The 57671-nt window shown below is 45.1% G+C and carries 41 protein-coding genes (1 of these 41 only partly in view); 34 read left to right on the top strand and 7 right to left on the bottom strand.

All coding sequences use genetic code 11. From position 1 onward, the window contains the following. Window positions 1-174, top strand: partial view of a metallophosphoesterase family protein gene (locus AC23P2_RS15595; protein ID WP_487774069.1) — the final stretch only. It extends 723 nt beyond the left edge of the window; only the last 174 of its 897 coding nucleotides appear in the window; its start codon lies beyond the left edge, outside the window; the stop codon is at window positions 172-174. A 68-nt stretch (window positions 175-242) separates the two neighbouring features. On the opposite strand, the gene AC23P2_RS15600 is transcribed toward AC23P2_RS15595, so the two are convergent. The 7 genes from AC23P2_RS15600 to AC23P2_RS15630 all read right to left on the bottom strand — a co-directional run bounded on the left by AC23P2_RS15600 (window position 243) and on the right by AC23P2_RS15630 (window position 7399). After that, complete coding sequence (locus AC23P2_RS15600) at window positions 243-2294, bottom strand: M3 family metallopeptidase (RefSeq protein ID WP_487774212.1); 2052 nt, start codon at window positions 2292-2294, stop codon at window positions 243-245. 329 nt (window positions 2295-2623) lie between these two features. Beyond that, window positions 2624-3331 carry a LytR/AlgR family response regulator transcription factor gene (locus tag AC23P2_RS15605; RefSeq protein ID WP_487774070.1) on the bottom strand — a complete coding sequence of 236 codons (708 nt, stop codon included), beginning with the start codon at window positions 3329-3331 and terminating at the stop codon, window positions 2624-2626. Between the two features lie 18 nt (window positions 3332-3349). Next, on the bottom strand, window positions 3350-4462 hold the full coding sequence (locus AC23P2_RS15610) for a sensor histidine kinase (RefSeq protein WP_487774071.1): 1113 nt from the start codon (window positions 4460-4462) through the stop codon (window positions 3350-3352). Between the two features lie 147 nt (window positions 4463-4609). Then, window positions 4610-5308, bottom strand: coding sequence for a DUF4097 family beta strand repeat-containing protein (locus AC23P2_RS15615; protein WP_487774072.1), 699 nt, complete (start codon window positions 5306-5308; stop codon window positions 4610-4612). A gap of 26 nt (window positions 5309-5334) precedes the next feature. After that, the gene (locus AC23P2_RS15620) at window positions 5335-6108 is read right to left on the bottom strand and encodes a DUF4097 family beta strand repeat-containing protein (protein ID WP_487774073.1); all 774 of its coding nucleotides are present in this window, start codon (window positions 6106-6108) and stop codon (window positions 5335-5337) included. Between the two features lie 30 nt (window positions 6109-6138). Next, window positions 6139-6897 (bottom strand): HEAT repeat domain-containing protein, encoded by a 759-nt coding sequence (locus tag AC23P2_RS15625; protein ID WP_487774074.1) that lies wholly within the window; start codon window positions 6895-6897, stop codon window positions 6139-6141. Beyond that, window positions 6881-7399 (bottom strand): RNA polymerase sigma factor, encoded by a 519-nt coding sequence (locus tag AC23P2_RS15630; RefSeq protein ID WP_472486660.1) that lies wholly within the window; start codon window positions 7397-7399, stop codon window positions 6881-6883. The genes AC23P2_RS15625 and AC23P2_RS15630 overlap by 17 nt, the downstream gene beginning before the upstream one ends. A gap of 246 nt (window positions 7400-7645) precedes the next feature. Between AC23P2_RS15630 and AC23P2_RS15635 the strand changes: the two genes are divergently transcribed. The 33 genes from AC23P2_RS15635 (at window position 7646) to rny (ending at window position 57607) form a co-directional block, all read left to right on the top strand. After that, window positions 7646-9187 (top strand): serine hydrolase, encoded by a 1542-nt coding sequence (locus tag AC23P2_RS15635; RefSeq protein WP_487774075.1) that lies wholly within the window; start codon window positions 7646-7648, stop codon window positions 9185-9187. A 133-nt stretch (window positions 9188-9320) separates the two neighbouring features. Next, window positions 9321-9869 carry an RNA polymerase sigma factor gene (locus AC23P2_RS15640; RefSeq protein WP_487774213.1) on the top strand — a complete coding sequence of 183 codons (549 nt, stop codon included), beginning with the start codon at window positions 9321-9323 and terminating at the stop codon, window positions 9867-9869. Beyond that, a complete protein-coding gene (locus AC23P2_RS15645) occupies window positions 9859-10677 on the top strand; it encodes a HEAT repeat domain-containing protein (RefSeq protein WP_487774076.1) in 819 nt (272 codons plus the stop codon). The genes AC23P2_RS15640 and AC23P2_RS15645 overlap by 11 nt, the downstream gene beginning before the upstream one ends. A 24-nt stretch (window positions 10678-10701) precedes the next feature. Then, window positions 10702-11571: a DUF4097 family beta strand repeat-containing protein gene (locus AC23P2_RS15650; RefSeq protein ID WP_487774077.1), complete on the top strand. Its 870-nt coding sequence runs from the start codon at window positions 10702-10704 to the stop codon at window positions 11569-11571. A 4-nt stretch (window positions 11572-11575) separates the two neighbouring features. Continuing rightward, complete coding sequence (locus tag AC23P2_RS15655; protein ID WP_487774078.1) at window positions 11576-12418, top strand: DUF4097 family beta strand repeat-containing protein; 843 nt, start codon at window positions 11576-11578, stop codon at window positions 12416-12418. Window positions 12419-12666: 248 nt separating this feature from the next. Next, window positions 12667-12969 carry a hypothetical protein gene (locus AC23P2_RS15660; RefSeq protein WP_487774079.1) on the top strand — a complete coding sequence of 101 codons (303 nt, stop codon included), beginning with the start codon at window positions 12667-12669 and terminating at the stop codon, window positions 12967-12969. 4 nt (window positions 12970-12973) lie between these two features. Continuing rightward, complete coding sequence (locus tag AC23P2_RS15665) at window positions 12974-13267, top strand: hypothetical protein (RefSeq protein WP_472486665.1); 294 nt, start codon at window positions 12974-12976, stop codon at window positions 13265-13267. Window positions 13268-13298: 31 nt separating this feature from the next. Further along, a complete protein-coding gene (locus AC23P2_RS15670; protein ID WP_487774080.1) occupies window positions 13299-15713 on the top strand; it encodes an ABC transporter permease in 2415 nt (804 codons plus the stop codon). 4 nt (window positions 15714-15717) lie between these two features. After that, entirely contained in the window at window positions 15718-18180 is a 2463-nt protein-coding gene (locus tag AC23P2_RS15675) for an ABC transporter permease (RefSeq protein WP_487774081.1), read from the top strand. A gap of 209 nt (window positions 18181-18389) precedes the next feature. After that, a complete protein-coding gene (locus AC23P2_RS15680) occupies window positions 18390-19481 on the top strand; it encodes a Gfo/Idh/MocA family protein (RefSeq protein ID WP_487774082.1) in 1092 nt (363 codons plus the stop codon). Between the two features lie 10 nt (window positions 19482-19491). Continuing rightward, the gene (locus tag AC23P2_RS15685) at window positions 19492-21855 is read left to right on the top strand and encodes an ABC transporter permease (RefSeq protein WP_487774083.1); all 2364 of its coding nucleotides are present in this window, start codon (window positions 19492-19494) and stop codon (window positions 21853-21855) included. A 64-nt stretch (window positions 21856-21919) separates the two neighbouring features. Then, window positions 21920-22141: a Kazal-type serine protease inhibitor family protein gene (locus tag AC23P2_RS15690; RefSeq protein WP_487774084.1), complete on the top strand. Its 222-nt coding sequence runs from the start codon at window positions 21920-21922 to the stop codon at window positions 22139-22141. A gap of 245 nt (window positions 22142-22386) precedes the next feature. Further along, window positions 22387-24729 (top strand): ABC transporter permease, encoded by a 2343-nt coding sequence (locus AC23P2_RS15695; protein WP_487774085.1) that lies wholly within the window; start codon window positions 22387-22389, stop codon window positions 24727-24729. 2 nt (window positions 24730-24731) lie between these two features. Next, window positions 24732-27140: an ABC transporter permease gene (locus tag AC23P2_RS15700; protein WP_487774086.1), complete on the top strand. Its 2409-nt coding sequence runs from the start codon at window positions 24732-24734 to the stop codon at window positions 27138-27140. A gap of 238 nt (window positions 27141-27378) precedes the next feature. Further along, window positions 27379-29808: an ABC transporter permease gene (locus AC23P2_RS15705; RefSeq protein WP_487774087.1), complete on the top strand. Its 2430-nt coding sequence runs from the start codon at window positions 27379-27381 to the stop codon at window positions 29806-29808. 71 nt (window positions 29809-29879) lie between these two features. Next, window positions 29880-32261: an ABC transporter permease gene (locus AC23P2_RS15710; RefSeq protein ID WP_487774088.1), complete on the top strand. Its 2382-nt coding sequence runs from the start codon at window positions 29880-29882 to the stop codon at window positions 32259-32261. A 2-nt stretch (window positions 32262-32263) separates the two neighbouring features. Continuing rightward, window positions 32264-34696: an ABC transporter permease gene (locus AC23P2_RS15715; protein WP_487774089.1), complete on the top strand. Its 2433-nt coding sequence runs from the start codon at window positions 32264-32266 to the stop codon at window positions 34694-34696. Between the two features lie 56 nt (window positions 34697-34752). Next, complete coding sequence (locus tag AC23P2_RS15720) at window positions 34753-37116, top strand: ABC transporter permease (RefSeq protein WP_487774090.1); 2364 nt, start codon at window positions 34753-34755, stop codon at window positions 37114-37116. A 56-nt stretch (window positions 37117-37172) separates the two neighbouring features. Continuing rightward, window positions 37173-39584: an ABC transporter permease gene (locus AC23P2_RS15725; protein WP_487774091.1), complete on the top strand. Its 2412-nt coding sequence runs from the start codon at window positions 37173-37175 to the stop codon at window positions 39582-39584. Window positions 39585-39663: 79 nt separating this feature from the next. Further along, entirely contained in the window at window positions 39664-42081 is a 2418-nt protein-coding gene (locus tag AC23P2_RS15730; RefSeq protein WP_487774092.1) for an ABC transporter permease, read from the top strand. Between the two features lie 2 nt (window positions 42082-42083). Next, window positions 42084-44504, top strand: a complete 2421-nt coding sequence (locus AC23P2_RS15735; protein WP_487774093.1) for an ABC transporter permease — start codon at window positions 42084-42086, stop codon at window positions 44502-44504. A gap of 157 nt (window positions 44505-44661) precedes the next feature. Beyond that, window positions 44662-47070 (top strand): ABC transporter permease, encoded by a 2409-nt coding sequence (locus AC23P2_RS15740; RefSeq protein ID WP_487774094.1) that lies wholly within the window; start codon window positions 44662-44664, stop codon window positions 47068-47070. A gap of 112 nt (window positions 47071-47182) precedes the next feature. Beyond that, window positions 47183-47593, top strand: coding sequence for a hypothetical protein (locus AC23P2_RS15745; protein ID WP_487774095.1), 411 nt, complete (start codon window positions 47183-47185; stop codon window positions 47591-47593). Window positions 47594-47614: 21 nt separating this feature from the next. Continuing rightward, on the top strand, window positions 47615-48067 hold the full coding sequence (locus AC23P2_RS15750) for a hypothetical protein (RefSeq protein ID WP_487774096.1): 453 nt from the start codon (window positions 47615-47617) through the stop codon (window positions 48065-48067). Window positions 48068-48073: 6 nt separating this feature from the next. After that, window positions 48074-48700 carry an FISUMP domain-containing protein gene (locus AC23P2_RS15755; RefSeq protein ID WP_487774097.1) on the top strand — a complete coding sequence of 209 codons (627 nt, stop codon included), beginning with the start codon at window positions 48074-48076 and terminating at the stop codon, window positions 48698-48700. A 106-nt stretch (window positions 48701-48806) separates the two neighbouring features. Next, entirely contained in the window at window positions 48807-49913 is a 1107-nt protein-coding gene (locus AC23P2_RS15760) for a ligand-binding sensor domain-containing protein (protein ID WP_487774098.1), read from the top strand. 135 nt (window positions 49914-50048) lie between these two features. Next, window positions 50049-51161 carry a ligand-binding sensor domain-containing protein gene (locus AC23P2_RS15765; protein ID WP_487774099.1) on the top strand — a complete coding sequence of 371 codons (1113 nt, stop codon included), beginning with the start codon at window positions 50049-50051 and terminating at the stop codon, window positions 51159-51161. 48 nt (window positions 51162-51209) lie between these two features. Then, on the top strand, window positions 51210-52133 hold the full coding sequence (locus tag AC23P2_RS15770) for a winged helix-turn-helix domain-containing protein (protein ID WP_487774100.1): 924 nt from the start codon (window positions 51210-51212) through the stop codon (window positions 52131-52133). A gap of 57 nt (window positions 52134-52190) precedes the next feature. Continuing rightward, window positions 52191-52619 (top strand): ABC transporter permease, encoded by a 429-nt coding sequence (locus AC23P2_RS15775; RefSeq protein ID WP_487774101.1) that lies wholly within the window; start codon window positions 52191-52193, stop codon window positions 52617-52619. Window positions 52620-52773: 154 nt separating this feature from the next. After that, window positions 52774-55203 carry a phenylalanine--tRNA ligase subunit beta gene (gene pheT / locus AC23P2_RS15780; RefSeq protein WP_487774102.1) on the top strand — a complete coding sequence of 810 codons (2430 nt, stop codon included), beginning with the start codon at window positions 52774-52776 and terminating at the stop codon, window positions 55201-55203. Window positions 55204-55221: 18 nt separating this feature from the next. After that, entirely contained in the window at window positions 55222-55626 is a 405-nt protein-coding gene (locus AC23P2_RS15785) for a hypothetical protein (RefSeq protein ID WP_487774103.1), read from the top strand. 10 nt (window positions 55627-55636) lie between these two features. After that, the gene (locus AC23P2_RS15790) at window positions 55637-55939 is read left to right on the top strand and encodes a cell division protein ZapA (protein ID WP_487774104.1); all 303 of its coding nucleotides are present in this window, start codon (window positions 55637-55639) and stop codon (window positions 55937-55939) included. Between the two features lie 165 nt (window positions 55940-56104). Then, complete coding sequence (gene rny, locus AC23P2_RS15795; protein WP_487774214.1) at window positions 56105-57607, top strand: ribonuclease Y; 1503 nt, start codon at window positions 56105-56107, stop codon at window positions 57605-57607. Window positions 57608-57671: the final 64 nt, after the last annotated feature.

The raw sequence follows: 57671 nt of genomic DNA on the forward strand, positions 1-57671 counted from the left end.
TATAACAACGTTCATTATTATTGCAACGGTGCAATGAGCGGTTTTTGGTGGGACAAAGGCGATGCAAAATCGGCACAGCCTGGGTATTATCAAGAAACGCCGCCAGGCTACGCCATTCTGAAATTATACGAAGATGGCAGCGTAGAAAACACCTATTATGAGCATCATTTTTAAGTACTACATAAAAAAGCCCTTCTCTTTTTAGGAGAAGGGCTTGGATGAGGTTACTTACGTTACGTTCCTTAATTGGCTTCTCTCAGCAATCCTCGGCGACGAAGTAGTGGTTTAATATCAGGTTCTGCCCCACGGAAATTACGGTAGAGTTTCATCGGTTCGTCGGTTCCGCCGCGTTCTAGGACGTTTTTGCGGAACGATTGAGCTGATTTTTGATCAAATAATCCTTTTTGTTTAAACACTTCAAACGCATCGGCATCCAACACCGCTGACCAAATGTAGCTGTAATACCCCGCAGAATACCCTCCCGAAAAAATGTGTTGGAAGTACGTGGTGCGGTAACGAGGAGGAATTTGTGAAATGAGCCCAATTTTCCCCATCGCAGCTTTTTCAAAAGCCAAAACATCGGTAGGGACTTGGTCAGCTTTGAGGGTATGATAGCTCATGTCCAACAACGATGCCGCCAAGTATTCGCTTGTTTCAAATCCTTGGTTGAATAAGCTACTTTTTTCCATTTTGTCGATGAGGGCATCAGGAATAACGGCGCCTGTTTTGTAATGTTTGGCGTATAGCTTCAACATTTCTGGTTCGGTTGCCCAGTTTTCCATAATTTGAGAAGGCAGCTCAACAAAATCGCGAGGAACGGAAGTACCCGACAAACTACCGTAGGTAACGTTGGAAAGCAGTCCGTGAAGTGCGTGACCAAACTCGTGGAAAAACGTACGCGTTTCGTCCAAGCTCAAGAGGGCAGGAGCATCGCCCGCAGGACGAGAGAAATTACAAACGATAGAAACGACAGGGGCAGAGCGTTTGCCATTTTCGGTTTCTTGCTTGCGGTAGCTCGTCATCCAAGCGCCGCCGCGTTTGCTGGCCCGTGGGTGGAAATCCATATAAATCACACCTACGTGTTGTCCATTGGCTTCTTTTACTTCAAAAGCTTCTGCTTCTTCGTGGTAAACAGGGATGTCAGTGCGGCGTTCAAACGTTAGACCGTATAGTTTTTTGCACAAGGTAAAAATCCCTTGACGCACCCCTTCCAACGGAAAATACGGGCGAAGTTCTTCTTCGTCGAGGTCATATTTCTGCTTGCGTAGCTTTTCGGCGTAGTAACGCCAGTCCCAGCTTTCCAATTTTTCGTTTTTACCTTCTTTGTCCATCAATGTCTGCAATTCTGAGGCTTCTTGCTGAGTGACTGGGACGGTAGCAGTCCAAAGTTGGTTTAAAAAATCACTCACTTTGGCGGGGGTTTTCGACATGCTTTCCTCTAGCACGTAAGCCGCATGGTTTTCATAGCCCAACAGCGCTGCTTTTTCGGCCCGTAGTGCCACGATTTTAGACATAATCGCCTTGTTGTCGTAGGTATCATTGTGATTGCAGCGCTCCAAATACGCCTTGAAGATTTGTTCGCGCAGGGCACGGTTGTCGGCGTACTGCAAAAACGGCATGATGCTCGGGTTTTGCAGCGTAAATACCCACTTTCCTTCGAGTTTACGTTTTTTTGCATCTTCGGCCGCAGCGGCTACGAGCGATGAGGGCAAGCCGCTCAAGTCTTCTTTTTTGTCAATGACTAACTTAAAACCGTTGGTTTCGGACAAAATATTTTGCCCAAACTTGAGCGTCAACAACGATGACTCTTCGTTGATTTTACGCAGTCGTGCTTGTTTGTCGGCAGGTAAGGCAGCCCCGCTTCGGACAAAACCCTTGTACGTTTTTTCGAGAAGAGTGAGTTGCTCAGTGGTTAGTTTTAACTGATTACGTTGGTCATAAACAGTTTTAACGCGTTTGAACAACTCGGCATTAAGCTGAATGTCATCGCGGTGTTTAGAGAGTTGGGGCGAGAGCGTTTGAGCGATTTTCTGGAGGGCATCGCTGGTATTGGCGCTGTTGTAGTTGTAAAATACCGCACCTACTCGGTCGAGCAAATCCCCACTATTTTCCAGCGCCAAAATGGTGTTGGCGAAGGTAGGAGCTGCTTTCTGATTGGTAATAGCGGCGATTTCGGCCGTTTGTTGTTTGATTCCTTCCACAAACGCAGGCTCAAAATGCTCGTTTTTGACGAGGTGGAAAGGAGGTACACCAAAAGGCGTTTTGTAAGTGTCAAAAAATGGGTTTTGGGCCATGATACTGGTGGCAAAACAAGTGCTAAACAGGCCAATGAGAATGGATTTGCCTAGGGATTTTTGCATAGAAAAGTGTTAATGAAGAGTTGGATAATAAAGGCAAAGGTAAGACCTCTTCGTTAGATTTACTAGAAAGCGACAGCGCCTTTAGAAGCAAAAAATGGCATTAAAACACCGCCAATGTATCACAAAAGCGGTGTATGCATTACCATTCTATTTATTTATAAACATCCAAAGGTACACCTCAAGGCGGATGCTGGCAATAGAAATCCGTTAGAGGGGCGTTATTTATGGATAGAAACCTTTTTTTCTCTCGTAAAACCCAACTTTTACAATCCCATCAATTCCTGAAAGGTATCCTTGTATAAATCCCCCACGGGAAGAGATACGGTCCCTATCTGAACGGTATTACGACTTAACGAGTCTATTTTGGGAATAGCTACAACAAACGAGCGATGAATGCGCAAAAATTTAGAAGGAGGAAGTTTGTCTTCAATGAGTTTTAGGGTACTAAGCGTCACCACGGGAGGTTGTCCGCCCGTAAGATGTATCTTCACGTAGTCTTTAAACGATTCGAGGTAAAGAATGGAGTCAAAATCAATTCGTACCATTTTGTAGTCTGACTTCACAAACATACAGCCTTGGCTGTTGTTTTCCGACCATTGTTCAAAATGATTTTTGGCTTTGGTTGCGGCCCTTAAAAACTCTTCGTACCCAAACGGTTTCATCAAATAATCGAGCGCATCGACTTTGTACCCTTCCACGGCAAATTGGTTATAAGCCGTCGTGAAGATGATTTTGGTTTGTCCCAAAGAAGAAGTTTGACTAATGATGCGTGCCAGTTCCATGCCGTTGAGATTAGGCATTTGGATGTCCAAAAAAATAAGATGAACGGGTTGATTATGAATGGCTTGGAGGGCTTCGACACCGTTGGCGTATTGACCAACTAGATTTAAAAAGGGGGTTTGTCGAACAAACGTACTAATAAGCCCGAGCGCAAGCGGCTCGTCGTCGGTGGTAATGCAGTTTAACTTCATGACTGGAACGCGTAGGTATTAGAGCTGTATTTTCAAATTAACGGTAAAAGTTCGGTGGTCGGTACCTTCTTGAATGACTAACTCGTGGCGTTCAGGATAGACTAAATTGAGACGGCGCTGGGTATTTGTCAGTCCAATTCCCCCACCTGCGGCGGGAAGAGCATCAGTATTTGGGTGAATTTGATTCCAAACGTATAAGTCTAAAACACCATTTTGAGCCTTAATGACAATCAAAATTTCGGTTTTGTGAAGCGAGCTTGTACCGTGTTTAAACGCATTTTCAATAAACGGAAGCAAAAGCATTGGTGCTACCGAGTAATCTTGGTCGGGCTTGGGTTCTTCGACGGTCACTTTCGTAAACGAATGGAGCCGTAACTTCATTAGCTCGATGTAATCGTTCATAAAAGAGATTTCTTGGCTCAGTAATACCCTGTCAAGGACGGTATCGTAGAGCACATACCGCATCATTCGAGATAGTTTCAGAATGGCATCCCTCGACAACGGAACGTCGGAGTAGGTAAGGGCGTAAATGTTGTTGAGGGTGTTGAAGAAAAAGTGCGGGTTGATTTGGGCTTTTAATAAAGCCAACTCGGAAGCTATGTGTTGTTTTTCAATGAGTTCGTGCATGTGTACGGCGGCCTGCCACCGCTGAATCATGGCAAACCCAATGCTGATGGCCGTCACCATGGTTACGACCATAAACAGATGCACATCGATGCTGTAAATACTTTTGGTGTGTTTCCAGCCTTTGGCTGCGGCAATTTGTTCGGGTACGTGCAGAATAGGCACCTCAATGATTCGGGCAATGATCAAATAAAGTACAACCAAAAAAACGGCCGAAAGAGCAAAGAGAAGTTTTTTGCCTTTTACCAAATAGTTGGGAACCAGGTAGTACGCAGAAAAATAAAAAACACCTACCATCATGATGAAATTAGCCAATTGTTTGAGCCAAAAACCCAGCGGTACTTTGTAGTCCCAAGTAAGGGGAGGATAAAATAAAACAATAAAGCCAAGCAGCGACCAAACGGCTATGTGTACGACCACCGTGAATGTGCTAGTTGGTTTGGTTAGTTCCATGCGCGTAGAAGTAAAGCTACGAAGTTGGGAAGAGGCGCGTGGAATCCCAAACATATTCGACGGAAAGGAGATTTTTCTCGCTATATCGTAGAACTTTCCTTGTGGTTTTTACCTCATCCCTAGCCCCTCTCCTTGCTGGAGAGGGGGGGGGCGGCGTGTTGCACTGCTACTATAAGGGTTGGTGTGGAGGTTAGGTCGGGATTAGTCTTTTTTCCGAACATATACGTTATTACTAATTGACTCCAAGCGGATGTCGGGGCCGCCGCCATTGACGGAGCCTTCTAACAAATAACCTACTATCGGATTTTTTTGGCGCTTGTTCTTGAAGTCAATGTCTAAGTCGGTATAAACTTCGCCCGTAATGGTTTTCATGGCCAAGTTGGCTCCTTTTGATTTAGGCAAACTGTAGTCAATGTAGCCGCTAATGCTCTTGGCAAAAACGGGAGCCGCTGCCCCTTGAATGTCCACGTTGCCATTGATGGTTTCGAGTTTTAATTTGGCATTGCGGGGCAAAAACACCTGATAATGAATCGTGCTACAAACGTACATGTCCTGGCCGTCGCGTTGGGTACGCCAGCTGTGTTTTGAGTCGGGACAGTCTTCGGCTTTGCCTTTTTTTAGAACTTCGTTGTCAAAATTAGTTTTTAGGCTAATCTCTTGGGCGGTTGTGGTGTTTTCTACGGTCAACCCGTCGTTGAGTCGGCCACCGTTGATAAGCACCGAAATCCGAACCGACACTTCGGCCTTGTCCCAATACCGTACCCGAATACTATCCGCAAACTTGAGGTTAAGGTTGACGGTTTGGTCGGCAGCGTACGGAAATTGTTTTGTAATAATTTTTTGTGACCAAGCCGTTAGGGTCAACGTGCTCACAAAGAGCACCAGTGAAAAAGTTTTCATGGCTATATGGGGGTAGTAGAAAAGGGTTATTGTTTCCGTAAATAAATATTGCTACTGATGCTGCTAAGTTTAATGGCGACGCCACCGCCGTTGGTGGTTGCGTTAATGCTATGGCCACCGCCCACGCGTGACATACCTTCTTTGGCATTTTTCAAGTCAAGGTCTAAATCGGTGTAAATTTCACCACTGATTGACTTCATGCTAAGGCTTGATTTGGCATTGGCGGGCAGGCTCACGTCAATAGCGCTGCTGATGGACGAAATGGCGCTGGGTTTTTCTTGGTTGAGGGTGGAATACACTACTTTGATGTCGCCATTGGTACTATTGGCTACGACGGGACCCGTAACATTGAGGAGGTCAATCTTGCCATTGTTGGTTTTTATTTCCAAATCACCATCTACGTTGCTGATAGAAATGTTGCCTCCGTTCCAGTTGACCTGCTCGTACAAAATCGCTACTTTCTTGGGAACTTTGAGGATATACGACGTCGATTTGCGCGATGCTTTTTCGATTTTTAGGCCATTGCCTTGGTTGGTGACGGCCAGTCCGATGCCTGTATTATCGACTGCCGAGTTGTACAACGACCGCAGCCCTTTGGCTTGTTCGGGTGGGTCCTGAAACCCGTTTCCCTTGATAATGAGCTCGTCGCCGTCGTAGCCCTCAATTTTTAAGTGGCTCGCATCCATTTCGATGCTGATTTTGCGGTCTTTGCTGTTGGCTAGCTTCGCTTTAAATTCTTGGGCAAAAAGTCCTACGCTGCACCCCATCCACAGGGCGCATACTAACACGGTTGATTTCATGGTTGTTGAGTGCTTACGCACCGTTAATTATTAGGTATTATTCGTTTGTTTTTCTTGTTTAAGGTGATGAGCCCCTTCTTGGGCTTTGAGGCGTACAATTTCCAGTACTTTTTGATTTTGCGCCAAACGAAGCATTTCGGACGTAGCTCGTTTTTCTTTCATCAGTACCAATGCCTCGATAAGCGCCAGTTGGATATTAGGATCGGTTTGAATTTTTAGCGATTGAATCAACCCTTCGCGCACCATCGGCTCATTTTCAAAGCGTTGCAGCGCTTGGCAGGCGGCTAGACGGACGTTGACGTTTTCGTCGAAATTCATGGTATTAAGCAAAATCTGCGTGATTTCTTCGTCGCCTTGCTCCAATTCGTAACTCTGATTGACGGCCAAAATGCGCTCACTCGCCGACGTTTGCTCAGGAGTTTGTAGCATTTTCTTCATTTCAGCCACTTGGCTATTTTCTTCCGATATCCCTCCTTGGCGGTGCGTGTACCAAATCCCTGCCCCAAAACCTATCACCAACAAAGTTAGACTTGCGGCGATTCGTAAGCCCCACGAGTTCAACGAGCGCACCTTGCTTAATTTGCTGAGCTGCGTAACCGTGCGATAACTCACTCCCGCCGAAGGCTGTTCTTTGCGCGTTTGGGCAAAATACCAAAACTGCTTGGCCTCGTTTTCCAGGTGAGCGGGAACATTTTCGCTCAAAAAGAAAGCGCGTAGTTGCTGCTCTTCTTCCAGGGTTGTTTCGCCTTCGTAATACTTTTCTATCAATTGTTCAATGTCCAGATTCATACGCCTGAATTTTTAAAAACTTATCCCGTACCTCTTTCCGCGCCCTCGATAACACCACCCGAATGTGGTTGACGTTCATCCCCGTTACTTGCTCTATTTCCTCAAAAGAGTACTCCTCTACGTCGCGCAAATGCAGAATCAACTTGGCCGTTTCGGGTAGTTCGTCTATCAGTTTGCGCATCAGCGCCGCGCTGTCTGATAGCTCCACCTGTTGGTAAGGTGATACTTTCTGCTCTTCTACGTCTTCCCAATTGGCTTCCCCTGCGCGACTTTGCCATTCTTTCGATTTGAGCTTGTCGAGGCAGAGATTGCGGGTCATTTGTACGGCAAACGCTTCTACGTTTTGGTACGATTCTAACTGCTGACGATGTGACCAAAGCTTCATCAATACCTCTTGCAACGTATCCTCGGCTTCTTCGCGGTTGCGAAGAAACAGCTTGGCCAACCTAAAAAGGCGGCCTTGCGTCGGGAGAATGAGTTGGGTAAACGCTTTGAGTTCCATTTCAAAAGCATAGACGAGCGAGCCGAAAAAACATTACAAATTCTTGGTAACTTTTTTTGAGTTTATCTACAAAATGTTGTGGGTGACCACATAGCTATGTTTTCTATGTGTCTATTCTAGTGTGCTCTATGTGTTTTAAAATGCGTTTAACCTGAAACTCAAAGAAGTTGAGGTGGATCTGTAACCTTCTTCGGTAACAGAAGTTTCCACATACAAATTTTCCAAAACCATTCTCTATTATTTTGTATGAAAAAGAAAATCATTTTCATTATCCGTCAGGTTTTATTGCTTTTGATTACTGTTCGCTTCGGCTTTGCTCAGAATGAAACTCTTATGAGTAAAAAAGTAGCCCGCATAGATTCTTTTATAACATCGCTGGCCACGCATCATTTATTCAATGGCAGTGTTTTGGTAGCCGAAGAGGGAAAAGTTATTTATAAAAAATCAGTAGGATATGCTGATTTTGGGCGTGGCATTCCCAATACCGACACTACTCATTTTAATTTGGCTTCTTTAGCCAAACCTTTTACGGCCATTGCTGTGCTACAATTAGCACAAAAAGGAAAGCTAAGACTAGAAGATACTTTTGTTACCTATTTCCCCGATTTTTTATACTCAGGTATTACAATTCGCCACTTATTAACTCAAACCTCGGGCATTCCTGTGGTGGAACGGTACGAAGAGGAATATATTAAAGCACATCCAAATGAGATTATTAGTAATCAGAAAGCATACGAACATCTGGTCACCTTGAAAAAACCGTTGAACTTTACTGAGGGAAGTCGCTGGCAATATAATAATGCTAATTATTTCTTGTTGGCTATGTTGGTGGAGAAGATAAGTCAAACCTCTTTTGCTGCATATATGAAAAAGAATGTTTTCACGCCCGCTGGGATGAACAAGACGTATGTTCGAGAGGCTGGCATGGTGAATACATTGCGTTATTCTTTGCTCAATTTTTATAGCCCAACGTACCACAACGTTGATTCGCTGAATCCTGTGGAACACTATACATACTATCATTTAGGCAGCTTGATAGGCCCTAACAATATAGTAAGCACTTTAGAAGATTTATGGAGTTTTGATAAAGCTTTTGCCGTGGGTAAGCTTATCCCTTTGGCATTGATGGATGCTGCCTTTACGCCCGTTACCTTGAATGATGGGAAGCCGTTTCGCATGGGCAGCAGCACGCGTTCCTATGGCTTCGGTTGGAATGTATATACAAGCAAGACACAACCCGTGGATACATCTATTTTTCACGATGGGCGTATTGTTGGTCTCACTACTTTTCTGCATCGAAACCTCACTAAAAAACAGACTATTATCTTTTATGACAACACTGACAATAATCCGATACAAGTCATGGTTTCTATTTCCAACATGTTGAACGGAAGTCCACCTTTACCCGTTCGGCTCACTAAATCATTGGCAAAACGCTATGGGGAGGTGTTGGTCACAAAAGGCATTGACGCCGCCGCCGCTATGTTTAATCAATTAAAGAATGATAGTATAAATTATCACGTGGATGAGCTGGAAATGAATCGTTTAGGTTATGATTTACTCAGAGCTCCCTTTCCCAATCATCATGAATTGTCGTTGGAAGTATTTAAAATTAATACGTTGCTTTATCCAAAAAGCGGTAATACTTACGACAGCTACGCGCAGGCATTGGCCCAAAGCGGCAAGAAAGAAGCGGCCATTGCCATGTATCAAAAGTCCATCGTATTATCACCAAACAATGAGGATGGAAAACGGGCATTGAAGAGATTATTGGAACAAAAGGAATGACTTCGCAGAAGTCTAACTTTTTTAGAAAAAAAATAAAATTTTCCTGTAACCTTCTTTCACTTCGGGAGTTTCCACGTACAAATCACCTACAAACAGCCATCATCGCTTGAATACACTATCGGATAACGCACTCATGCTTAAAGTAAAAGCGGGAGATTTGGACAAGATGGGATTGCTCTTTGAGCGCTACCATCGGCCGTTATTCGCTTTTTTATACCACATGACAGGACAAGCCCACGCTTGCGAAGATTTGGTACAAAATGTATTCTACCGAATGCTCAAGTACCGACATACGTTTAACGGCGACGGAGAGTTCAGAACGTGGATGTATCATTTGGCGCGGAATATTTTGAACGATTCGTTTCGTCAACAAGAACGTTGGGGCGGACGCGCCTACGATATTGCTGACTTGTCGGATCGCCTTGGAGGAGGAATCGCCGCCGATGAACAATTGGAAAAAGAACAAGAATTGGATGCCCTGCAACAAGCCATGGCGCGGCTTAGTCCCGATCACCGCGAAGTGTTGGTCTTGAGCCGATACCAAGAATTAAAATACGAAGAAATTGCGCGTATTCTGAACATTACCGAAGGCGCAGTGAAAGTACGGGTACACCGAGCGATGGGAGAATTGAAAAAGAATTTTTTGACATCAGAAAAAGGAAGCAAAGCTCATGAACTGTGAACAAGCAAAAGAACGGCTAACGGGCTGGCTGACCAACGAACTAACCGAGTCCGAACAAACAGCCATACATATTCATTTGAAAGAGTGCGCCGAGTGCAAAGCAGCGTTTGAAGCCGACCGCCAACTGTGGCAACTCATGGGAAAAGTCCCCGCGCCCAAAGCCAACACCGAGCAAATGCGCGAAGGGTTTTATGCCATGCTCGAAACTTATAAACAAACCGAAGCCCCGTCGAGTCGGAGTCAGTGGAAGGAGGTTTTTGAGAAAATACAACAATTCTGGACGCCCCGCTTGGCGCTACGGGTGGCTTACAGTGTGTGTTTGTTGAGTGTGGGCGTGCTAGGCGGGTATTTTCTGATGCGTCCCAAAGAAGTTGCGTATCAAGAAAAAATGGATACCCTCACCAAAGAAGTGCAAGAAATGCGCCAGATGATGATGCTTTCGCTGATTGACAATCCATCGGCCAGCGAGCGCCTCAAGGCTGTAAGTTATACCCGCGAAATTACCGATGTGGACGATAAAGTGGTACAGGCGCTCTTTACCACACTCAATAATGACCCGAACGTAAACGTGCGCCTCGTTACGTTGGAAGCACTGGCCGAGTTAGCCCACGACCCCGACGTTCGGCAAGGACTGGTGTTGTCGCTCACAAAACAGGACTCACCTTTGGTACAAGTGGCGCTGGCCGACGTGATGGTCAAACTCCAAGAAAAACGCTCCATTAAAGCCTTCAAGCAAATGCTTCGCCGCGATGACTTAAACGATTTGGTGAAAAGCAAACTTCAACAAACCATCAAAGACTTATCATAATTTAACCATCCAATCTGTATAGCCATGAAACAAATCATTCTCCCCTTGTTAGTGGGAGTGGTGCTCTCTTGTGCCCATTCTTCCGCTCAAAATCAAGAATTTAAAGAACACACAACCAAAGAGTTTACCCTCCAGCAAAATGCCGCAAGTAGTACGCTGGCGATTTACAACATCCACGGCTCAATCAATGTTGAAGGCTACGCAGGTGATAAGGTAATCATTGAGGTGGATAAAACTATTTCGGGCAAAACCAAGGAAATATTGGAACAAGGGAAAGCCGAATTTAAGTTTGTACTGGAGCAAAAAGCGGATACTGTGATGGCGTACATTATTGAGCCGTACGATTCACGGCCTAACCGTAACTGGAACGACCGCAATAACAATCGGCACATCGAATACCGTTACGGCTTGGATTTTAAAGTGAAAGTACCTTATTCGATGAACCTCCATGTATCGACCGTCAACGGAGGGGATGTGCTGGTGAGTGATGTGACAGGAATGTTGGAGGTTGGAAACGTAAACGGTGCCATTACGTTGAAAAACGTGAAAGGAGCCACCAAATTACGAACCGTCAATGGCAGTGTGGACGCCAACTACACGGCCATACCACCAGGTCAATCGTCGTACAAAACCCTTAATGGTGACATCCGTATCAGTTACCCAGCCGCGTTGTCGGCCGACTGCGAGTTTAAAAGCTTCCGAGGTGAGTTTTACACCGATTTTGATAACGTGGAAACCCTGCCTGTGAAAGTAGTCAAAAACCAAGAACAACGAGGCGACAAAACCACGGTCTATAAGCTTAATACCGAAACATCGGTTCGGATTGGAAACGGCGGCAAACTGTTCCGCTTTGAAACATTTAACGGAAACATTTATATCAAGAAACAATCATAATTGTATGAAAACCAGTATCAAAACCATTTTTGCGGCCGTTGCACTTGCAGCCATGAGCCTCGCAACACCGACCTTCGCCCAAGGAGAAATCAAGGAACAATTGGTCGTTCCACTTTCGGATCCTTCTAAGCCAGGTAGTTTGCAGCTAAAAATTATCAACGGTTCCATCAAAATCACGGGACATTCGGGCAAAGATGTCATCATCGACGCCACAGTTGAAGCCTACAGCGGCAAGAAAACCGAGGGCAGAAACGACGAATTGGCTACGGGCATGAAAAAATTGACGAGCCGTGGCGGGATTGAACTTACCGCCGAAGAACGCAATAACCACGTAAAGGTGACATCAAACTCGATCAAGCGCCCCGTAGAGTTGTCTATTAAAGTGCCTCAGCAGTTTTCGTTGCAAGTAGGCACCATCAATCAAGGTGACATTGTCGTTGAAAATGTAACGGGGACGTTGGAGGTAAACAACGTAAACGGTGCCATTACCCTCACCAACGTGTCGGGTTCGGCGGTAGCTACGACGGTCAACGGCGAAGTGAAAGCAAATTTCAAAAGCGTGACATCTGACACACCCATGGCCTTTACGTCGCTCAATGGTCGCATCGACGTGACGTTCCCACCTTCGGCGAAGTTTAACGTAAAACTCAAATCCGACCGTGGCGAGATTTACAGCGATTTTGACGTTGATGCCGACAAAAGCGAGCCAAAATCCAATAAAACAACCAAAGACGGCATGTACAAAGTAAGCATCGACGACTGGATTCAAGGCAAGGTCAACGGTGGTGGCAGCGAAGTGATGATGAAAAACATGCACGGCAATATTTATATCCGCAAAGCGAAGTAGTTTTTTTTGAACCATATAAGGGCATATAAGTTGCTGAGAGCCTAGCTTATAATCTCTTATATGGTTGAACCTGTTGAACAAATACGATTAATCAGAAATTCTCTGTCCGTAAGTGAACGAAAAATCGTCCATTTACGGACATTTTTGTGTTTGTGTGTTTATGTAATTTTCTGATTATTAAATAGATATGTATGTGGCATAAGTATTGCCCCGTGCTGTAGATTAAGACATAAAACAGTATTTACCCTATGGCACACATCGCTATACCGATTCCGTCGAACCTTGAACGACAAGACATTGATGTACAGGTCAGCATCAATGGTCAGCGGCAGGCTTTGCACTATCGGGTGGAGTCGTTTTATTGGGATGAATACGGGGTTTCTCCCGCCAACCGTGCCGATTGCTTGAACCACATTATTTCAACCTATGACCAAAATTGGTCGCTTTATTACATCGGATTACCCACCGACAAGTCGATACAAGTGACTTTTGTCAGGAAAAAAGAACTGATTCTGCTTTCACCGTTTTTGTATTCACTTCTAAATCCTTAATGACATGGCACACATTGCAATTCCGATTCCGACCCAGCTAGGGAAGCAAGACATTGAAATTGAAGTAACCATCAATGGTCAAAAGCAAGCCCTGCATTACCGTGTAGAATTGTTTTATTGGGACGAATGCGGCCTGCCCAGCGTTGACCGTGCCGACTGCCTGCGGCATATTCTTTCATCGTATGACCACGATTGGTCATTGTATTACATAGGAGCTCCTACGGATGAGTTTGTGCCTATTACCTTTGTCAAAAAAGAAGATTTAGAAAGACAACACGCGTTGTTGCTCCAAAAATAGTAACGTAAAAAAACACATATCTCAGTAAGCCATGCTTAAAAATTATCTAAAAATTGCCCTTAGAAACTTGTGGAAGAACAAAACCTATTTGTTCATCAACCTCATTGGAATGTCAGTAGCGTTTGGCGTTAGTAGTTTGTTGTTTCTGACTACTTACGACATGCTCACCTACGATATGTTTCATGAAAAAAAAGGAGATATTTATCGGGTTTATGACAAAATCAACAATGCCGAAGAAACCAAATACGGCAATACCATGCCGCTACCGATGCGGACTGCCCTCAAAACCGATTACCCGCAGGTAAAAGCTGCCACACGCATCGTGACAAGTCCAGGTCAAGTGTTAAAAGACGACAAACTTATTAACAAAGGCATGGCGTTCACGGATGAAGATTACCTCAAAATGTTTGGGTATAAATTGCTCCAAGGAGACCCCAACAAGGCATTGAGCGAGTTGAGCAACGTGGTGTTGCGGGAGGATGTGGCCAAAAGTATTTTTGGGGAGCAACCCGCTTTGGGAAAAACCGTGACCTTAATTTATGACAATCTACCCCATGCGTTTGTGGTAAGTGGTATCCTTGAAAAAGGGCCTGAGAATACCAGTATTTCCAACGAAATGTTGGTGCGGATGGAGAACCTAGGTGAGTATAACAACAACAAAGATCGCTGGGATGCAAGCCAAAATTCGTTGTACATCCAATTGGCAGAAGGAACCAATCCAGATACATTTGAGAAAGGGTTAAAGGCTTTTACGGCCAAATATTACAAAGGCAGCATCGAGCAGCTTAAAAAAGAAGGCGCAAAAATAGACGAACGCGGCGAGGTAATGAGTACCCGAATTATGAAGTTGTCGGAGACGCATTTTGACACCAAAGTAGGGGGACGAGGCCGCGCCATCAACAAGTTCTTCCCGTATGTGTTGTTGATTGTAGGCATTGTGATTTTACTAATTGCTGCCATCAATTTTGTCAATTTGTCGATCGCAAAATCGTTCGGGCGGGCCAAAGAAGTGGGAATGCGCAAAGCCCTTGGAGCGCTTAAAACCCAAATTGTAGGTCAATTTTGGGGGGAAGCATTTATCATTTGTGTGTTTGCCTTTGGGCTTGGTATCGCAATTGCGTATTTGCTGAATACCCAATACAACGCGATTTTTAAAACCAGCATCACGCTCAAAACCATGACCGAACCCATCTTGCTGGTAGCCATGTTGGGTTGTTTTGCCTTCATTACGCTCATTGCGGGGGGCTATCCTGCGTGGGCCGTTACCCGCTTTAATACGATTGAAGTACTAAAAGGGAAAATCAAACTCAGTAGCCGTTCGGGGGGAATTCGTAATTCGCTCATCGTGTTTCAGTTTGCTATGGCCGTGTTGCTCATTGCGTGTACGATGATTGTGTGGACTCAAATCAAATTTTTGCGCGACAAACCACTGGGTTTCAGTACGTCCGAAGTCTATAGCATTCCGATTGGGAATGAGGTGTCGGGCAAGCGCTTATTGCAGCATTTTCGGAACCGTTTGGCGGGGCAGCCGCGCATTTACAGCATGACGGGCTGTGATGTCAATTTGGGTCGCGGGTTAGATGGGTCTTTTTCTAAATCAATGTTAGGATTTGAACAAAACGGCCGTACCATTCAGACCAACATGCGTACTGCCGACTACGACTACGTGAAAACGTTGGGCTTAAAACTGATAGATGGCCGCGATTTCTCGGAGGCATATCCTACCGATACTGTCAATTCGGTGGTTATCAACGAAACGATGGCCAAACAATTGGGCGTCAAAAATCCACTGGGCGTTATTCTCAATACAGAGAGTAAGGAAAAAGTCATAGGAGTGGTCAAAGACTTTCATTTTGAATCACTTCACCGCGAAATAGAACCCGTCACATTCTTCATGAATGGCTTTGGGTTGAATTATTTGTTTATAAAAATGGCCCCCGACCATACCGAAGAAACCATCGCTTTGTTGAAGAAAACCTACCACGAACTCGCCCCAAAATCGGAATTTCAAGGGTCGTTTTTGGATGAAAATGCTGAAAACCAATACAAAAGCGAATCCCGCATGGCACAAATGTTTTTTAGTGCGGCTACGTTGGCGATTTTGCTTTCGTGCATGGGGTTATTTGCCATTGCCATCATGGTGATTTCGCAACGTACCAAAGAAGTGGGGATTCGTAAAGTGTTGGGCGCATCGGTAGGTAGCATTACGCTGCTATTGTCGATTGACTTCCTCAAAATGGTGGCCATTGCCATCGTCATTGCGTCGCCGTTGGCGTGGTGGGCTATGGATGCTTGGCTTGCTGATTTTGCCTACCGAACCCCAATTTACTGGTGGATTTTTGTCGTAACGGGTCTCATTGCGGTGGGTATCGCCTTTGCGACGGTGAGTATTCAAGCCATTGGAGCGGCCCTTTCTAATCCCGTCAAAAGTTTAAAAACTGAATAATTTTATGATAACCAATTATTTAAAGCTGGCTTTTAGAAACGCGGTTCGACAGCCGTTTTATACGCTGGTCAACGTCGTTGGCTTGACCATTGGTATGGTAGCGTGTTGGCTTTTGGCGACGTATTATTTTCACGAAAAGCAATATGATGCCTTTTTACCAAACGCCAATCGCATTGCAGCGGCGGCCTTAGACTTGAAAATGGGCGATACCGAAGGCACAACGACCAATACGCCACCGCCACTGGGAATGCGTTTGGCCGAATACCCAGAAATCGAAATGACGGCACGGACGTTTGAGCTAGGCGATGTGCTAATTCGTCAAAGTGAAGGGACGGAAAGTACCGTTTTTAGTGAATCCAATGCGTTGGCCGTTGATTCTACTTTTTTGTCGTTGTTTGAATTTCCGATGGTACAAGGCGATAAAAATGCGCTCAATGCGCCGTTAAGCCTTGTTTTGACCGAGAAAATGGCCCAAAAATACTTCGGAACAACGCAGGCCATCGGAAAGTCACTTTCGCTCAATGACCGTTTGTTTCGAGTAACGGGAGTCGTCAAAGACCTGCCCACAAACGCTTCGCTTAGCTTTGGCTTTTTGGTGCCTATCAAAGATTTTCGGGTAGTTGAAAACTTTATGTGGAGCTGGATATGGCTACAGGTGGATACGTGGGTGAAATTTCGTCAACCGTTGACCGAAACCAACATTGCTACCCTAGAAACCAAGCTACCTGCGATGGTGCGCAAACACGCGCCTTCGGCTTTCCAGCGGGTAGGGCAAAATTTTGAAGAACAACTCAAACGCGGCGACCGATACGATGTTCGGTTGTTGCCGTTGACAAAACTCCACTTGGGTTACCCGCAGTTATCAAGTCGCCTTACAACGATAGGTGACGGAAATCAAGTTCGGACGCTTGCCCTTGGCGGGCTTATCATTTTGTTGTTGGCCTGTGTCAACTTTATCAATCTATCGACGGCGCGGTCCATGAAACGTGTCAAAGAAGTCGGGGTTCGTAAAGCCTTGGGTTCTTCAAAAGGCAGCTTGGTAGGCCAGTTTTTGGTTGAGTCTTCGCTGCTGAGTGGTGTGGCATTTTTATTGGCAGCGGTAGCCACATGGAGCGTATTGCCCTTGTTTAATCAATTAACTCAAATTGCCTTTACGCCCGATGCACTCTTTTCTATGGAGGTGATGCGCATCATCGTGGCGTTGCCAATCATAACGGGTTTGGTCGCAGGTTTGTACCCTGCGTTGTACCTTTCGCGTTTCAAGACCACCGATAGCATGAAGAAATCGACGGGTAGTGCCAACGGCGGTTTTAGCTTGGTGCGGAGCGGCTTGGTAGTACTTCAGTTTTCGGTGGCGATTGTGCTCATGTTGGGCGTGACGGCCATGTACCGTCAGCTTTATTTTGCGCAACATTCCAAACTCGGAATGGAAAAAGAAAATGTGTTGATTATCAAAAACGGGCGGCATTTTGCCAATCTGTCGGAGCGAGAGGTATTTCGTCAACAACTCAAAGAGCTTCCCGAAGTCACCGAAGCTACGCATTCTACCTTTTTGCCTTCGTTGGGGAGTTTTGGCGATTTTTACGAACCCGAACAGGGCGAACAAGCCAATGCCGTGGTTCAAAACTTACCCATAAGTTCGTTTATGACCGACGAGCATTTTGTGCCTACCTTAAAACTAAAAATCATTGCAGGACGCAACTTTCGCCCCAATAGCCCTGCCGACTCGGCGTCGGTGATTCTGAACGAAACGGCGGTGAAAGCCATTGGTTGGAAAAACCCGATTGGAAAATGGATGCGGTACCCAGGCAATGCAAACCAGCGTTTTCAGGTAATAGGCGTCATGCGAGATTTTCATTTGGGGTCGGTGAGGACGGTGATAGACCCGACGGCGCTTTTCCACGAGTCATCAAAAACGTACCGAACGTGGGGTTCTTACCTCGCCGTTCGCCTACAGCCAGGAACCGAAAAGGCTACGATTCAGAAAGCCACTGACATGTGGAAACGGGCGATTCCTAACGTGCCTTTTGAGTACGATTTCTTGGATGCGTCGTTTGCCAATTTATACCGTTCCGAACAACACACGGCTTCTATTATCATGGTTTTTACGGGGTTGGCTTTGTTTATTGGTTGTTTGGGATTGTTTGCCTTGGCTTTGTTTATGTCGGAGCAGCGCACCAAAGAAATCGGTATTCGGAAAGCGTTGGGCGCTTCGGTTTTTTCGGTAACGGCTTTGTTATCCAAAGATTTTTTGAAACTTGTGGCGATAGCGCTCCTGATTGCATCGCCCATTGGGTATTATTTGATAGACAGATGGTTAGCCGATTTTGCGTATCGGATTGACATTGGTTGGGGCATGTTTGTGGCAACGGGAGCAGCGGCCTTATTGATTGCGCTTTTGACCGTAGGGTACCAGTCGTTTAAAACGGCTTTAACAAATCCCGTAAAAGCATTGAAATCTGAATAGCTCCTTACCCCAATAGGGAGTTATTCGTCGATGTGTTTTATCTCCAAATCGGTTTTGAGCAACCGCTCTCACAACAAATGTGCCAGAGGCACTACCCATTTGTAGAAAAAAAGCATCGGCGTAGGGCATTGCCACGGAGTAGTTACCCGTTTTACCAACGTCGCAGTTGTAAGCAACCGCTCCCACAATATACCCAAAAAACATTCATTATGAACCGTCGAACTTTCCTTCGCAATGTATCAGTAGCCTCATCGGCCCTACCGATTGTCTCTCCCGCGTTAGCTGCTATGTCTAGTCCTGCTAAAAAACTGGGGGTAGCTTTGGTAGGATTGGGGCGTTATGCCGAGTACATGGCTTACCAGATGAAAGAATGCCAATACTGTGAGTTTCGTGGGCTTGTCACAGGCACACCTTCTAAAGCGGAGTCATGGGGTAAGGAATACAATATTCCAGAGAAAAACCGATACAACTACCAAAACTTCGACCAAATCAAAGATAATCCCGACGTTGATATTATCTACATTATTTTGCCCAATGCCATGCACAAAGAATTTGCCATTCGGGCAGCGAAGGCAAAAAAGCACGTGATTGTCGAAAAACCGATGGCACTCAATCCCGCCGAATGTGTAGAAATGATGAATGCTTGTCGAGAAAACAGGGTTCAACTGGCAGTAGGCTATCGACTCCATTTTGAGCCTTACAACCTTGAAATGAAACGACTCGGGCAAGAAAAGGTCTTTGGCCCCGTGCGGATTGTTGAAACATCATTGGGCTATTTTTCAGGGCAAGCAGGAGAATGGCGTCTCAATAAAAAACTGGCAGGAGGTGGCCCACTGATGAATTTGGGTGTGTACTGTATCCAAGCAAGTCGATACATCACGGGAGAAGATCCCATGGCCGTAACCGCTCAGTTTGGGCCTGTACTACGCAAGGCTCTTTTTTCCGAAGTAGAGGAGTCAATTACGTGGCAAATGCAGTTCCCCAGTGGCGCTATTTGCACCTCTACTACGACCTGTGCTGCGGGGATTGATCGTTTGTATGCTTCGGCGGAAAAAGGGCATTTCGAACTGAGTCCCGCAATCAGCTACGGGCCTTTTAAAGGACGGTCAACGAATGGTGAAATGGATTTTCCACAAATCAACCAACAAGCTGCTCAAATGGATGCTATTAGTAAATTACTCTTAGATAACCAACCCATACCCGACCACATCGGAGGGCTCGAAGGCTGGAAAGATATGAAAGTGATTGAGGCTGTGTATAAAGCGGCACGTACGCAAACTAAAGTTAGTATCACTTATTAAGCCAATCAATATGTTACAGAGCTACCTCAAAATAGGATTCCGAAATCTCTGGAAAAATAAGCTTTTTTCGTTCATCAACATCATGGGCTTGGGACTTGCCATCCCATTTGCGCTTTTGGCCTTGATGCACCTCCAAAGCACGTTTGAGTTTGATAATTTTCACCCTCATTCCGACCGCATTTACCGAATTTTGACCAACGAAGTCACCCGAGACGGAACCGTTACGAAGTATGCGTCATCGCCTTATTTGTTGTCGGATGAATTAAAAAATAACTACACCTACATCGAAAAAGCGACCAAAGTGGTACGAGATTTTGGTTGGGAGCTGAACACTCCTTTTAAGTCGCTGCGGGTCAATACGTTGTACGTTGAGCCTACTTTTTTTGAGGTATTTGGTTTTACTTTGGCCAAAGGAAGTGTGCCCGTTGCCCCCAATACCTTAATATTGAGCGAAGAGGGGGCTAAAAAATTTTTTGACAAGGCCAATCCCATCGGGCAAACATTGGTGCACGCTACCTACGGTGCCATGACCGTGACGGGCGTATTAAAGCCCTTCAAAAAACAAACCCAGTTCCGAAGTGATGTGATGGTATCGATGGCGACCTTTGACAAAAAACGCCCTGATGCCAAACAAACCGCTTCGTGGGGCACCTACGAAACCCATACATTTGTGCGGCTCCAGCCCAATGCAGCGCCCAATGCTTTGGAGTTGGCACTGAGAGCAGTGGCCAAAAAGACCAACGTCAACCTTGTACCGAACAAAAAGACCAATGTGTTTCGTAAACAAGCACTGGCCGATGTATCGCCGAGCGTCGAAGACTTGCGTTACAACCCGTACGTGGATTCGATGCAGGACATTTACTTCAATTTTGGGATTCCGTTGATGATTTTGTTGTTGGCAGGGTTCAATTATACCAACCTGACGTTGGCGCGGTCGTTGAGCCGTTCCAAAGAAGTCGGGGTTCGTAAAGTAATGGGCGCTATTCGGTTGCAGTTGGTGTTTCAGTTTATTTGCGAGGCCGTCATCATCGCATTTTTTGCCTTTGGCGTCGGGCTGGTGTTACTGTATTTGATGAAACAATATATATACGTGCAGTGGCTGACCTGGGAGGTTGAAAACAGTACGTTGATTGGTGGGGTTTTTGTGATTTTTACGTTGCTAGTGGGCATTTTGGCAGGGGCATTGCCTGCCCTAATTTTATCAAAATTTCAGCCAGCGTTGGTGCTGAAGGGTGTCTTAGGCCCTGTTTCTTTTGGGAAAGTGAATTTTCGTAAAACCCTGATTGTGATTCAGTTTGTGGCAACGTTGGGCTTTATGTTTATGATTGGCCACATGTACAATCAATTTAGCTACATGGCGACTGAAAACGACAACTTCAACCGTAAAGGAATTTTTAACCTATCGTTGGCCGATCAGAATTACCGATTGTTGAAGGATGAAATTAGCAAACACAAAGACGTGGAAAAAGTAGGTCTTGTGTCGATGCCTTTTGGAAGTGTGCCGTCGCAGCAAGTTATCAAGGTGCACGAAAAAGATGCAAATGTGCCGACCTATTATTATTCGGTGGACAAAAATTTCATTGAAAACATGAAGCTAACGCTGGTAGCGGGACAAAATTTGCCCGTTGCCCTAAACGATTCGGCGGGGCATTTTATCTTGCTCAACGAAACGGGTGTGCGGCGTTTGCGGCTCGGTACGCCGCGTGAAGCCATTGGACAACAGGTGTTTATCAATGGTGAAACTCCCTTACAAGTGGTAGGAGTGGTCAAAGATTTTTGCCATTTTCATTACCAATACCAGAAAGAGTCGTTGGTATTTCATTACAATCCTGCGCAGTTTTCGATGGTGTCGGTAAAAATAAACCCGCAAGCCAACCAAGAAGCGTTTTTGGCCGATATGAAAGCCCTTTGGAAGAAATATAGCCCTTACAAAGAATTGGGGTACTCGTGGTACGAAAAAGAACTGTACGACCGCTATTATCCCGCCGAAGACATGAAAATGATGGGCTTGGCGTCGGTCATTATCTTTGTGATTGCGCTGCTGGGCTTGTTGGGTATGGTGACTTACAGCACCGAAAAACGCTACAAAGAAATTGGTATTCGTAAAGTGATGGGTGCCAGTGTGTGGGAAATCGTTCGGATTTTGTCGTGGAGCTTTTTGAAACTATTGTTCATCGCGGCAGTAGTCGCCTTGCCGATTGGTTTGGTCGAAAATATGTTTATGAATAAGATGTTCACCTTCTATGCAGGACTAAATATTGGTTTGATGGGGCTATTCTTTGGCATTGTACTGGTGGTGGCCATTGGGGCAATCGCTTACTACGCTACCAGAGCGGCATTGGTCAATCCCGTCGAATCCCTACGAACAGAATAGTGAGGGTTTATTCCAACCTTTTTGGGCCGAGAAGCGTCATAACTTCAAATAAACAGTCATAGCGATGAAAAAATCAATATTTGTGGCGCTGATGCTTGCAGGATTGGTAGGCTGCCAAAAAGAAGAAATAGCAAGTGAGTGTGTTGAAAAGCCAGACAATGGAATGGTATGTACAGCTCAGTACGACCCCGTTTGTGGATGCAATGGCAAAACCTACGGAAATGCCTGCGAAGCCGCTCGCGTTGGGATCAGTTTCACCAAAGGCGAATGCGGTAAAAAAGATTAATCAATTGTTGTCCACTCCCGTACGAAAAGTGTCCACATTCGGACACTTTTTTGTTTTTGCGGAGTTGTAATTGATTGTTTTTTAGCTAGTTATTAGGCTGGCATAACTTTGGAAGAACAAATAACAATATTCATACAGCCTTTCATTCATTTTAAGTACAGTAAAGAAAATAGAACAGAAAAGTGTCGCAACAACGGCACTTTTCTGCATTTTCTATCGACCACCCTTTCTTCCCTGTCTAACGTATGATTTTCAATTTCTTCAAAATCGCCCTTCGTAGCCTCAGACGTCATGCACTGTATGGTAGCATTAACATCGTTGGGCTATCGGTAGGACTAGCTGCCTGTGCTTTAATGGCAATTTATGTTCGACATGAGTTGAGCTACGACGTTTTTCACCAAAAAGCCCAGCGGATTGTGCGGGTTACGTCTCATTTAAAGACCCCCGAAGCCCCGATGGAGTTGGCCAATACGCCTAATATCTTGGCTCCTTTTTTGAACCGAAATTATCCTGAAGTAGAAAAAGCCGTTCGGTTTCAGTCGATGGCTGCCACGTTTAGTCAAGGTACCAAATTATATAACGAGTCAGACGTGTATTATGCCGATGCCTCGGTTTTTGACGTGTTTACCTTTCCGCTGGTAGCAGGAGATGCCCGTCAAGCCCTGATCCAACCCCAAACCGTTGTACTTACGGAGATATTGGCCAAAAAATACTTTGGTACTACCGATGTTTTAGGAAAAACCGTACAAATTAACAAGCAGCCTTATCAGATTACGGGAGTGATGGCGGAGTTACCGACCAATACCGATTTAAAAATCCAAGCACTTCTTTCCCACGATTTTGATAAGGGAAGCTCTTGGCTCAACGACCTTTCTGCTTACACGTTTGTTTTATTCCGTGGAATACCCGATAACGCGGCTTTTGAGAAAAAAATGGCCGCCATCAGTCGGCGTTACATTCAGCCCGAATTGACGAAAATGGATTCGGAAGACTATTCGCTGGAGTTTCGAGCGGAGGCGCTGACTGATGTTCATTACAGCCAAGGCAAGTTGGAAGATACTCCCAAAGGCAACAAACAATACGGGTACTTATTCTCTTTTTTGGCCGTGTTTGTCTTGGTGATTGCCTTACTCAATTACATCAGCCTTCTGACGGCTCGAGCGACCGAACGCGCCAAAGAAGTGGGCGTCAGGAAAGCCAACGGAGCTTTGCGTTCTCAGCTGATTTGGCAGTTTTTGTTTGAATCGCTGCTGATTAGTAGCTTCTCGGTCGTGATTGGCCTTGTGCTTTTGCTGCTGGTTATTCCTTTGATGAACGATTTGCTCCAAACTCATTTTCAAATTACGGGTATTGAACTGGGGATATGGGCGGTCATTGGGCTGGTTATCACCACCTTGCTCGGAGGGCTGTACCCTGCTTTTGTCCTTTCGGCTTTTCGTCCTGCCGAGGCGCTGCGCGGAGGGGTTCATCAAACGAGTGGCGGTTTTCAATTGCGGCAGACAATCACCGTTTTTCAGTTTATGCTGGCCGTTGGGATGATTGCGGGCGTGTTGGTGATGTACAAACAAATGGATTTCTTACAAAACCATTCGCTGGGCTTTAACAAAAATAAGGTATTGACGATACAACTCCCTGCCGATTCGCTGGCTCAGATGAAAGGGTATGCGTTGGCGGCTAGTTTGAAAAAATATCCTACTATTTCCGATATCACGGCGGGTTCGGGGTTTGAACCTGCGTCGTTGGCTTCGACCGATTTTACCGTTAATGGCAAAGCAAGAGAGGTAATGACCCTGTTCTTTTTCGTTGATGACCATTATCTCCCCACGCTTGAACTTAAACTAGCACAAGGCCGCAATTTTTCGTCTGCCTATCCTTCGGACAAACGAAGTGGTTTTATTGTCAATGAGGCTTTTGTAAAAATGAGCGGTTGGAAACAGCCGATTGGGCAGCCAATGGAAGGAGTAAATAAAAAAGGAACGGTGATTGGGGTGGTCAAAAATTTCCATTTTAAATCGTTGCACAATTTGGTAGAGCCCTTAGCAATGGTTTGGAGCGATAACCCACCCAATACCCTGATGCTCAAAACCAGCCCCGAACAACTGCCTTTGCTCCGCGCGGTTTGGCAAAAACACTATCCTTTTGAGCCGTTTGAGTATTCGTTTTTAGATAATACCCTCGAAAAAGAATACCAGAAAGACCGCCTTACGATGACCTTGTTCAATGCCTTTGCGTTCCTCACGATTTTTGTGTCGTGCTTGGGGTTGTTTAGTTTGGTCACGTTTTCAACCGAACTACGCACGAAAGAAATTGGCATCCGAAAAGTGTTGGGGGCGTCTGTGGTGGGTATTTTAACGCTTTTGTCCAAAGACTTTTTAAAATTGGTGGCCTTGGCCATTGTGATTGCCTCGCCGTTGGCCTACTATGCCTTAAATCGCTGGTTGGAGTCGTTTGCTTATCACATTACCATCAGTGGGTGGACGTTTGTGTGGGTAAGTCTGATTGCCATCGTCATTGCGTTGGTCACCATTAGTTTTCAATCGGTCAAAGCCGCCTTGGTAAATCCTGTAAAATCGTTAAAATCCGAATAGCTATGTTTCAGAATTACCTAAAAACAACCCTCAGAAACCTCTGGAAACACAAGTCGTTTACGCTTATCAATGTCTTTGGGTTGGCAGCGGGCTTAACGGCTTGCATGTTGATTGTGTTGTACATTCAGCACGAGCTGAGTTTTGACCAATTCCACCAAAAAAAGCAGCAAATTGTTCGTACGATAATGCACTATAGCATTGAAGGAACGGCCAATAAAACAGTAATGACGGGAACGAAAGTTGGGCCTGCGTTGAAACGTGATTTTGCCGAAATTGACCAGTTTGTACGCGTGGCTGACCCCGCTTTTTCTCAGCAAAAAGTAGTCATAAAAAAAGGTGAACAACAGTTTAATGAATCTCGCTTTTTGTGGGCCGATTCTACGTTTTTTGATGTATTCTCGTTTTCGTTGTTGAAAGGCGACGCGGCAACGGCCCTGAACGGCACTAACAAAGTGGTGGTAACGGAAGCAATGGCGCGCAAGTATTTTGGGAATGAAAACCCCATCGGTCAAATCCTGCGTTTAGAAGATCGCGTGGATTATACTGTAACGGGCGTTGCGGCCGATGCGCCTTCCAATTCACAGCTTCAGTTTGATTTTATTGCGTCGTTTATGTCGCTCTCAGCTGCCAAAACCGAGACGTGGTGGAATGCCAATTATGTTACCTACTTTTTGTTGAAACCCGCCACTTCGGCGGCACAGCTGCAGGCCAAGTTACCTGCTTATATGCGCAAGCAGTCGGCAGAAACTGAGATGACAGGCAAAAACTTCCTGACGTATCAATTTGAGTCCTTAACGGACGTTCACCTTCGCTCTGAAGCAGAAGGCGGTATTATTGCTTCTGGCGATATTCGCTACATTTATATTTTCTCGGTGATTGCGTTGCTCATTTTAATTATAGCCACCACCAACTACATGAATCTTACAACGGCTCGCGCGACGGAGCGTGCCAAAGAAGTGGGGGTTCGTAAAGTGATGGGAGCAGTACGTGGGCAATTGTTTTGGCAATTTTTGGGCGAGTCAATGGTGGTCACGCTGGTGGCTTTGCTGCTCAGTATCGTGCTGACAGTATTGTTATTGCCTGTGTTTAATACCCTATCCGAGCGCGAACTGACTTTGCAAATACTACTTCAACCCGCAGGAATAGGAGCATTGGTAGGGGCGTGGTTGGTTGTCAGTTGTATTGCAGGGAGTTACCCATCGGTGGCATTGTCATATTTTCAACCTATTAAAGTGCTAAAAGGCGCATTTAAGAATACGGCTTCGGGCTTGGCTCTGCGTAAGTCGCTGATTGTGTTGCAGTTTATGATTTCGGTTTTTTTGGTGATTGGAACGTTGGTGGTTAAGAACCAATTGCATTTTATTCAAAACACAAAGCTAGGATACGATAAACAACACGTAATTGCGCTCACGACCGACGAGCGAATCAATAAAAATTTGCCTGCTTTGAAGAACGAACTGCGGCAAAATCCCAATGTAAAAAGTATTTCGCTGGCCTACGAAACGCCCACGTTCATTAAGTGGGGCGATGGGCTTGAAACAGTGGGAACATCGACGCCTGTGCAAAAAATGATTACTGCTTTTCCCTGTGATGAAGACATGGCCGAAACGCTCAATTTGGAGTTGGTTGCAGGAAATGATTTATCATCAGAAGACATGGAACGGCTAAAAGGTCAAGACGAGAGTCAAGCTGATTACCGCTTTTTGCTGAATGAGACGATGATAAAGCAATTGGGCTGGAAGCCTGCTGAAGCCATTGGAAAAAAAGTGCGTGTTGGTGGCCGAACGGGCGAAGTCAAAGGTATTGTTCGAGATTTTCATTTTGCCTCAATGAAACAACCCATTGGCCCGTTGGTAATTTTTCCTGTCACTTGGGGGAATGTCTTGTTGGTAAAGTTGACAGGCAATAATCTCCCACAAACATTGACGTTTTTGGAAAATAAATGGAAAACGTTTGCACCACATCGTCCGTTTACCTATACGTTTTTAAACGACGAATACAACCAAATGTATGCCAACGAAAACCGCATCAATCAAGTGTTTACGTATTTTTCCGCCTTGGCCGTTTTGCTGGCTTGTTTAGGTCTGTTGGGCTTGTCGGCCTACGTCACGGCACAGCGTACCAAGGAAATTGGAATCCGTAAAGTGCTTGGCGCATCGACCGCTAGCATTACGACGCTTTTATCTGCCGATTTTCTGAAATTAGTCTTGGTAGCCATCGTCATTGCTTCGCCCTTAGCGTGGTATGCGATGACTTACTGGCTCAACGATTTTGCGTATCGTATAGAAATAGAATGGTGGGTATTTGTGGTAGCTGGGCTTACGGCCATTGGCATTGCGTTGGTAACAGTAAGTACTCAGTCGATTAAAGCGGCCTTAATGAACCCTGTAAAATCGTTGAAATCGGAATAAATCGACGTTGCGTAGAGACGTTGCATGCAACGTCTCTACCATTGCAATATGACACCATCGTTGCAATGGCTGTAGCATCGTTGCATTGCAACGATGCTACGACCCTGTCCATAAACGAACTAATTTTGTCCGTTTATGGACATTTTTATTTGTTTTGTGTCATTGTAAAAAACTGATAATCAGATTTTTATATTTCTGGTATGGCATTTGGGAATAAGAGGGTAAACCTGAACATCTCATGCTACAGAACTACCTCAAAATCGCTTTTCGGAACCTAGCCCGAAACAAAGTGTATAGTTTTATCAACATCACTGGCTTGGCGATGGGTATCGCGGCTTTTTTGTTGATTCTCCAATACGTAAGCCACGAAAAAAGCTTCAATCAGTTCCACCCCAATTTGGCTTCCATGTACCGCTTACTAAATGAAGACGTGAAGGGCGCCATGTGGGGTGAAGTAGAACCAGGCTGGGCTACGCGCGCCAAACAACGCTTCCCCGAAATCAAAGAATACTGCCGCTTTGCCGACGGTATGGCACAAGGTATTGTGCGGCGTGAAGGTGCTAAAACCGAATCATTCCGCGAAACCAACATCAGCTACGCCGAAGGCAACTTCTTTTCGTTCTTCAATTTTCCTCTCACCGCAGGCGCTCCCAAGGCATTGGAAAAATCAAACGTAGTGTTTTTATCGGCTTCTTATGCCAAAAAATATTTTGGTGCCGAAAACCCTTTGGGGAAAGTGTTGATGCTTTCCAATCAATTTGACACCAACCCTTTTACCGTAGAGGGTGTTTATGCTGACATGCCCACCAACTCGGATATTCGGTATGACATGGTGTTTTCGTTGGAAACTTTACGTAACCCCGCCAACTTGCACGGTAACGGATGGGCCAACATAGACAATCTTGATAACCAATACATTAATACATTTTTTCAGCTCAACGAAAAAGTAAATCCAGCAGCTTTTGAGAAAAAACTAACAGCCCTACGAAACGAACTCAGCAAAGAAAACGACGGCGTAAAGTTTCGTCTAGTGCCCCTCAAAAATGTTCACTTAGCAGCTTCACTGAGCGATACGTATCTCACGCAAGGAAACCTCAAGTACGTCTATATGTTGGGCGGAATTGCGTTTTTGATTTTGGTCATTGGTTGGTTCAACTACGTCAATCTTTCTACGGCTCAGTCGCTCAAACGTGCCAATGAAGTAGGCGTTCGCAAGGTAATTGGCGCAACGCAAAGCCATTTGGTGAAGCAGTTTTTGGGTGAGTCGCTCTTAGTTAATGTCCTAAGTTTTGTTTTGGCGCTGGTGATAGTGGCCTTCCTTCAGTCATTTTTTAACCAACTGATTGGTACGCCGCTCTCCTTTGCTTCTTTAGCCTCTACCTCCGTCTGGGCGTGGGGATTGGGTATTTTACTTTTAGGCTCCTTATTTTCGGGTGGATACACCGCTTTTTTACTTTCCAATTACAACCCTGTTAAGACCTTAAAAGGCCAAATCACCAAAACGTCGGGCGGTGGGCTCCTTCGAAAATCGCTGGTCGTTTTTCAATTTGCTATTTCGGTCTGCTTAGTTGTGACAACGATGGTGATTTATCGGCAGTTGCACTACATGCAAACGCAGAGTTTGGGGCTAAATCCGCAGCAGTTGTTGGTAGTTCGTGGGCCAGAAGTGGGAAAAGACGCCACCTACAAAGTACGCCAAACCACGTTTCAGAATGAGTTGACACAACAAACGTTTGTGAAAGACTACGCGACTTCAGGAAGCGTGCCGAGCGGTTGGTACAATTTTGCCACCTCAGGCTTTACCCAACCCAAATCTAAGCCAGGCGACGAACTCATTTCGTATTCGTTTGCCATCATTGGCGACCGTTTTCTGAAAACTTACCAAATCGACCTCAAAGCGGGGCGAAACTTTACGCCTGCCGAATGTGATGTGGATTGGAACCAAAACAGCAAGGTTTTGCTCAATGAACGAGCGGTGGAGTTATTGGGGTTTGCGAATGCCGAAGAAGCTCTTCGCACCAAAATCAAGTGGGATGAGCGTTATTTGGACGTAATCGGAGTGGTAAAAAACTATTATCACACAGGATTGAAAAGGGCCATTGACCCCATTATTTTTTATCCCCAAAACAACAGTGCCTATTTTACCATTCGCTTAACCGCCGACCGTATGCCTGAAAAAATAGCGGCTTTGGATAAACTGTACAAAACCTACTTTCCAGGCAATCCGTTTGACTACTCCTTTGTGGATGATAATTACAACAAACTTTATGTTTCCGAACAACAGTACAGCCGCATTTTCACAACGGCGTCGTTGTGGGCGATTTTTATTGCTTGTTTAGGCTTGTTTGGCTTGGCTACGTTCACCGTCGAATCGCGCACCAAAGAAATCGGAATCCGCAAAGTGCTAGGAGCTTCGGTGTTTGGAATCATGGCGTTATTGTCCAAAGACTTTCTCAAACTGGTTATTATTGGTATCCTGATTGCTTCGCCGATTGCGTGGTATTTGACCGAACAATGGCTGAAAGATTTTGCATCTCGCATCACTGTTTCGTGGTGGCTGTTTGCGGCGGCGGGTGCTTTGGCTATTGTGATTGCATTGCTAACGGTGGGTTTTCAGGCGGTCAAGGCCGCATTGTTGAATCCTGTAAAATCATTGAAAACAGAATAATCCATACCACGCCGTAGGGACGTTGCAATGCAACGTCCCTACGGAATATATACCAATAACCCTATACAACCATGATACGGAATTACCTCAAAGTTGCGTGGCGCAACCTCATCAAAAACAAAATGTACAGTTTCATCAATATTGGTGGACTGGCCGTAGGCATGGCAGTAGCCATGATGATTGGACTTTGGGTTAACGACGAATTATCGTTTGATACCTACCACGCTAATTATGACCGCATTGCTCAAGTAATGCAACACGCTACTTTCAACGGAAAAGTGGGAACCCAAACCTCTAACCCTGCCCAGATGGCGCCTGAGATTCGGACAAAATACGGGAGTAGTTTCAAACACGTAGTGCAAGCCTCGTGGGAAGGGTCGTATGTGTTGTCGTTGGGGGGTAACCACGTGACAAAAGAAGGGATTTATTTTGAGGAAGGCGCGCCTGAGATGCTTGGCCTCAAAATGCGGTATGGCACTTACGCAGGGCTAAAAGACCCCTATTCGATTATGCTTTCCGAATCGGTTGCTCAATCGCTCTTTGGTAACCAAAACCCATTGGATAAAACGCTGAAAATCAATCGTACTTACGATGTAAAAGTGACAGGGGTATATGAAGATTTGCCTTACAATACCTCATTTCGTAACCTAAAAGTGATTATGCCGTGGTCGCTTTGGCTGATTGATAACCCGTGGGTCAAACAAATGGAAGACCCTTGGGATAGCAACTTTAGTCAAACGTTTGTTCAAGTGGCAGACAACGTATCAATGGAAGCGGCTTCCAAACGCATTAAAAATGTCAAAGCCAACAACCTGAGTAAGGAAGAATTAAAGTATAAATGGGAGGCGTTTCTGCACCCAATGAGCAAGTGGGCGTTGGAAAGTGAATTTAAAAACGGCGTCAATACGGGAGGAAATATCCGTTACGTTTGGATGTTTGGCATCATTGGAGTGTTTGTGTTAATACTGGCGTGTATCAACTTTATGAATCTAGCCACGGCTCGCAGCGAAAAACGCGCCAAAGAAGTGGGTATTCGTAAAGCGGTCGGTTCGGTTCGGGCCCAATTGGTCAATCAGTTCTTCTCGGAGTCATACATGGTGGTGGTATTTGCCTTTGTGTTGGCTCTTTTACTTGTCACGCTGTGTCTTCCCTTTTTCAACGAAGTGGCCGATAAAAAAATAGAACTTCCGTGGGCAAATCCTGTTTTCTGGTTGCTCAGCCTATCGTTTATTTCACTTACGGGCTTATTAGCAGGTAGTTACCCTGCGTTATATTTATCTTCTTTTCAACCATTGAAAGTACTCAAGGGAACATTTCGAGTGGGTAAATGGGCGGCGATTCCGCGCAAGGCGCTCGTGATGATTCAGTTTACGGTTTCGGTGGTTTTGATCATTGGTACCATCATCGTTTACCAACAAATTCAGTACGCCAAAGACCGTCCCATCGGATATGAGCGAAAAGGCTTGATAAGCATGGGAATGGATAAAGAAATTCAAGACCATTTTGAGGCGTTCAGAGCTGAACTAAAATCGGCAGGAGCCATTGAAGAACTCACAGCGTCTAACAGCCCACTTACAGGGGTTTGGAACACCAATGGTGGTTTTGACTGGGAAGGTAAAGATCCAAATTTAGGCGTAGATTTTCCCAATAGCCGCGTCACCAAAGAATGGGGTAAAACCGTGGGTTGGAAAATCAAACAAGGTCGCGATTTTTCGAGGGACTTTGCAACTGATTCTGCCGCCTTTGTCATCAACGAGTCTGCGGCGAAATTTTTAGGATTTAAAGAGCCCGTTGGTAAAATTTTAAAATGGAACGGCAAACCTTACACCATCATTGGAGTGGTGAGCGATATCATGGCCGAGTCACCGTTTTACCCCGTACGCCCTTCGCTCTACCATACACGCGACAAAGATTTATATAACTTAACCATTAAACTCAACCCAGCTCAAAGTTCGAGTAAATCTATTGCCACACTTGAGCGCATCTGGAAAAAATATGTTCAAAACGTGCCTTTTTCTTACGAATTTATTGACCAACAGTACGGCAATAAGTTCAAAGCCGAAGAACGTATCGGCACTTTGTCGCTCTATTTTGCAGTTTTGGCCATTTTGATTTCGTGTTTGGGCTTGTTCGGAATGGCGAGCTTCGTGGCCGAACAGCGCACCAAGGAAATCGGGATTCGGAAGGTATTAGGCGCAAGTGTGCCTAATCTTTGGCAGATGCTTTCGCGCGATTTTGTGGGCTTGGTACTGCTTTCTAGCCTGATTGCCAGCCCGATTGCCTACTACTACCTCAACGATTGGCTCAAAGGATACGACTACCACGTCGAAATTTCTTGGTGGGTATTTGCCGCCGCAGCGGCGGGAGCGTTGGTTATTACGTTGTTGACCGTCAGCTACCAAACCCTCCGTGCCGCATTGGTGAATCCTGTTAAATCATTGAAATCGGAATAATCATGCTACGAAACTACCTCAAAATCGCTTGGAGAAACCTCCTTAAAAACAAACTATACAGCGTTATCAATATTTTTGGGTTAGCGATTGGTCTTACCTGTTTTTTATTGATTTCGTTGTACGTCGTCGATGAGCTCAGTTATGACCGCTATCTTAAAGACGCTAACCGTATCTACCGCGTACACTCAGACATTAAGTTTGGGGGAACGGAAATGAAAATGGCGCTGAGTTCCGACCCTTTTGGCCCTACGTTGAAAAAAGACTACCCCGAAGTGGAACAATACGTGCGTCTGTACGCTGAAAACAGTCGTCGATTTATCCGAAAAGGCAACGCATTTTTGGTCGAAAACAACTGCGTCAATGCCGATTCTACTTTTTTTGAGGTGTTTCCGTTTAAAATCATCGAAGGCGACGCTAAAACGGCTCTTAACGCACCTAACACCGTTGTTTTAAGTCAGTCGGCAGCGGAGAAGTTTTTTGGTGCTGGCCCTGCGGTAGGAAAAATCCTTTCAACGGGTGTCAACAATCCCCAAGAATACAAAGTAACGGCGGTCTATGAAGATATTCCCAAAAACTCTCACTTTAGAACGAACGTCATTTTTTCGTTTAAAAACGTGGATTACAGCTTCGGTAACTTCCTAAGCCATAATTTCTACACCTACATCAAGCTTAAAGAAGGTGCTGATTACAAACAACTTGAGGGAAAGTTTGACGGGTTGATTAACAAATACATTCTCCCCCAAGCCAAAGCTTTTGTTGATATCAAAAGCATGGATGAATTCAAAAAAGCGGGAAATTACATTCAGTATTCCCTCATTCCGCTCTTAGATATTCACTTAAAATCGAACAAATTATACGAGTTTGGGGTCAACGGAAACATCGAGTACGTCTATATTTTTTCGATTGTGGCCGTGTTCTTGTTACTCATTGCCTGTATCAATTTTATGAACTTGAGTACGGCTCGGTCGGCCAATCGAGCCAAAGAAGTGGGGATTCGCAAAGTACTAGGTACGGAGCGTAACAGCTTAATTCGACAGTTTATGGCCGAATCAATCCTGACGAGCTACTTGGCCTTCGGAATCGCGCTGGTGTTGACCACGATACTCCTTCCTTACTTCAATCAAATTGCGGGCAAAGAGTTTACGCCCGCTACCATGTACCAGCCTACCTACTTGCCTTTTTTGCTGACATTGCCCCTCGGTGTTGGGATTTTGGCGGGGTATTATCCTTCCTTTTTCTTGTCGTCTTTTAAGCCAATTGAAGTTCTCAAAAGCAAGTTGAATGCTAACTTTAAGCGTTCCAACTTTCGGAATGTTTTGGTGACCTTCCAGTTTGTCACCTCGTTGGTATTGGTTATTTCTACCTTTATTATTTACCGTCAACTCAACTATATACAGCATAAAAACCTCGGTTTTTCGAAAGACCAAGTGCTTGTGGTGACGGGAACATCATCATTAGGCGAAAACAACCGCGTCTTCAAGGAAGAAGTCAAAAAAATGGCGGGGGTAAAAGCTGGGGCATTTGCGGGATATTTACCTGTTGCCAATTCGTCACGCAGCGATAATTCGTACTCAAAGACGCCCATTATCGACGTAAAAAATGGGTTTAATATGCAAAACTGGACTATTGATGAGGAGTACATTCCTACTTTGGGCATGGAGCTTATCAAAGGCCGAAACTTCTCCAAAGAATTCGGAGCCGATTCTAGTTCGGTCATTATCAATGAAGAAACCGCCAAACTGTTGGGCTTCGACGACCCTATTGGGAAGAATATTTACACCAGCGAAGGCAACGCCTCCAACCCCGTCACGTTGACGATTATTGGGGTGGTCAAAAACTTTCACTATTCATCAATGCGTCAAAATGTAGGGGCATTGTGCTTCCGATACGGGCGCAGCGGCTGGGACATGGCGTTTAAAGTCAATACCTCAGACCCACAAAAACTCATCAAGCAGATAGAAGGTCAATGGAAGCAGCTATCGACTGGTATGCCTTTCAATTACCATTTTCTTGACGAATCTTTCAACGAAATGTATCAGGCTGAGCAGCGCGTCGGCACCATTGCGCTCATTTTTGCCATTTTAACTATACTCATTGCCTGTTTAGGATTGTTTGGGCTGATTACGTACATCGCCGAACAGCGCACCAAGGAAATCGGGGTGCGTAAAGTACTCGGAGCGAGCCTTTTGAGCATTGTTGGCTTATTGTCCAAAGACTTTTTAAAGTTGGTTGCGATTGCCTTCTGTATTGCGGCACCGTTGGCGTACTATGCCATGTACGCGTGGTTAGAGGACTTTGCGTTTCGGGCCGAAATCCCGTTGTGGATTTTTGGCGCAGCAGGGGCAGCCACGATGCTGTTAGCCTTCTTGACCGTCAGTTTCCAGTCCATCAAAGCCGCCTTGATGAATCCTGTCAAATCGTTGAAATCGGAATAATTTCCCGTAGCGACGTTGCAGTGCAACGTCGCCACATTCATAACAATTATACCACCATGCTACGCAACTACCTCAAAATCGCTTTTCGGAACCTACTAAATGACAAAGTATTTAGCAGTATCAACATCCTAGGCTTGGCAATAGGATTTTCGGCGTCGGCGCTTATTTTGCTTTGGGTAAATGACGAATTAAACTTTGAAAATAGTCACGAAAATAAGCACCGAATTTATCAGGCGTGGAATCAGGTCACCGAAAAAGGCAAGACAAGTAGTTGGAATGTTACTCCACAATCTATGGGTCTTGCGTTGCAAAAAGATTATCCCGAAGTCGAAAAAATGACGCGGGTAGATTGGCCTGATAAGTATTTGTTTCAATCAAAAGAAACCAAAATCAAAGGAACCGTTCAGATTGTCGATTCTACCTTTTTGGATGTTTTTACCTTCCCATTGCTCAAAGGTGACGCCAAAACCTGTCTTAACGGTGTCAATAGTACGGTCATTACACAAGATTTTGCCAAAAAACTATTTGGAAATACCGACCCAATGGGGCAAATCATTAAACTCAACAACGAAAGCGATTTTGTGGTAACAGGCGTGTTGAAAGACCTTCCTCTTAACACTGATTTTGCCTTCGAATGCCTCGTGCCGTGGCGATTTAAGGTAGCCAACAACATGGAAAGTTTGTACTGGGGAAACAACTCAACAACGACCTATGTGTTGTTAAAAACGAATACCGACGCTCAGGCATTTAACCAGAAAATCAAGCATCTACGCAAACGATACGATAAAGAAACGGCCAATTGGGAAACTTTCGTTTATCCCTTTGAGCGGTTGCGCCTCTACGGAAACTTTAAAAATGGAGTAGAAGAAGGTGGTAAAATCGAACAAGTGCGCAACTTTTCGGTCATTGCCCTCTTGATATTGCTGATTGCGTGCATCAACTTCATGAATTTGAGTACTTCTCGCAGCGAAAAACGCGCCAAAGAAGTAGGGGTCAGAAAGGCGTCGGGGGCGAGTCGATTCTCGCTGATTAAACTGTTTTATTTCGAGTCTATTCTCACCTCATTGTTGGCGGGCGTGTTAGCAATCGCCATCATTATAGTCAGCCTACCCGCGTTCAATCAACTCATTGAGTCTAAAATTGTCATTGATTGGTTGAATCCTGAGTGGATTGCTTACTCTTTGGTTTTCGTGGTCGTTACGGGATTGGTAGCAGGGTCATATCCTGCGTTATTCCTTTCGAGTTTTAATCCTTTGCAAGTATTGAAAGGAAGTTATTTCAACATTTCATCCCCAATTACCCCGCGAAAAATACTCGTTGTTTGTCAGTTTGTGTTCTCTGTTTTGCTTATTTCTTGTACCATGATTATCAAGCAACAATTAGATTATGCCCAAAACAGAAAATCAGGTTATGACAAAGCCAACCTGGTCTATCATCCCGTAGAGGGCGATATTTCTAAAAACTTTGACCTTATCAAAGCCGATTTGTTGAAAAACGACGTGGCGGTTTCGGTCGTAAAAACATTTTCACCCATCACCGAAACCTGGAGCAACACGGGCGGGATGCAATGGCGCGGCAAAGCCACCGACGACCACAGGAATATTGATCGTTTTGGCGCAGACGACCAAATTGTAAAAACGCTTGGACTGGAGATTGTAGAAGGGCGTGACTTCGACTTAAAAGCCTATCCCACCGATTCTTCTGGGGTCATTATTAATGAAACCGCCAAAAAGATGATGGGCTTCAAGAGTCCTATTGGCGAAAAAATCACCGACGGGGGTTGGGAGTTTCAAGTGATTGGGGTGGTGAAGGATTTTGTGATGCAATCGCCTTTTCGAGAAATCAACGCGGTCACAATCGCGGGTCCTAAGATGAATTTCTTCAACGCAGTACACGTCAAGTACAATGCGGCCAAACCAATGAGTGAAAACCTAGAAAAAGCAAAGGCCGTTTTCAAGAAATACAACCCCAATTACCCGTTTGAGTATCATTTTGTGGATGAAGCCTACAACAAAAAATTTGAGAGTGTAGAGCGGTTATCGTTCATGGCACAAGGGTTTGCTTTCTTGACCATTTTTATCACTTGCTTAGGCTTGCTTGGGTTGGCCACGTCGCTGGCGCAGCAAAAAACCAAGGAAATTGGCATTCGCAAAGTGCTAGGAGCAGGCATAGGCCAAATTGTGCTGTTGATGTCAAAAGGATTTGTTACGCCAGTGCTATTGGCCTTTCTGATTGCGAGTCCGCTGTCGTACTGGATCATGAATAAATGGTTGGAAGAATACACCTATAAAATCACCATCAATCCTTTGGTTTTTGTTTTAGCGGGGCTTGTAACGGTTGTTATTGCCTTGTTTACAGTGAGCTACCAATCCATCAAAGCCGCCTTGATGAACCCTGTCAAATCGTTGAAATCGGAATAATTTCCCGTAGCGACGTTGCATTGCAACGTCGCCACATTCATAACAATTATACCACCATGCTACGCAACTACCTCAAAATCGCTTTTCGGAATCTTTGGCACAATCGCCTCTTCAGCTTTATCAATATTGCAGGACTGGCCACAGGTTTGGCCGTTACGTTGTTGATTGTACTTTACGTAGCTCATGAGTACAGCTTTGACCGTTTTCACGAACACGCTGACCGCATTGTAAAAGTAGAATTTAAGCATCAGGAAGGTGACCAAACATTTACTGTCCCCTGGATGTCTTATCGCTTTGCAGAAGCTGTTCAGAAGGCTTCTCCTGAGGTTGAAAATTATGCCCGCATTAAAGTGGGTAGCTATTCCACTAAGCAAGTCATGTCTGATGTACAGCATAAAAACTACGAATCGGGCTTTGGTTTTGCCGACAATCGTTTCTTTGAGGTATTTTCTTTTCCATTACTGAAAGGCGACCGTCGAACGGTGCTTTCTCGTCCGCATACGGTGGTGCTCACTGAACGGATGACTAAAAAGTATTTCGGTAACGCTGACCCCATTGGAAAGACGATTACTTATGACAAAAAGCATCTTTTTGAAGTCGTAGGAGTTGTTGCAGACCCTCCACTCAATTCTTCTATTCAATTTGACTTTTTAGCCGATTTAGAATCCCAACGTGCTATGGATCGCGCTATGTACAGTAGTTTCATGGATGAAAAACAAGCTAATGAACAACTCGAATCGGTTGGAGCTACAGGTAGTTTTGATACTTATTTTTTGCTAAAAAATGCCAATGCCGCTGCCAACGTAGCGCGTAAAATACCGTCGCTTTTGAGCGAAAAAGCAAAGATTAAAAGTAAATACGATAACTATTATCTGTACGCACTGCCCAATTATCACTTTGATACTTCCTATAAATCAGTTCAAAAGACCGTTAATACCTTCGGAATTATCGCGGTATTGATACTGAGCTTGGCGCTTATCAATTATGTGAGTCTCACCACTGCCCGTGCGACCATCCGCGCGAAAGAAGTTTCGGTCAGAAAAGTGGTGGGGGCGGCTCGCAAATCGCTCATTGTTCAGTTTTATCTGGAATCGACGTTGTATGTGACCTTAGCCTTTGGCCTTGCGTTGGTCTTTTTTAGTTTACTAAAGCCTTTTTTTTACAATACATTACAACTTAAGATTGATACATCGTTTGTATCTACGCCTTACTTTTGGGTGCCTGCCATTGGTTTTTATTTCGTGAGTATCTTATTCTCAGGTAGCTATCCAGCGCTTCTCCTATCTAACTTTACGCCTATTTCTATTTTAAAGGGTAAACTGGGGATGGGGAAAGGCACTGTGACATTAAGACAATCGCTGACCGTTTTTCAATTTACGATTTCAATTGCGCTTATTATCGGTTCTATTCTGATCAAAAAACAGTTGGATTTGTTTCTTAGGCAAAACGTAGGTTTGGAGCGCGAACAGATTGTAGGAATTCGTTTGGATAGTGAAACGGGTATTGACAAACACTACTCATCACTCAGAGCTAATCTCAGCCAAATCAGTGGCGTAGAAGCTGTAACAGCCTCATCGTTGCCCATTTATGGTGGCTATATGAATGGTTTGAACCTTAAGACCCTACATTCCACTAAAGTGGTCAGCACTAATAGTTTTCCCGTCGATAAAGAATTCATCAAAACGATGCGTGTACAGTGGGCGATTGCACCCACCCAAAAGGATGCGCTAAGTAGTGGGGGCAGTATTATCATCAATGAGACCGCAGCAAAAGAACTGGGTATAAATGCCAAAAACTACCAACAACCTATTGATATCGGCAGTGGAACGCCCAAAAATCTGGTGGGCGTCGTTAAAGATTTTCCGTTTACATCCCTTCACCAGCAGATTCGTCCAATGGCGTTTTTTATTGGCAAAAACGATTCGTTTTACGAATACATCTACGTTAAACTGGAAAAAAATGCCAATGTTCAAGAAAAACTCGCCGTTATGAAGCATGTGTATGATAGTTATAAAGTAGATAGACCTTTTGATTACTATTTTCTGGACGAAGCTTATCAAAAACTCTACGACTATGAAATCAGTACGGGCAAAATTATTTTTGCTTTTACAGGCTTGGCCATTTTAATTGCCTGCCTAGGCTTGTTTGGATTAACCGCTTTTACGGCTGAACGCCGAACAAAAGAAATAGGCATTCGGAAAGTGCTCGGGGCAAGTGTCGCAAGCATTGTCGGGTTACTTTCGGGTGAGTTCCTGAAACTTGTCTTAATAGGCGTTGTCCTTGCTTCTCCCATTGCCTATTATTTCCTTACTTCTTGGCTTCAAGGCTTTGCCTATCGCATTGAAATTACTTGGTGGCATTTTGCAATTTCGGCACTACTGACCCTTTTTATCGCACTACTGACAATCAGCTACCAATCCATCAAAGCCGCCTTGATGAACCCTGTCAAATCGTTGAAATCGGAATAATTTCCCGTAGCGACGTTGCACTGCAACGTCGCTACAGCATGCAATGCCCCTACCGATACGTCACAAACCCCTAAACCTCATGTTACGCAACTACCTCAAAATCGCTTTTCGGAACCTTTGGCAAAACAAAGTGTATTCGTTTGTCAACCTCTCAGGACTTACCCTCGGACTGACGGTGGTGATGCTGATTATGCTGTACGTCAAAGACGATTTGTCCTTTGACCGTATGCACGCGAAAGGCCCGCAAATTTTTCGGTTGATACAAGACCGTAAAGACTTGCAAGGAAATCTGAGTAAAATGGGAAATACAGGAATGCCCCAAGGTCCCGCGTTTGTGCGTGAACTTGGTGATTTTGAGGCGTATTGTCGCTTTAAAAACGGTTGGAATACCCTCGTCAAAAAAGGCAACGAAGGGATTAAAGAAAATCTGATGTACACCGACAACTCGGCGTTGACCATGTTTTCGTTTGAGGTGTTAGCAGGAGACGCCCGCACGGCCCTTAAGGACTTAAAAAACGTGGTGATTACCGACCGCATGGCCGAAAAGTATTTTGGAAGCCAAGACCCCGTGGGTAAACTAATCCAAATCGGGGATGAAGGGTCGGCCTTTAAGCCGTTTGTGGTGGCGGCCGTAGTCAAACACCCACCCGCCAACTCGTCGATTCAGTTTGATATGTTGATGTCCATCGACCACCTCATTTCACCTGACCCTCAGCAACGCGCCAACGATGAAAATTGGTTCAATGCAAGTTTGAATACGTTTTTGTTGGTCAATCCGAAAGCGAATGTGGCACAGTTGGGCAAAAAAATGGAGGCGGTGACAAAGAAGTACACCTCTGATTTTTTAGAAAGTGTGCGTAAAGATAATAGTGAAGGCAAAACCTACGAAATGAAGTTTAAGCTGCAACCTTTGTACGAAATGCACTTAAACCCTGAGTATTACGCCTCCAATGGCTTAGAATACTGGTCAAATGAGCGTTATCCGAAGATTTTGACGGGACTGGCGTTGTTGGTTTTGGTCATTGCTTGTATCAATTTTGTGAACCTTACGCTGGCCCGCTCGCTCAAACGTGCCAAAGAAACTGGCATTCGGAAAGCAACGGGCGGCACGCGTCAGCACATTTTAGCGCAGTTTTTGGGAGAGTCGTTTTTGCTGACGGCCTTGGCGTTTGTTCCGTCGTGGGTGTTGGCCTACCTTTTGCTGCCTACGTTCAGCGAATTGACCGACAAACACTTAGAAAGCACTTACCTTTTCCAGCCTTCGACTTTAGCCCTGTTTGTCGGTTTACTGTTTTTGGTTGCTCTCTTGGCGGGATTTTACCCTGCGTTGGTGCTTTCAGGTTTTCGCCCTATCGAAACCTTACGTGGTCCGTTTAAACTAACAGGCCGACAAACGTTTGGGAAAGCGTTGGTGGTGTTTCAGTTTGTCTTGGCAGGAGTGTTGATTATCGGGACGGTCATTGCGACTCGTCAGTTTAATTACATCGTTCAGGCTGAGCTTGGCTACAAAACCGACAACATTCTTCGCTTTTGGTTGCCTTGGGAATACATTGAAAAGATAGCCGCACCGCTCAAAAACGACTTGGCGCAGTTGCCTTACGTCGAAAAAGTTTCCAGCAAATCAGGGGATTGGAACAGTACGATTTATCAAGTCAATGGCAAAAGCACCGATTATATCTATTACGAGTACATCGACGAAAATCACTTGCAGTTGATGGGTATTCCGTTGGTGCAAGGACGGTATTTTTCGCCAAAATATGCGTTGGATACGGTTTCAAATATCATTGTTAACGAGGCTTTTGTACGGGAGTTTGTTCCCAAAGGTCAAAATCCATTTACCCTTTCTATTCGCCAACGGGACAAATCATTGAACATCGTCGGGATTGTGAAGGATTTCCACTACGCTTCGTTCAAGGAGAAAATCAAGCCCATCGTGTGGGCGCGCGATACCCGTCGGCAAGCGGGCTGTGTTCACGTACAAATTACGGCCAACCACCAAAAAGAAGCGTTGGCGCAGATTAAGAAAGTCTATAAAAAGTACGTTCCCTACCTTCCTTTGGAATATTATTTCTTGGAAGATTTTCGGATGGAACGCTACGCCGACGACCTGCGCTGGAAACAGATTTTGACCTATACCTCTTTGGTTGCCATTTTGATTGCCTGCTTAGGGTTGTTTGGCTTGGCCACCTTCGTGACCGAACAACGTACCAAAGAAATTGGTATTCGGAAAGTACTGGGGGCGGGCGTAACGAGCATTGTAGCACTTTTGTCAAAAGACTTTCTGAAACTGGTGCTTATCGGTATTCTCATTGCTTGTCCTTTAGCCTACTACTTTGGCAATCAATGGCTTCAAGACTTTGCGTACCGCGTCGAGATAAATGCTTGGGTGTTTGTACTTGCGGGTGTCATAGCGATGCTGGTTGCCCTAGGAACTGTTGCGTACCAAGCTCTTAAAACGGCACTGACCAATCCTGCCAATACCTTGAAAACGGAATAATCATGCTATTACACTACATTAAGATTCTGGTTCGGAAGCAACCGATTTTTACCACCATCAACTTTGCGGGGCTTGTGTTAGGGATGGCAGCAAGCTTATTGTTGTTTCGGTATGTGCGTTATGAACAAACATACGATTTACAAAGCCCACACGCAGAACATATCTGGCGAGTGTATAACCAAACCATCAACGGCAAAAGTGTAATCAATCAAGACGCCAACACGCACAGCGCCGTAGGGCCTACCCTCAAAGCCACCGTGCCAAGCGTGGTCGATTACGCCCGTTTGTACTGCGGTAATACACCCGAAGCAACGGTCGTAGTCGGCAATCAGCCTTTTGATATTAGTCGATACTATGCCACCGACCAAGGGTTTTTGCGCATGTTTCCCCAAAAAATCGTGGAAGGAAACGCCCAAAACTGCTTGACTGCGCCGCATACGGTCATTTTGACCAGCACAACGGCAAAGCGTTTATTTGGGAACGAACACGTAGTGGGCAAAGGGCTGCGTCTCAAGGATGGTCGCTTAGCAGGAACCTACATCGTGACGGCAGTGGTGGCAGACCCTCCCAAAAATACCCACCTCAAGTTTGATATGTTGGTGTCGTATGCGTCGCGGTATTCGCGGGGGCATGAAGACAATTTTGAGTCGTACTGGGACTATAATTATTTCCAATTAGCGCCCGATGCTTCGACCGACGGTGTGACCAAAAAATTAGCCGAAATCAACCAGACTTTCCTCAAAAAAGAGGGAATCCAGCTCGTGATTCAGCCTTTTAAGGACATTCACCTGTATTCCAACCTTACCTACGAACTCGAACCGAACGGCAGCGCGCGTACCGTGCAGTTTCTGGGTATCATTGCTTTGGTGATATTGGTGATTGCTTTTGTGAATTATATCAACTTAACAACGGCCCTTGCCAACGAACGCGGCAAAGAAGTAGGCGTACGAAAAGTGCTGGGCGCAAGCCGTGGCACGCTCACCCAACAGTTTTTGTGGGAAAGTTTTGTCATAAGCAGCGTGGCGTTCGGGACGGCAGTGGTCGGCGTACAGCTATCAACCGACTGGTTTGGGGGCATCGTTGGCCGTGATTTATCGGTGAGTAACACCGTTGATGGGGTGTATTGGGGCGTAAGTATTGGGTTTATTGTCCTGATATGGTTTGTGGCGGGGCTATATCCTGCCTTGCAGCTTTCGGGTTTTCGACCTGTGGAAGTATTGCGGGGGAGATTTGTGGCGGGCAATACCGAAACGCTTCGCAAAAGCTTGGTGGTGGTTCAGTTTGCCTGCTCGGCGGGGCTGATTTTTGGGGTTTTGGTGATTGAAAAACAATTACATTTCCTAAATAACCACGAACTTGGTGTGCAACTCGACCAGTTGGTGTCGGTCAAAGTCCCTGCGTCTGAAGACACCAGAGACAGCACGATTTTTAGAAAACTAGCGCTTTTTAAGTCGGAATGTGCAAAGATTGTGGGGATTGAAGGCACGTCTTCGTCCAACATCGTTCCAGGTTTGGGTATCAATACCATTGCGGGAAGCAACCGCCCGCTTCATTGGGTAAAGAAACCTGATTTTGCCAAAATTACTTCCTATTTTGTGGAAACCGACCAGGACTTTTTTCCTTTGTTTGGGATTCGACTGTTGGCAGGGAAACACCAGTTCTTCCTTGACCGCGTAGCGCGATTTAACACCATTACCATCAACGAAACCATGCGAAAAGCCCTCGGTTTCCCGTCGCCCGAAGCGGCCATTGGTCAACAAATTGCCTATGAAAATAGCGAAAATAATGCCTCCATGACGGTAGGGGCAGTGGTAGAAGATTTTCACATCGAATCGCTCAAAAGTACGCCCAAGCCTACTTTTTACTACTGTTTTGCGCCGCAAGAGCTGGGGTATTTGACCTTAAAAATGAATGCCCGCCACTTGGAAGCGTCGCTTGGTGCGATGCAACTTGCGTGGAAACAAATCTACCCTGAGGAGCCGTTTCGCTATTGGTTTTTGGACGAAAATTTTGCCCACCAATACCAAAATGAGCGCCAATTTAATCGAGTGTTTGGCATTTTCGCCGTGTTTGCCATTGCGATTTCGTGCTTGGGTATTTTGGGGCTGACGGCTTACAATGTACAGCGCCGTCGCAAAGAAATTGGCATTCGTAAAGTATTGGGGGCATCGGTATTTAGTATTACGGTGATGCTCTCGACCAATTTCCTCAAGCTGATTGCTTTCGCGGTCGTGTTGGCTACGCCCGTTGCTTATTACCTCATGCGTCAGTGGTTGCAAGAGTTTGCCTACCAGACCGAAATCAGCTGGTGGGTTGTTGCCCTCACGGCCGTGGGGGTGCTGGCCGTGGCACTGTTGACGGTTAGCGTTCAGTCCGTCAAAGCGGCGTTGATGAATCCTGTCAAATCGTTGAAATCAGAATGATTTCCCGTAGAGACGTTGCATTTAGACTTACCAAGTTTAGCCAGTGCGATTGTGGTCAAACTTGGTAAGTCTTGCTATTCAAACAATTAAGGTTTTTTAACAGACCCTCAATGCGTTTTGTACGTACCTTGCTGCGCCATTTTAAACGTACAAAACCATGCTTCAGAATTACTTCAAAATCGGCTGGCGCAGCCTGAAAAAGAACAAGTTATACGCCATTATCAACATCTTTGGGCTTTCAGTAGGCATTACCTTTACGATGCTGATGGGAAGCTACGTTTGGGGAGAATGGCGGGTAAACGCCGAACTAAAAGACCTCGACCGCCAATACATGCTCAAGTCGAAATGGAAACAGCCAAACATGGGCATCGAAATCACGACCATTGCGCCGTTGGCCAAAGCGTTGAAAGAAAATTTTCCTTCGTTGGTAGAAGACTATTATCATTTTGACGCCGTTACATCGGTAGTATCAAAAGGCGATAAACACTTTCGCGAAGACCTTCAGCTAGGCGATTCTACCCTGTTGTCCATGTACGGATTTCCATTGTTGGAGGGGGATTCCAAAACGGCCCTGAGTCAGCCCAATTCGGTGGTTATTTCTCAAAAAACGGCGCTGAAATATTTCGGAAAAACCAATGTAGTAGGCCAAACGCTCCAAATTGAGTCCTTTTCGGGCGAGCGCCGCGATTTTATGGTGTCAGGCGTTTTGGCCAATATCCCCTACAATTCCGTGACGCAGTTTGTGTCGAGCGAAATACCTATCTTACTTCCACTGAGGAGTTTGGCATTCTTTGGCCGCGACGGCGCCATGACCTCTTGGGATAACGTGTATGTGGTCAATTACCTGAAACTCCGAACGGGGGCAAGCCTTCCTGCCTTGAAACGAGCCATTGCGCAGCTGATAGCCACCCATTCCTCCAAAGTAATTCAAGAAAACATCGAAGTTATTCCTACGCCCCTTGCCACCCTCTACCGCGAAGAAAACAACGGCCTGGTTAACAAAACAGTCGCGACACTGAGCTTGGTTGCGTTTTTTATTTTGCTCATGGCCGTGGTCAATTTCGTCAACCTTTCGATGGGTGGTTCGGCGGCACGCCTCAAAGAAATTGGCGTTCGGAAGTCGCTTGGGAGTACCAAAACCCAATTAATGCGGCAATTTTTGGCCGAATCAACCATTTTAGCCTTGTTTAGCACGGTTGTTTCGTGGGGTTTGTACGAGCTTTTACGCCCTTCGTTTAGTGAATTTTTGGGCAAAGACCTTCTTCCTTTTACGAGCGCCCCGTTGGCCTTTTTATCGTTGGGAATCGGTTTGGGAATGCTTGTAGGGGGCTTGGCGGGAGCATATCCTGCGTTTGTACTTTCTTCGTTGCCCTCGGTGGAGTCTATCAAAGGCAAGCTCAAAAACGTGAAAGAAAACCGTCTTTTTAAATATTCGCTCATGGTGGGGCAGTTTTCGGTGGCGTTGTTTGTGTTTGGGGCGGCAGTTATCATCACAAATCAGGTCAATTATTTTTTTGAAAAAGAACTGGGATACTCCAAAGAGGCGATTGTGTGGGCGTCTGTCCCGCGCGACTGGTCGGCGAAGGGCGTGGCCAAAATGGAAACCATTCGCAATGAAATGGCGCGTTTGCCGCAGGTAAGCGAAGTATCATTGTCGTACGAAATCCCCGACGGGCGTACGGGTTTTCAGTCGGGCGTTTTTAAACTAGGGCAAGATTCTACCCAAGCGACGTTTATGCCTGTATTGCAAACCGACGAGCACTATGCCCAAACCTACCAGATTCCGATGGCGAGCGGGATTTATTTTGGTCAAAATCCAGCGGTGGGTGCTCAAGTACCACTCGTCATCAATCAATCGGCGGCCAAAAAACTCGGTTTTACGCCCGAAAGCGCGCTTGGGCAGCAAGTGCGTTTGGTGGGTTTTGGGCAACTTTTCCACATCGTAGGCGTCACCAAAGATTTCCATTTTCAATCCATGCGGGACCAAGTTGGGGCTTTGGCTTTTGTTCACCTCAAAACCCTGAATAACTACCGCTACTTTTCGTTCAAATTGCGCCCTTCTACCGTGGCAGAGGGTGTTGTGGCGGTAGAAAACAAATGGCGAGAATTACTCCCTGGTGCTCCTTTTGAGTATAAGTTCTTAGATGACATGCTTCAAAAGTTATATCAAACCGAAATTCGTCTCAAAAAAGCTGCTCACACGGCTACGTTGTTGGCCATCATCATTGTGTTATTGGGGGTGGTCGGCATGGTGTCGCTAAGTGTGGCGCGTCGCACCAAAGAACTTGGAATTCGTAAGGTCTTGGGTGCTTCGCCTGCAAGTTTGGTGGGCTTGTTTTTGAAGGAGTTTTTGGTGGTAGCGGCCTTGGCGACGGCAGTTGCGTTTCCGTTGGTATTTGTAAGTATGAAAAATTGGCTTCAAAGCTATGCCTATCGGGTCGAAATGAGCTGGACATCGTTTGCGTTTGTGGCAGGAAGTTTCGGAATTGTTATCATTCTTCTGGTAAGTGTGCAAACCATAAAGGCTTCATTATCAAACCCTACGCATTCGATAAAAGTCGAATAACAAACTTTTACATTTCGTTTACATTCTTTTACGGGAAAAATTCTGTGGTTTTTGTAGGTTAAGATACTTTTGCTCACATCAAAAAGTAAACACCTAAAAACAACCACTTAAAATGAAAACACTACAACGAATGATGAGCGTGGCCTGCCTCGTAGGAGCAGCGTTGGTGGGGCACGCTCAATCGAAATTTTCCAATTGTTCGGCTGTTTTTATTGATAATAGACCAGTCGTGAATGACTACTCGCCCACGGGAAAATGTTCCTTGACGCAAGACGCACAGGGGACGCTTTCGGTGGCTGAAGCGACCTACGAAAATAACCAGTGGCACCAGACCGCAGCGATTGACTTCATGGTGGCGATTCGGGACAAAAACAGCAAAACGTTGACGATGTTCTCGAAGGAGGTGTACCAAAAAGTGGACATCAAAAACGTGCTTTCAAAATGCAATAAAGGAGACGCAATCGTGCTATTGACGTTAAAAGACTCCTACGCACTCCCTCACAACGAAATCGTAATTCACTAACTATCAAATCTCTTCAAAATCATGAAAAAGCTATCATTTATTGGACTTGCTGCACTCGGTATTCTCGTTTTCGTAGCGGCAACTACCGCTGTTCCAACCGTTAATTCGACCAACGACGCTAAAATGGCCGTGGCATTGCTCTTAGACGGTCAGCCATTAGACCAAGCAGGGTTGTCAACTGTCAGCAGCGGCGTTTTGACCGTAAACTCTTTAGAATCAGATTCAAAAATGCCTTTTCGCATTTATTTAAAACGCGGTGACCAAAAACTGAGTTTTGGAGGGCAAACCAACGGAAAAGAGCAATACGAAGCTGAAATTGGTTTTTTGGTGTCACGGGCACGTTTTGGTGACGCGTTGGTGGTAGAAACCGTGGGAAATGCGGCCGAAAATCAAAAGCCCAAAGTGGTATTTACCAAATATCTTTTCCCCCTTAATTTTAAGAAACTGACGGCTCAAAATGGCGACGGCTGCTAGGCATTTATGATAAAACAGCGCATTCTTACGCTACTTGTTACCTTGTTTTTTACTCAGACAGGCATTGCCCAATCCACTGGTACTTTTACCGACTCACGCGATGGGCAAACGTATAAAACGTTCAGCTTTAAAAATGCTTCGACCAACACCACATTTACCTGGATGTCCCAAAACCTGAACTACAAAGTGCAGGGGAGCTACGCTTATGATGAGAAAGAGAGCAATCGAAAAGAGCTAGGCTTGCTTTACACCTGGGAAGCAGCGAAAAAAGCCTGCCCCAGCGGTTGGCATTTAGCAACGGATAGTGAATGGTCTATGTTGGTGACTAAATTTGGTGGAACCGACAAGGCTGGCGAAGCCCTGAAAAGCATCAAAGGTTGGGCTGAAGACGGCAACGGTACGAACAGCAGTGGGTTTAACGGGCTTCCAGCAGGTATTCGCAGAAATAATCTTTATGAGGTGATGAGTGTGATGGGTTTCTGGTGGACGGCCACACCCACGGATGAGGAGGGTAAAGCTTGGGAATGGAACTTCAGTTATGGTGGCCCTGGAGAAAAACCACTTAAAACAAAAGCGTTCCGTTTCCCTGGCTCTGTTTCTTACGCAGTATCTGTTCGTTGCGTTCGGGATTGATTTATCTAGCGTATGCAGCGGGTCAGAAATAAAATGAATCGTTGAGTTTGAAATCATTTGTCAATTATCATTTCTATTGTCCGTCCTACTAAAAGACCCTTTTACAATGAAAGTGAAATCAGATAGACAAAACCTGTTTGTTCTTGGCTGGACAGTTTTGATTATAGTAATAAACTCTTGCAATAGTCAAAGTCAATCAACTAAGGAAAATCAGATTGTTCATTCTCAAATTGACACCCCACGGTTGAAATACACGAAAGGAGTTCGTTCAATTTTAGAAGATAGTAAAGGAAATAGTTGGTTTGGCAGTCATAACGAAGGTGTGTGTATGCTTCGGAATGGTCGGTTGCACTATTTTACAACCCAAAACGGATTGAGCGATAATCAGGTGAGGAGCATTTATGAAGATAAAAATGGTCTCATCTGGTTTGAGTGTGGAATGGGGTTAAGTAGATATGATGGTGAAAAAATGACTGTTTACAATGAAAGAAAGTATGATTCAGAAAACGGGTGGAAATTAACGGATAGTGACCTTTGGTTTAAAGGGGATGAAACTGCGGGTTACAATAAACTTGAAGGTGGGCCAGGCGTGTATCAATATGATGGAAAACACCTCTATTACCGCAGCTTCCCAATAAAACCAAAACTAGGAGAGGAAAACGCTTATTCAATTTCAACCCCTTTTGTCAGAAGTAAAAATGGAACGGTTTGGTTTGGAACCTATAATGCCTTGATTGGGCATGATGGTAAGCAATTTAAAATATATACCGATGACTCATTAGGATTAAAAGGCTCCCCAACCGAATCTCTGCATATTCGGTGCATAATGGAAGACAGCAAAGGTAATTTATGGATTGGAAACAATAGCGGTAGCAGTCCAATTGGTGGCATCGGGGTATTAAAATATGATGGCAAACAATTCATCCATTTTACAAAACAACATCAGTTAAGAAAGGAAGACACCAAAGGTAATTCCTTGGACAGAGTTTTTTCAATAGGTGAGGATACTTTGGGGAATATTTGGTTTGGAACAGTAGCGTCAGGTGTGTGGCGATATGATGGCCATACCATGAAAAATTTTACCCAAAAAGATGGCCTAGATGGTGACTTTGTTTGGATTATTTACAAAAGCAAAGCGGGTGAATTGTGGTTTGGCGGAGGCCCCAATGGTGTGTATCGTTTCAATGGCAAGTCTTTTGAAAGAAAATATTAACTAAAAGCCCAAAATATATATTGCTAGGCAGCTTTCTTTAACTATTACTCGCTGATTAATGACCATATAAAGCCCTTTTTCAGCGAGAATCAGCGTTTGTAATTCTGCGGCTTTCTGCGGGTAAAAAATAAAATTATGAAAAAAATAGCGCCCCTTTTAACATCACTGCTCCTTGTGGTTCTTTTTTGTACATCTTGCAGCGGACAAGAAAAAACAAATACACAAAAAGGCTCAAATACACCCAAACCAAGCCCTAAAGTCGTAAAGAATTTTAAGGCCACTGGTTTTGCGCCCGATTTTGACACGACCTTGGTGAGTCAATACATCCGAAGCATTTTTCAGGATTCAAAAGGAAATTTGTGGTTTGGTACCATAGGCGAAGGAGTAGCTCGGTACGATGAAAAAAACCTGACCTATTTTTCCAATCCTGACGGATTTTATAACCAAACCGTTTATGCTATCAATGAAGATAAAGAGGGTAACATGTGGTTTGGCACCGACCAAGGCGTGTATAAATATGATCCCAGACAGGCAGTCGGCAAGACATTCAGAAATTATAATCAAAAGGATGGCCTGGCCTATGTTGATATAACTCGAAAGGGCATTCTTGTTGACAAATCTGGTACGGTTTGGGTAGGTACGCACGGCGGCGTTTACCGCTACGACCCTGTGGCAGATAGCGAAGGCCGAAAAAGTTTTTCCCTATTTAAAGAACTTGGCACGGTCAATATTGCAGGTATTATGGAAGATAAAAATGGAAACATCTGGTTTGCGTCTTCTAATCAAGGTGTCTTTCGCTATGATCCCAGACGGGCAGTTGGGAAAACAATTGTAAATTTTAATGAAAAAGAAGGTTTGGGCGAGAACTACGCAGGTGGGATTGCCCAAGACAAAGCGGGCAATTTGTGGTTTACCATGAAAAATGGCATTTGTCGTTACGATGGAAAAACATTCACAGAATATACGCCCAAAGACGGATTAGGCGGAACAGAGTTTTGGGGACTCATTATTGAACAGTCGGGTATCATTTGGATTACCGCCCGAGGTGCTACTACGAGGTTTGATCCTTCCGTTCCACTCCCCAACCCCAAAGCATTTACCGTGTTTACACCCGCTGACGGTTTAAATTGTTGCGTACAAAGCATGTTTCAGGATAAAGCAGGAAATGTATGGTGGGGTACGGGGCAAGGGCTCTATCGCTTTGATGGCCAACGCTTTTATCAAGTGAAAAAGAACGGACCTTGGTAAGATTTTGCCTACTTATAAGCTATTTCTACTAAATTTGATACAGAACTTATGGAAATCATGACGGGGAAATTGGCAATTGGAGCTTCATTGTTGGTCATCAGCCTGCTGTTTGGTCAGTTGGCATGGATAAGCCCTGCCCCCGAGGAAACCAACCAACAACGTTTTGAAGAAAAAACCAATCTCGCACTTCGCCGCACGGGACATCGTCTGCTGTTGGCAAGCGGCGATTCTACATCTCGTATTCCTGCGGTCAAAAAATTAGGGGCTAATTCGTATGTAATTCAGCTAAACAGACCGTTTGATTACGACAAACTACCTCCTTTGTTACAGGAATCGCTTGATATTCATGGCATTAAAAGCAATTATGATGTAGCAGTCGTGGACTGTAAAACCAACGAGCTGCAATTGGGCTATAATTTTATGGATTACTCCAAAAGCAAGGAAGTCGCCTGTATTGGTCGTGAGCAATTGATGGGTTGTTATAATTTAAAAATAACGTTTGCATCTTCTGCCAACCCTCCTAGCTCAACGAATCCCGTTTGGTGGACGTTGGGGCTGGGCTTGGTTTTGGTCGGTGTTTCGTATGGCGTGTGGTCGCGAAAAAAAACAATGCTGCCGCCAACCACAGAAACACCTCACGAACAGCCTATTGACAATCCTGCCCGACTGACCTTTGGAGCGTCGAGCATGGATTTAGAAAATCAACTGCTCTACACGCCCAACTCGCAGCATAACCTTACCTATCGGGAGGCAAAATTGCTTCATTTGTTTATCAAAAACCAGAATCAACTTCTTGAACGCGAGTTTATTCTTAAATCGGTGTGGGAAGACGAGGGCATTATTGTGGGGCGTAGTATTGATGTCTTCGTTTCACGCCTGCGGAAATTGCTTCAGGAAGATGCTTCGTTAAAAATCGCGGCTGTTCATGGCGTTGGCTATCGTCTGGAAGTCAAAGCAAATGAAGACGTTTGATTGTTTCAATCTTCTTTTCCCTGCCATTAATTTTATAAAAATATACCTCACAGATATTTGATAATTTTCATCAAGAAAAGCCCTCATTTATACAGAATTACGACCACGTTGATTGCCAATAAAGGCGAAGTCCCTCAGACGTCGGGAGGAACGAGGCAACAACCACAAAACCGTTGTCAACCAACGCACCGTGAAATCAGCGAAAAGAAGCCCTTTATGAGTACAACCGCAATTACCTTCAGGAACAGCGTTGGCAAAAAATCATTATTATCGAAAAATTTCATAAAACTGTCTTTCATTGCCGTCCTCATTGCCTATTATTTTATGGACAAATGGTTGCAGGATTTTGCCTACCGAATACAGGTTTCATGGCGTATTTTTGGTTACACGGCCTTGGTCATGCTCTTCATTTCTTTGCTGACCATCAGCTACCAAGCCATCAAAGCGGCGCTGAGAAATCCCGTAGATTCGCTTCGGTCAGAGTAATACAGCGCCTTTAGCCACAACAACCCACTTTATAAAGTCACAAATTTCCCTAAAAACCCCTAATTTTGCGCTACAAATAAAGCCCCTCACCCCAAAGGGGGATTTGTACGTACCATAAAAAAGCTCCCCATTGGGGCAGGGGGCTGGGTTATCTATGAAAATTTCCTACAATTGGCTTAAGCAACTCATTGATATTCAGGAGTCTCCCGAAGAGGTTGGTAAATTATTGACGGCAACGGGCTTGGAAGTAGAAGGAATCGACCCCGTCGAACGTGTCAAAGGCGGATTGGAAGGAATCGTGGTGGGAGAAGTCCTTACCTGCGAGCCGTTTACTGTCAAAGAAAAAACATTACACCTCACCACCGTTGATACTGGCGCAGGTGAACCCAGTTCGATTGTCTGTGGAGCAGCCAACGTTGCTGCGGGGCAGAAAGTGATTGTGGCTACCGTAGGGGCAACGATTTACCCCACCGAAGGCGAGCCGTTTACGATTGGCAAACGCAAAGTTTACGGACAACCATCGGAAGGGATGATTTGTGCCGAAGACGAAATCGGTATCGGTCATTCTCACGCGGGTATCATGGTGCTAGATACCGATTTGCCCAACGGAACTCCCGCTGCGCAATATTTTGGTGTATTGCCTGACTACGTGATTGAAATTGGTCTCACCCCTAACCGCGCCGACGCGGCGTCGCACCTTGGTGTAGCTCGCGACTTAAAAGCTGTTTGGGGACGTGAGTTAACCAAACCATCGGTAGAAGCATTCGACCAATTGCCAGTAACCAATCTCTCGTCACCCATCGAAGTAACCGTTGAAAATACGGAAGCCGCACCACGTTATGCGGGGGTTTGTTTGGCAGGATTGACTGTTGGCGAATCGCCCGAGTGGCTCAAAGAAAAGTTGCAAGCGGTAGGAGTGCGTTCGATTAACAATGTCGTGGACATCACCAACTTCATTTGTCACGAATTGGGACAGCCACTCCATGCTTTCGATGCTGCAAAAATCACTGGCAATAAAGTCATCGTGAAAAACCTTCCAGAAGGAACTCCTTTTGTGACCCTCGACGGCGTAGAACGCAAGCTGTCTGCGCGTGACTTGATGATTTGCAACGCCGAAGAGCCCATGTGTATCGGGGGTGTTTTTGGTGGAACAAAATCAGGCGTGACTGAAAACACAACGGCGATTTTCTTGGAATCCGCTTATTTTTCACCAGCGTCGATTCGTAAAACGGGTACTTTCCATACCCTCAAAACCGATGCCTCTTTCCGTTTTGAGCGTGGAACAGACCCTAACATGCCTATTTATGCCCTCAAACGTGCGGCATTGCTACTATTGGAAGTAGCAGGTGGGCACATTGCGTCGGAAGTGGTGGACATTTACCCTAATCCCATTCCAAACCATGAGGTAGCGGTAAAATACAGAAACATTGACCGCTTGATTGGGAAATCGCTTGACCGCGACCTGATTAAGCAGATTTTGACCAGCCTCGACATCGAAATCCAAAACGAAACACCCGAAGGTTTCTTGGCATCGGTAGCGCCTTATCGGGTGGATGTAACCCGTGAAGCTGATATTGTGGAAGAAATTTTGCGGATTTATGGGTTCGACAACATCGAGTTGTCGGAACACTTGTCGGCCAACTTCCTTTCAGGTTTCCCGTTGGTGGACCCCGACAAACAGAAATTACGCATTGCTAACATCTTGGCAGGAAATGGCTTCAACGAAACCATGACCAATTCGCTCACCAAACCAGCTTATAACGAAGCCGTGCGGGCAAGTTTGGTCGGGGAAGATGTAGTGATGCTCAATCCACTCAGCGAAGACTTGTCGGTAATGCGTCAGACGATGTTGTTCTCAGGGTTAGAAACCTTGGCTTACAACCTTAACCGCCGTCAGCGTGACCTCAAAATTTGTGAATTTGGGAAAACCTACCACAAAGTAGAAGGTAAATACAAAGACGTTGCGCACCTTGTGCTGTTAATGGCAGGACACCAACAAGCCGAAAGTTGGGTAGCCAAAGACCAAAAGCTCGTTTTCCACGATTTAGCGTCCATGGTGCATTTGGTGCTTAGTGCGTTTAGAGTACAAGGGCTTGAAAAACAAGAGATTCAGGACAAAACTGTTTTTGAATACGGCCTTACTTATACCGTAAAGAAAAAACCAGTGGTGAGTTTTGGACAAGTAAAAGGTAAACATACCAAAATGCTCGACATCAAGCTGCCTGTGTTTTATGCCGATTTCGACTGGGCGTATTTGTTGAAACAATACCAAGACAAAGTCCGATTTACGGAAGTATCAAAATATCCCGAAGTACGCCGCGATTTGTCGTTGGTGTTGGACAAGACGGTGAGTTTTGAACAAATTCGTCAGATGGCCCAAAAATACGAACGCAATTTGTTGACGAATGTGAACGTTTTTGACGTGTACGAAGGTGAAAACATCGGGGCGGATAAGAAATCGTACTCGGTGAGCTTCACCCTTCAAGATACCGAACAGACACTCACCGATAAAGTGATTGACAAAACGATGCAAAAGCTCATGATGGCTTTTGAGAAAGAACTGGGCGCTGTAATTCGTAAATAGTAGCAAGCGATGCCAAACTTGGAACGGAAACTTGTAACGTATGGCAATAGCGATGTTCTGGAACGACTCAATACGCAGTTTCGCCAGATAGAACAGCGTATCAATACGTTGCAGGTGTCTTTGCAGTTTGAAAAAACGATGCACGACAATTTGAAAATGGAATATGAGCGGCTCATAAAGTTAAATAATGAGCAAAGTGAAGAACTGAGAGAAGCCCGCCAACAGTTAAGAACCTTAAAAGCCGAACACAAACAATTGCGCGAAAAAGAAGTTTCTTTGAAGGAAAAGTTAAATAATTTCAAACAATTGTCTATAATTGTAAAAAACCCGAAAAACGCCAACGCGATAACGGAACTGAATAGCAAATTGGACGATTACATTCGATACATAGAGGAAACGATAACGCTGTTACGAACTATTTGATTTGACACCAATGGAACCCAAAAAGAGACGGCCTCCCATCAATATCACAATTGGTAACAAATCGTTTGAACTTCGTACAAGCTCTGAGTTTGAGGAAGAATTGATACGGAAAGCCGCCAAACTGGTGACAGAGCAAATAGAATATCGAATGACAAATAAAAAAGGAGAAGTAAATTTAGAAGAAATACTGTCGATGGTTTGCCTTGATGCTACAGTAGCACGCTTAAAAGGTGACTATGATTTGAGGACATTGAAAGAAGATGTCTTCAAGAATTTAGACACGATACAAAATAACTTCCAATCGACAACATAGCCCTAAGTCAGCTTTTTTGTCAAAATCGTTCTTGAACCAATCAGTCTTGCTTCGTTCGTTGATGGGCGTTGGGAATATGTTAAACCAACAAACACACAGCACAAAAAAATGGATCCAATATTATTGCTTGATGCCGCCATCTCGGCAGCCGTTGGAGCAGCTATCATGTATTTTGCCATCAAAAAAGCCAATAAAAAGATGGAAGATGATGCTCAACAGCGCGCCGCTGAGATTGTGAAGAATGCAGAAATTTCGGCCGAAAATATAAAGAAAGACCGTATCCTTGAGGCCAAAGAAAAATACCTCAAGTTGAAAAGTGAGTTTGAGGAAGATTCAAACAAGAAGAAACAAATTATTCTTCAGAACGAGCAGAAAATCAAACAGCGCGAGCAGCAACTCAACCAGATGACGGAGCAGAATAAACGTCGTGAAAATGAGTTGGAAAACTTGCGTAAAAATCTCGAACAACAAACTGAAGTAGCGACCAAACGTCGCGAAGAAGCCGAAAAAATGCACCGCTCTCAGGTAGAGCAATTGGAACGCATTGCTAACCTTACGGCCGAACAAGCGAAACAGCAGTTGGTGGAGGCAATTCAGGCAGATGCCCAAACGCAGGCGTCAGCGTTTATCAAAAATACCATCGACGAGGCAAAACTTACCGCTACCAAAGAGGCCAAGAAAATCGTTATCGAGACGATTCAGCGCACGGCTTCGGAACATGCCATCGAAAATACGGTTTCGGTATTCAACATCGAAAGTGACGACGTAAAAGGTAAAATCATCGGTCGCGAAGGGCGTAATATCCGCGCACTCGAAGCCGCTACGGGTTGCGAAATCATCGTGGACGATACGCCTGAAGCCATTGTTATTTCAGGTTTTGACCCTGTTCGTCGTGAAATCGCCCGCTTGTCGTTGCACCGTTTGGTACAAGATGGCCGTATTCACCCCGCACGTATCGAAGAGGTGGTGTCTAAAACCAAGAAAAACATCGAAGACGAAATTGTTGAAATTGGGGAGCGTACTGTCATTGAATTGGGCGTACACGGCTTGCACCCTGAGTTGGTGAAAATGGTCGGTCGGATGCGTTTCCGCTCGTCGTACGGTCAAAACTTGCTCCAGCACTCACGCGAGGTGGCACGTCTTTGCGCAGCCATGGCGGCCGAGTTGGGCTTAAATGCGAAATTGGCTAAACGGGCGGGACTTTTGCACGACATTGGAAAGGTTTGGCCCGAAGAATCAGAATTGCCACACGCAATTTTGGGTATGGAGTTAGCTAAGAAATACAAAGAAAACCCAGAGGTTTGCAACGCGATTGGTGCTCACCACGATGAAATTGAAATGACAAGCATGATGTCGCCGATTATTCAGGTGTGTGATGCCATCTCAGGTTCTCGCCCAGGTGCTCGCCGCGAAATGATGGAATCGTACATCCAACGTTTGAAAGACCTCGAAAACTTGGCAACCAGCTTCCCAGGTGTGGACAAATGTTATGCCATTCAGGCGGGGCGTGAGTTGCGCGTGATTGTTAATTCAGACACTGTAAATGACGAAACAGCCAGCAAGCTTTCGTTTGATATTTCGCAAAAAATTGAGAAAGAAATGCAGTATCCTGGCCAGATTAAAGTGACGGTTATCCGCGAGATGCGCTCGGTCGCTTACGCTAAATAAGCAAGCAAAAGACAAATAGGTAAAGGGCAAATGCGCTTTGCCTAGGTCTAAATAACCTATATTT

Source organism: Runella sp. R0.1_18 (assembly GCF_057652155.1).

Excerpts from the sequence above, each read along its gene's own strand:
- AC23P2_RS15735 (WP_487774093.1), top strand. The coding sequence starts at position 42,084 with ATGCTATTACACTACATTAAGATTCTGGTTCGGAAGCAACCGATTTTT.
- pheT (WP_487774102.1), top strand. The coding sequence starts at position 52,774 with ATGAAAATTTCCTACAATTGGCTTAAGCAACTCATTGATATTCAGGAG.
- AC23P2_RS15705 (WP_487774087.1), top strand. The coding sequence starts at position 27,379 with ATGCTACAGAACTACCTCAAAATCGCTTTTCGGAACCTAGCCCGAAAC.
- AC23P2_RS15650 (WP_487774077.1), top strand. The coding sequence starts at position 10,702 with ATGAAACAAATCATTCTCCCCTTGTTAGTGGGAGTGGTGCTCTCTTGT.
- AC23P2_RS15600 (WP_487774212.1), bottom strand. The coding sequence starts at position 2,294 with ATGGCCCAAAACCCATTTTTTGACACTTACAAAACGCCTTTTGGTGTA.
- AC23P2_RS15685 (WP_487774083.1), top strand. The coding sequence starts at position 19,492 with ATGTTACAGAGCTACCTCAAAATAGGATTCCGAAATCTCTGGAAAAAT.
- AC23P2_RS15740 (WP_487774094.1), top strand. The coding sequence starts at position 44,662 with ATGCTTCAGAATTACTTCAAAATCGGCTGGCGCAGCCTGAAAAAGAAC.
- AC23P2_RS15755 (WP_487774097.1), top strand. The coding sequence starts at position 48,074 with ATGATAAAACAGCGCATTCTTACGCTACTTGTTACCTTGTTTTTTACT.
- AC23P2_RS15745 (WP_487774095.1), top strand. The coding sequence starts at position 47,183 with ATGAAAACACTACAACGAATGATGAGCGTGGCCTGCCTCGTAGGAGCA.
- AC23P2_RS15680 (WP_487774082.1), top strand. The coding sequence starts at position 18,390 with ATGAACCGTCGAACTTTCCTTCGCAATGTATCAGTAGCCTCATCGGCC.
- AC23P2_RS15655 (WP_487774078.1), top strand. The coding sequence starts at position 11,576 with ATGAAAACCAGTATCAAAACCATTTTTGCGGCCGTTGCACTTGCAGCC.
- AC23P2_RS15620 (WP_487774073.1), bottom strand. The coding sequence starts at position 6,108 with ATGAAATCAACCGTGTTAGTATGCGCCCTGTGGATGGGGTGCAGCGTA.
- AC23P2_RS15770 (WP_487774100.1), top strand. The coding sequence starts at position 51,210 with ATGGAAATCATGACGGGGAAATTGGCAATTGGAGCTTCATTGTTGGTC.
- AC23P2_RS15630 (WP_472486660.1), bottom strand. The coding sequence starts at position 7,399 with ATGGAACTCAAAGCGTTTACCCAACTCATTCTCCCGACGCAAGGCCGC.
- AC23P2_RS15690 (WP_487774084.1), top strand. The coding sequence starts at position 21,920 with ATGAAAAAATCAATATTTGTGGCGCTGATGCTTGCAGGATTGGTAGGC.
- AC23P2_RS15660 (WP_487774079.1), top strand. The coding sequence starts at position 12,667 with ATGGCACACATCGCTATACCGATTCCGTCGAACCTTGAACGACAAGAC.
- AC23P2_RS15760 (WP_487774098.1), top strand. The coding sequence starts at position 48,807 with ATGAAAGTGAAATCAGATAGACAAAACCTGTTTGTTCTTGGCTGGACA.
- AC23P2_RS15730 (WP_487774092.1), top strand. The coding sequence starts at position 39,664 with ATGTTACGCAACTACCTCAAAATCGCTTTTCGGAACCTTTGGCAAAAC.
- AC23P2_RS15670 (WP_487774080.1), top strand. The coding sequence starts at position 13,299 with ATGCTTAAAAATTATCTAAAAATTGCCCTTAGAAACTTGTGGAAGAAC.
- AC23P2_RS15625 (WP_487774074.1), bottom strand. The coding sequence starts at position 6,897 with ATGAATCTGGACATTGAACAATTGATAGAAAAGTATTACGAAGGCGAA.
- AC23P2_RS15665 (WP_472486665.1), top strand. The coding sequence starts at position 12,974 with ATGGCACACATTGCAATTCCGATTCCGACCCAGCTAGGGAAGCAAGAC.
- AC23P2_RS15605 (WP_487774070.1), bottom strand. The coding sequence starts at position 3,331 with ATGAAGTTAAACTGCATTACCACCGACGACGAGCCGCTTGCGCTCGGG.
- AC23P2_RS15700 (WP_487774086.1), top strand. The coding sequence starts at position 24,732 with ATGTTTCAGAATTACCTAAAAACAACCCTCAGAAACCTCTGGAAACAC.
- AC23P2_RS15710 (WP_487774088.1), top strand. The coding sequence starts at position 29,880 with ATGATACGGAATTACCTCAAAGTTGCGTGGCGCAACCTCATCAAAAAC.
- AC23P2_RS15790 (WP_487774104.1), top strand. The coding sequence starts at position 55,637 with ATGGAACCCAAAAAGAGACGGCCTCCCATCAATATCACAATTGGTAAC.
- AC23P2_RS15765 (WP_487774099.1), top strand. The coding sequence starts at position 50,049 with ATGAAAAAAATAGCGCCCCTTTTAACATCACTGCTCCTTGTGGTTCTT.
- AC23P2_RS15615 (WP_487774072.1), bottom strand. The coding sequence starts at position 5,308 with ATGAAAACTTTTTCACTGGTGCTCTTTGTGAGCACGTTGACCCTAACG.
- AC23P2_RS15750 (WP_487774096.1), top strand. The coding sequence starts at position 47,615 with ATGAAAAAGCTATCATTTATTGGACTTGCTGCACTCGGTATTCTCGTT.
- AC23P2_RS15715 (WP_487774089.1), top strand. The coding sequence starts at position 32,264 with ATGCTACGAAACTACCTCAAAATCGCTTGGAGAAACCTCCTTAAAAAC.
- AC23P2_RS15635 (WP_487774075.1), top strand. The coding sequence starts at position 7,646 with ATGAAAAAGAAAATCATTTTCATTATCCGTCAGGTTTTATTGCTTTTG.
- AC23P2_RS15695 (WP_487774085.1), top strand. The coding sequence starts at position 22,387 with ATGATTTTCAATTTCTTCAAAATCGCCCTTCGTAGCCTCAGACGTCAT.
- AC23P2_RS15720 (WP_487774090.1), top strand. The coding sequence starts at position 34,753 with ATGCTACGCAACTACCTCAAAATCGCTTTTCGGAACCTACTAAATGAC.
- AC23P2_RS15640 (WP_487774213.1), top strand. The coding sequence starts at position 9,321 with ATGCTTAAAGTAAAAGCGGGAGATTTGGACAAGATGGGATTGCTCTTT.
- AC23P2_RS15610 (WP_487774071.1), bottom strand. The coding sequence starts at position 4,462 with ATGTTTGGGATTCCACGCGCCTCTTCCCAACTTCGTAGCTTTACTTCT.
- AC23P2_RS15675 (WP_487774081.1), top strand. The coding sequence starts at position 15,718 with ATGATAACCAATTATTTAAAGCTGGCTTTTAGAAACGCGGTTCGACAG.
- AC23P2_RS15645 (WP_487774076.1), top strand. The coding sequence starts at position 9,859 with ATGAACTGTGAACAAGCAAAAGAACGGCTAACGGGCTGGCTGACCAAC.
- rny (WP_487774214.1), top strand. The coding sequence starts at position 56,105 with ATGTATTTTGCCATCAAAAAAGCCAATAAAAAGATGGAAGATGATGCT.
- AC23P2_RS15725 (WP_487774091.1), top strand. The coding sequence starts at position 37,173 with ATGCTACGCAACTACCTCAAAATCGCTTTTCGGAATCTTTGGCACAAT.